The organism is Escherichia sp. HH41S, from assembly GCF_009820115.1.
Lineage (GTDB): Bacteria > Pseudomonadota > Gammaproteobacteria > Enterobacterales > Enterobacteriaceae > Escherichia > Escherichia coli_F.
The window spans coordinates 113,949-168,523 of record NZ_VNXE01000064.1; the positions used below are offsets into that span (position 1 = coordinate 113,949).

Sequence of the window (54,575 nt, forward strand, 5' to 3'; positions counted from 1 at the left end):
CTGGCTGACCTTATCGCTTTTAATAACGTCGTTCCGGCGGTAAACCAGGTTGAAGTTAACCCTTTCAATCAGCAGCTACAGGCCGTTCCCTGGATGCAAAGTCGTGGCATTCAGCCAGAAGCCTGGGCACCGTTTGCGGTTACAGGGCGGTAAGCGATTATGCATCTACCTATTTACGTCGGTCGCTCAGTCAGAGTCTTGCCCATATTCAATGAGGTTCAACACCGCAGCCAATGAAAAATAGGCCATGCGGGGATTAATAGCATTACTCATTAACCAATCGCTCTTTTCATTTACGTGCTCTTTATGTAACATATTGCTTTTATTGATCTTCCTGGAGTTTGCATGAATAAGAATCTCATCCTCGCATTTGCATTATTTTCCTTACCTGTATTTGCAGAAGAAGATCTGGGGCCAGGCAAATATGTTTGTGACATTAGGATTTCCAGCCTGGATACCGCTACTCAAATTCTGTCAAAATCCGCAACAGTTCTCGATAATGGAAACAATTTCATCGTTCAAATGCCAAATGGAGATCAATTGTACTCTCCAGATCTGGAAAATGTTGATGATGGTATAAAACAAAAAGCAACAATAGGTGGAGTGACATTTATTCGTCGTCCAACTTTTAACGATCGCTTCATCGTGGAAGATGGAAATACAGGATTCTTCTATAAGATGCGAAACTGCGAGAAGAAATAAAGGAAGTTTGATAGCGATATCCTCCTGATTTTCAGGCTTTGTACCTGTTCAAGACTTACAACTACAAGCCGCTACGTGTTAACGCCTCCCAAAATAACCACCGTTAACCGTAGCGGCCATAGATACTATTATTTTAGCCACATTACTGGTGATAATGATAATTGATATTATGGCCGTATAGAAAATAAGTATTAATTATCAGAAAGTTTATTATGTAAACGCGTCCTAATGATTACGTTATTCCTCTTACCGATATTCGCCCAGAGCAACCATCAATTACACATATCATCAATTTTCGAGTTTTACTCTTTTCTCCACCATAAAATCAATAAAAGCACGAACTTTAGAGGGCATTCTCACCCGTGATGAAACATAAATATAAAATCCAGGAAATGAAACAGCCCAATCCTCAAGAATCGGCTGTAACTTGCCCGCATTGATATGTTCAGCGATTGCAAAATCCAGATGTTGAATGATACCCGTTCCATTCAGCGCCATTCGTATCATGCTTTCGTCATCATTAGAAATATACTTACCTGAAACCTCTATTTCGAACTCTTCATTACCCCCCACAACATTAGAAAACTCCCATGCAGAGAGTGCACCGCTACTTTTATGCCGCAACCGAAGGCAATTATGGTTACTCAGTTCCTGAGGCGTTTCAGGAATACCGTGTTCTTTTAAATAATCTGGCGATGCCACAGTAACCAGTTTAATAAGCGGAGAAACAGGAACGGCAGTCATATGCTCATCCAGTCCTTGCTCAAGACGTATGCCCACATCACAGCCGTCCGCAATAATGTTAGATAAACCGTCATCCATAATGAGTTCTATCTTTGTTTTGGGGTAACGAGTAAGAAACTCGCCAATATGAGGTTCAACAAGCATCCGTGCTGCAACACGGGAGGAATTTATTCTCAACAGGCCTGTAGGTTCAAGTTGGGTATCACCAACATCTTTCAAAGCATCATCAATTTGCCCCAAAGCCGACACCAGCACTTCATACAGACGCTGTCCTTCCTCAGTAAGCGACATATTGCGGGTCGTACGGTATATCAGCTTGGTGTTAAGACGTTCCTCAAGAGATTTTAAATTCTGGGACAATGCGGCCCGCGTAATACCCATTTCAGAAGCGGCTCTGGAAAAACTGCCGGCACGAACAATCAGCGCAAACCAGGCAAGAGAAGGCAAAATTGAAGGCTCTATTTTCATCATTGTAAACCTTAACTTAACACTGTGATAGATATTAGACCATTGATGATAACCAATACAAGTCATACTATTACGCCGTTCTCGATATGAACACAAATGCCAGTTGCGGATAATAGAAATGATATTTAAATCTGTTTAGGCAAATCCCCGGAGCTTGAAATGAAAACTGTTTCGATAAAACACACTTACTGGGATATAGCTGCTGATATCTATTTCCCTGACGATTTTAATAGTGAAAAAAAGTATCCTGCCATTATCAGCGCCCATCCAATTGGAAGCTGCAAAGAACAGACATCGGGTAGTGTGTATGGTGCCGCCCTGGCAAAAGCTGGCTTTATCGTCATTGCTTTTGATGCCAGTTTTCAGGGAAGCAGCGGTGGAGAACCGCGTTATCTGGAAGATCCAACAATGCGAGTAAAAGACTTCAGCATTGTCGTTGATTACCTTACCACCTTACCTTACGTTGATGCCGGGCGTATTGGTGTACTGGGTATTTGTGGTGGAGGTGGATATGCCATTAATGCCGCAATGACAGAACGTCGAATTAAAGCTATTGGTACTGTCACGGGTGCAAACTACGGGCGTCTTATGCGTGAGGGATTTACAGCGTTTAATCCTATCGGAGCACTCGAAGCAATGGCGCAACAAAGAACAGACGAAGCTAACGGCGCAAAACTTCGCGTAGATGATTTACTCCCCTCTTCTCCGGAAGCAGCTCTTGAAGCGGGATTAACAGAAATAGACCTTTTTGAAGCAACAGAATATTATCGTTCGCCACGAGGCTGTGCGCCTAATGGGGGAAATCGTTCGCTATTTTCACATCAGACTGTTGCCGTGGGCTGGGATGCTTTTCATCTTGCAGAAGTCCTGTTAACTCAACCACTAATGGTTGTAGTGGGCGATAGAGTGGGCGCTTTTGGTGCCTATCGTGACGGCTGCGAAATTATTGGCCGCGCTGCCTCAAAACATAAAGAGTTGGTCGTGGTTGAAGGTTATTCACATTACGACCTGTATGATAAGCCAGAACCTGTGAAACAGGCGCTCGATAAATTAATTCCTTTTTACAAAACACATTTGTAATAACCTTGCAGGGAGATTCATTATCTCCCTGAGATTTATCCTTTATTGACTACACGACAATAATAAAATTACTCAAAAAGAATTCTATTAAAGGAAAAAAGCATCAAAAAGTAGCAACTCAACTTATTAAGATTATACGCATTAAAATCAGATAAACATTTGAGGTATTGTTATGACAAATAAACACCCATCATTGTTTTCTCCTTTTATGCTGACAGAAAAAATAAAGCTACGTAATCGTATCGTTATGGCCCCTATGACGACCTGGTCAGCGAATCCTGATGGAACCATCTCTGAGCAAGAACTCGAATTTTATAAACGCCGCTCACAAAATGTTGGTTTAGTAATAACAGGATGTACCTATGTCACGCCAAGCGGCATTGGGTTTACTCATGAATTTGCCGCATATGACGACCGTTTCATTAACAGCCTTGAAAAGTTAGCAGCGGCAGCCCAAAGTGGGGGTGCTCCGGCTATTTTGCAGATTTTCCACGCCGGTAATAAAGCCATCCCGGAGCTTGTACCAAATAACGATGTTATTAGTGCCAGCGCATCAAGCGTAAAATCTGGTGACTTTATGAAGAGTGTGGTACAAAGCAGGGAAATGACTGAAAACGAAATTCAGGAAACCATTAGAGCATTCGGAGATGTCACAAAAAGGGCGATTAAAGCAGGTTTTGATGGCATTGAACTTCATGGTGCGCACGGATTCCTTCTACAGAATTTCTTCTCCCCTCTATTTAACCAGCGTAATGACCGATGGGGAGGAGATCTCGAAGGACGTATGCGCTTCCCGCTGGCCGTATTACAGGAAGTAAAAAATGTAGTCTATGAATATGCGACAAAGCCCTTTGCCATCGGTTACAGAATATCTCCTGAAGAATCTGCAACAGGGGGGCTGCGGATAGAGGATACTTATAAACTCCTTGATCGGCTCATTTCATCCGGTATTTCGTATATACATACCTCGCTGGTCAGTATTAACGATAGCTACCCTGTTGAGTCGCCAAATGGCCCCCGAACTATTGAATTGATTTTAAATCATATTGCAGGCAGAGTGCCGGTAATCGCTGCAGGTAAAATACGCACACCGTCTCAGGCTCAAGAAGCAATTTCCGCTGGCCTGCCACTTGTTGCGATCGGTAAAGGGCTGGTGATAAATCCAGAATGGGTGACTTTAGCTGAATCAGGTAGAAGTCATGAAATTCAAACAGCCCTTAATCCACAACGCGTTCCTGAATTAACCATTCCGGATAAACTATGGGATCAAATTCAGGCATCGAAAGGAACTGGCTGGTTTCCGTTAATGGATTAAATATCTATTACTCTCCCGAGAGTAAAACTATCAAACCAATGAGTATCCGATACAGCCTCGCAAATTCTTTCAGATAATTAACCCGTCACTGCGGCACGTTCTCTCATAAAGCGTGCCTGCTGTGTAATCCAGTATGTATCCGGCATACTTGACGGTTTAATAGAACTCAATTCCTTTCCCAGGTTACCAACAACGATATCTTGTATAACACCCCAGGAGATACGACATTATGATGAGATGAGGTATGCTCCTCAGCGCCAATCAACGCCAGGGCTGGGCCAGTTTTGAGATCAGACTCATTCCCGGACTGACTTCAGGCGACATATATCAATGACGTTGGGGCAATAAAAGATAGCCGATGTAATACATCTATTCAAATTTGTGATACATGTCAAAAAATTGGTTGACCAAACTCGTTATTTATATAAGGGCACTTACGAAGTGCACTCTTTTTTAAAGCGAGGAAGTACCAATGAAAGAGAATAAAGTACAGCAAATCAGTCATAAACTGATTAATATCGTTGTTTTTGTCGCAATTGTAGAATACGCCTATTTATTTCTCCATTTCTATTAATAACGGCAATAAACTGTTCACTTCAGTGATATTTAAAATATGCATCCTCTCCCTTTTTTTTAAGTAATTATTATATCCGTGGGGGAGGAATACACGCTGTCAGGTAATCAATCAAACTGCGATAAATCATCGGCCAGTAAAGTGGAGATAGCCTCCATTCTCGAAAAATTCATACTCTCAGCGAAACCATCATCAATCACTCATCCAGGCGTTTATGGGAGCGTCGCCAATGGCTGCTAACAATGCCAGACTTCCCCGTTGCCGAAATTCCACATACCACAAATGGTCACAGGAATTGGGTGTTGAAATGATCCGGATGAGCATGTATCTTTACCTGTTATGTTATAACATAACAGGTAAAAATGATGAAACCCAATATCCATCCTGAGTATCGTACTGTGGTGTTCCATGACACCAGTGTTGATGAGTACTTTAAAATCGGCTCGACTATCAAAACAGACCGTGAGATTGAGCTGGATGGCGTAACGTATCCGTACGTAACAATTGATGTCTCTTCGAAATCGCACCCGTTCTATACAGGGAAGCTGAGAACAGTGGCATCAGAAGGAAATGTTGCACGGTTCACCCAACGTTTTGGTCGTTTTGTTAGCACGAAAAAGGGGGCATGATGAAAGTCCTTAACTCTCTGCGTACCGCAAAAGAACGCCATCCAGACTGTCAGATTGTGAAGCGAAAAGGACGGCTGTATGTGATTTGTAAATCTAATCCACGTTTTAAGGCCGTTCAGGGTCGTAAGAAAAAACGTTGATTCAAAATTCGACGAATTAACGATATTTGTCTGATTAATAATCATACCGGATTAATGTTGGTGTATTTATTACACCAGCATTAATTTTTCTGGGGATGTATCTTCCTGTTCATTTAAGGTCAACTGCCTGACGTTTCTCTCCGAATATTCCATTATATTAATGATGACTTGTTGACCAGCTGCGCCCTGTATGCTGGCATCAACTCTATTTTAGTCTGAACACGCCACTCAGTTTCCTCCCTTTGCGACGCAGCCTGCATTTACACTCAAACTATTAAGATGATAAATGTGGTAAATCTGTTGGTACTGACATAAAAACGTTTACGCCACAGGAACGGCCTGATCCATCGGTAACCCCATCGCCGACGTTCGAGTGCCAGTTAGAGTAACGCGCACAGATGACTGAACGCAGTGCCCTGGCAAAGAGGCCATCGTTCCTGTGACAACTGGCAGTCTTCGTTTAACTTCACTTAATTTGGCTCTTAGGGGGCTTACCGGACAGATGACGTACTTACACCTGTTTAATTTTTCATCACTTATTGGGATGAACACCCATAACCATTTTGTGCGGCATGTTAATCCATTAAAACACCTTACCGATTGGCAAATCATCTTTAATTATGACTCATGATAGTTTTATATTCTATTTCTTATCATTCAAACTTGTTTTTTTACTAGTCCATTACACAACACATTAAGACTATTCCTAACACCTCAGGGCAAAGTTCCTGGCTAATATAAAATGCAAGTAAGAATTGAACGTTATATTGCCAATAACCTTATGAAACTGAATGTCTTTTTCTTCTTATCAAAAAAGCAATATTTTCATTTTTAGTAAATATTGACTTAACCATGGAATTCCTTTTCTGTTCACATATTGACACTCATCAGGAAAAAAACATAAATTTAAGCCCAATCGAAAATAATTAAAACTTAATCTCGTTTAACCTATATTGATATGTGCTACGTATCTTATTTACTTCCGATTTACTAACAACACTGAATGTACCTGTAAAAATTACAGGTTTGGAAAGTAGTGACATGGCAAAATGATTACAGCAGGGACTATGAGGTTAAAAACCATATGGAATATCAAAACCGTTCTGATAAATACATCTGGTCTCCCCATGACGCCTACTTCTATAAAGGACTCTCTGAACTGATTGTGGATATCGACAGATTAATTTATCTATCGCTGGAGAAAATTAGAAAAGATTTCGTGTTTATCAATCTCAATACGGATTCTTTAACTGAGTTTATAAACCGTGATAACGAATGGTTATCCGCGGTAAAGGGGAAACAGGTCGTATTGATTGCGGCCAGAAAGTCAGAAGCCTTAGCAAATTATTGGTATTACAACAGCAATATTAGGGGCGTGGTATACGCTGGGCTGAGTCGTGATATTAGAAACGAATTGGCCTATGTGATTAATGGCAGGTTTCTCAAAAAAGATATTAAGAAAGATAAAATCACTGACCGGGAAATGGAAATTATCCGCATGACGGCCCAGGGAATGCTGCCTAAATCGATTGCCAGAATTGAAAATTGTAGTGTGAAGACAGTGTATACCCATCGGCGTAATGCTGAGGCCAAGCTGTACTCAAAAATATATAAGTTGGTTCCGTAAACTCCAGGCAAGTTAGTTTTAAAAAATGACTCACAGGGACATCATGTCCTCAATTTAACTCGGGAAGAAAAGCAATGAAAAAAAAGGTTCTGGCAATAGCTCTGGTAACGGTGTTTACCGGCATGGGTGTGGCGCAGGCTGCTGACGTAACAGCTCAGGCTGTAGCGACCTGGTCGGCAACAGCCAAAAAAGACACCACCAGTAAGCTGGTTGTGACGCCGCTCGGTAGTCTGGCGTTCCAGTATGCCGAAGGCATTAAAGGCTTTAACTCACAGAAAGGTCTATTTGACGTGGCTATTGAGGGTGACTCAACGGCTACCGCCTTTAAACTGACCTCACGTCTTATCACCAACACCTTAACCCAGTTGGATACCTCAGGTTCCACACTGAATGTGGGCGTGGATTATAACGGCGCGGCAGTCGAAAAAACTGGCGATACCGTGATGATCGATACCGCCAACGGCGTACTGGGCGGCAACCTTAGCCCGCTGGCTAACGGTTACAATGCCAGCAATCGTACCACCGCACAGGATGGTTTCACCTTCTCCATCATCAGCGGTACCACCAATGGTACCACCGCAGTAACCGATTACAGCACTCTACCGGAAGGCATCTGGAGCGGCGACGTTAGCGTACAGTTCGACGCTACCTGGACCAGTTGATCTCTTTGATGTACCAGCAGGGGTAGCCCCCTGCTTTATTCCTGGACGGAATTGTTATGAAAAAGCACCTTCTGCCTCTCGCTCTGCTGTTTGCCGGAATATCTCCGGCCCAGGCGCTGGATGTCGGCGATATATCATCGTTTATGAACAGTGACAGCAGCACGCTGAGCAAAACAATCAAAAACAGTACCGACAGTGGTCGCCTCATCAATATCCGTCTCGAACGGCTCTCTTCACCGCTTGACGACGGGCAGGTTATCGCAATGGACAAGCCGGATGAGTTGCTACTCACTCCCGCCAGCTTGCTGCTACCCGCCCAAGCCAGCGAAGTGATCCGCTTCTTCTATAAGGGACCAGTAGATGAAAAAGAGCGCTACTACCGCATTGTCTGGTTTGATCAGGCCCTCAGTGATGCGCAGCGCGATAATGCCAACCGCAGCGCTGTGGCCACTGCTTCCGCCCGCATCGGCACCATTCTGGTCGTCGCCCCCCGCCAGGCGAACTACCGCTTTCAGTACGCCAACGGCTCCCTGACAAATACAGGAAATGCGACGCTGCGGATCCTCGCCTACGGCCCCTGCCTGAAAGCCGCCAATGGTAAGGAGTGTAAAGAGAACTACTACCTGATGCCGGGCAAGTCGCGTCGTTTTACCCGCGTGGACACTGCGGATAACAAAGGACGGGTTGCACTTTGGCAGGGTGATAAGTTCATTCCCGTGAAATAGATAGCTGTGCAGATGGATAACGACAATGCCTTTACGACGGTTCTCCCCAGGACTGAAAGCCCAGTTTGCCTTCGGCATGGTCTTTTTGTTCGTTCAACCCGATGCCAGCGCTGCTGACATAAGCGCGCAGCAAATAGGTGGGGTGATTATTCCGCAGGCCTTCAGTCAGGCGCTTCAGGACGGCATGAGCGTCCCGCTCTATATTCATCTTGCCGGTAGCCAGGGTCGCCAGGACGATCAGCGAATCGGCAGCGCTTTTATCTGGTTGGATGATGGACAGTTACGCATCCGGAAAATACAGCTGGAAGAGAGTGAAGATAACGCCAGTGTCAGCGAACAAACTCGACAGCAACTGATGACTCTGGCCAACGCCCCGTTCAATGAGGCCCTTACCATCCCCCTGACTGACAACGCGCAGTTGGATCTCAGCTTGCGCCAACTGCTGCTGCAGCTGGTGGTCAAGCGCGAAGCACTGGGCACCGTACTACGCTCACGTAGCGAAGACATCGGGCAGTCCAGTGTTAACACCCTCAGCAGTAACCTGAGCTATAACTTCGGCATCTATAACAACCAGTTGCGTAACGGCGGGAACAATACATCCAGCTATCTGTCGCTAAATAACGTGACAGCACTGCGCGAACATCATGTGGTGCTCGACGGCTCGCTGTATGGGATCGGTAGCGGTCAACAGGACAGTGAATTATATAAAGCGATGTATGAACGCGATTTTGCTGGTCACCGATTTGCCGGTGGAATGCTCGACACCTGGAACTTGCAGTCCTTAGGGCCGATGACCGCCATTTCAGCAGGGAAGATTTACGGCCTTTCCTGGGGAAACCAGGCCAGCTCCACCATCTTCGACAGCAGCCAGTCGGCCACGCCAGTGATCGCCTTTTTACCTGCAGCGGGCGAAGTACATCTCACCCGTGATGGGCGGTTACTGAGCGTTCAGAACTTCACCATGGGCAATCATGAAGTGGATACCCGGGGTCTACCGTACGGTATTTACGATGTGGAAGTTGAGGTGATCGTTAACGGTCGCGTGATCAGCAAACGCACCCAGCGGGTCAATAAGCTGTTTAGCCGGGGGCGCGGCGTCGGTGCGCCGCTGGCGTGGCAGATATGGGGCGGCAGCTTTCATATGGATCGCTGGTCGGAAAACGGGAAAAAGACGCGACCAGCTAAAGAGAGTTGGCTAGCAGGAGCCTCGACCTCCGGCTCACTGAGTACGCTTAGTTGGGCGGCAACGGGATATGGGTACGATAATCAGGCAGTGGGTGAAACCCGTCTGACGCTGCCGCTTGGGGGAGCAATCAACGTTAACCTGCAAAACATGCTGGCCAGTGACAGCTCATGGAGCAATATCGGCAGCATCAGCGCCACACTACCGGGAGGCTTTAGTTCGCTATGGGTTAATCAGGAAAAAACCCGCATTGGCAATCAATTGCGACGTAGCGATGCCGACAACCGTGCAATCGGCGGCACACTCAACCTGAACTCACTGTGGTCGAAGCTGGGCACATTCAGCATCAGCTACAATGATGACCGCCGTTACAACAGCCATTATTACACGGCAGATTACTATCAAAATGTCTACAGCGGTACCTTTGGTTCGCTTGGCCTGCGAGCCGGTATTCAGCGCTATAACAACGGCGACAGCAACGCCAATACAGGGAAATATATCGCTCTCGATCTCTCGCTACCACTGGGCAACTGGTTTAGCGCAGGGATGACTCATCAAAACGGCTACACCATGGCAAACCTGTCAGCACGCAAGCAGTTTGATGAAGGGACCATTCGCACTGTTGGTGCCAATCTGTCACGAGCCATCTCCGGCGATACCGGTGATGACAAAACCCTCAGCGGTGGGGCGTATGCACAGTTCGACGCTCGTTACGCCAGCGGAACGCTGAACGTCAATAGCGCGGCGGACGGCTACGTCAATACCAACTTAACTGCCAATGGCAGCGTTGGCTGGCAGGGTAAAAACATTGCTGCCAGCGGGCGGACTGATGGCAACGCCGGGGTGATATTCAATACCGGGCTGGAGGACGACGGTCAGATCAGCGCCAAAATCAACGGACGGATTTTCCCGCTTAACGGCAAGCGCAACTACCTCCCGCTCTCTCCGTATGGGAGATATGAGGTGGAGTTGCAGAACAGCAAAAACTCACTCGACAGCTACGATATCGTCAGCGGCCGCAAAAGCCATCTGACCCTCTATCCAGGCAATGTCGCCGTCATTGAGCCAGAGGTGAAGCAGATGGTTACCGTCTCCGGTCGTATCCGTGCAGAAGACGGCACACTGCTGGCTAACGCACGGATTAACAACCATATCGGCCGAACCCGAACCGATGAAAACGGCGAGTTTGTCATGGACGTGGATAAGAAATACCCCACTATCGATTTTCGCTACAGTGGCAATAAAACCTGCGAAGTGGCACTGGAACTCGACCAGGCGCGCGGTGCCGTCTGGGTCGGTGATGTGGTCTGCAGCGGCCTGTCATCGTGGGCGGCGGTGACGCAGACAGGAGAAGAGAATGAGAGTTAACCTACTGATAGCGATGATAATCTTTGCGCTATTCTGGCCAGCAACCGCGCTCAGAGCTGCAGTGAGCAAAACAATCTGGGCGGATGCACCGGCACGCGAGTTTGTGTTTGTCGAAAACAACTCAGACGACAACTTTTTCGTCACGCCTGGCGGGGCGCTGGATCCGCGCCTGACCGGTGCTAACCGCTGGACCGGTTTAAAATACACTGGCTCAGGAACCATCTATCAACAAAGCCTCGGCTACATTGATAACGGTTACAACACCGGCCTTTATACCAACTGGAAGTTTGATATGTGGCTGGAAAATTCGCCGGTTTCATCTCCTTTAACTGGCTTGCGCTGCATCAACTGGTACGCAGGGTGTAATATGACCACCAGTCTTATCCTGCCGCAAACCACCGACGCCAGTGGATTTTATGGCGCGACGGTGACCAGCGGCGGCTCGAAGTGGATGCACGGCATGTTGTCAGACGCGTTTTACCAGTATCTGCAACAAATGCCCGTTGGCAGCAGCTTTACGATGACCATCAATGCCTGCCAAACCTCAGTGAACTATGACGCCAGCAGCGGCGCGCGCTGTAAGGATCAGGCCTCCGGCAACTGGTATATTCGCAACGTCACCCATACGAAAGCAGCAAATTTGCGGTTGATAAATACCCACTCGCTGGCGGAGGTATTTATCAACAGCGACGGAGTACCGACTCTGGGCGAAGGGAACGCCGACTGCCGGACGCAAACCATCGGCAGCCGTTCAGGATTAAGTTGTAAGATGGTTAACTATACCCTGCAAACAAACGGGCTCAGCAACACCTCAATCCATATATTCCCGGCGATCGCCAACTCGTCGTTAGCCTCGGCCGTCGGGGCGTACGATATGCAGTTCAGTCTGAATGGCAGTTCATGGAAACCGGTGAGCAATACCGCCTATTACTACACCTTCAACGAGATGAAGAGCGCAGACTCGATCTATGTTTTCTTCTCGAGCAACTTCTTTAAGCAGATGGTGAACCTGGGGATCAGCGATATCAACACCAAAGATCTATTCAACTTTCGCTTTCAGAACACCACATCACCGGAGTCTGGCTGGTATGAATTTTCTACCTCCAACACGCTGATTATCAAACCCCGTGATTTCAGCATCAGTATTATCTCCGATGAATATACTCAGACACCGTCGCGAGAGGGATATGTCGGCAGCGGCGAACCGGCACTCGATTTCGGCTATATCGTAACCACCAGCGGTAAAACAGCTGCCGACGAAGTGCTGATCAAGGTGACCGGACCCGCGCAGGTGATTGGCGGGCGCTCCTATTGTGTCTTCAGCTCCGATGACGGTAAGGCGAAAGTACCGTTCCCGGCGACGCTTTCCTTTATTACCCGCAACGGAGCTACAAAAACCTACGATGCCGGGTGCGATGATAGCTGGCGGGATATGACCGATGCGCTGTGGCTAACCACACCGTGGACTGATATCTCTGGCGAAGTGGGGCAGATGGATAAGACCACTGTCAAATTTTCGATTCCAATGGATAACGCCATTTCGCTGCGTACGGTAGATGATAACGGCTGGTTTGGCGAAGTCAGCGCTTCAGGAGAGATTCATGTTCAGGCGACGTGGCGTAACATTAACTAAGGCCCTGCTGACAGTGGTCTGTATGCTGGCGGCACCTTTGACACAGGCGATTTCGGTCGGCAATCTGACTTTTTCACTGCCGTCCGAGACTGACTTTGTCAGCAAACGTGTAGTGAATAACAACAAAAGCGCGCGGATATACCGTATTGCCATCAGTGCCATCGATAGTCCAGGCAGCAGTGAATTGCGCACTCGACCGGTGGATGGTGAACTGCTTTTCGCTCCCCGCCAGCTGGCGTTGCAGGCTGGTGAGAGCGAGTATTTTAAATTTTACTATCATGGTCCACAGGATAACCGCGAGCGCTACTACCGGGTCTCATTCCGCGAGGTCCCCACTCGCAACCAGACAAGACGTAGCCCAACCGGCGGTGAGGTCAGCACAGAGCCGGTGGTGGTGATGGATACCATTCTGGTAGTACGACCACGTCAGGTTCAGTTTAAATGGTCCTTCGACCAGGTGACAGGAACGGTAAGTAACACCGGCAACACGTGGTTTAAGCTACTGATTAAACCAGGATGTGATTCGACCGAAGAGGAAGGCGATGCCTGGTATCTACGTCCGGGAGACGTGGTTCATCAGCCTGCGTTACGTCAACCGGGGAATCATTATCTGGTCTATAACGACAAATTCATTAAGATTAGCGATTCCTGTCCGGCTAAGCCCCCTTCGGCGGACTAAGACTTATCCATCGGTCGAGGGAAGAATTCCACCTCAGAGACTCAAATAATCGTTTAAATGATGTGGAAGCGATCGTCAATATCACCTGTAACGATGGGCTTTCTCATATGTACACCATAGTGTTCAGGAGACACGGAAAGGTGCCAGGCAGCCTGCTAACGAGTGGTTTCTTCACGAATTAGTACGTAAAATCGGTAACGGCTGGAAATCATTCAATACTCACACTATCGAAAGTTCCCCAGCCAACCGCGGTACGTTCTTACATACGATGTACCGCTGTTCTCTTTACGATTTATAGCTGTACTGGTGAATTATGAGCAATCTGAATCCATGCATGACGTGTGGTGCCTGTTGTGCATTTTTCCGCGTCTCTTTTTACTGGGCCGAAGCCGACGATGCTGGCGGTACCATTCCCGCCAGGCTCACTGAACAAATATCCCCTTTTCACCGATGCATGAGCGGTACCAATCAGAAAAACCCCCGATGTATTGCCCTTGCAGGAACACCGGGCAAAAATGCCTGCTGCACGATATATAAAAATCGATCGTCCACGTGCAGAGAATTCGCCATGTCTGGTGAGAACGGAGTCGTCAATGAGGCTTGCAATCGTGCAAGAGCTAAATACGGGCTGACACCGTTATAAATATGCAATAATTAATTGCACTGCCCCGCCAGCTATAATCGCGGGGCTTCGTTTTTCAGGGATAACAAAACCCGTAACTTCTTCCATCTGCCAGCAACAATGCCTCTTCCTCTATAGTGTTCTCCGGATCTACAGCATCCTGAAGTAGCGCGATGTACTCACTGGCTATCTGCATCAGAAAGTTAAAAACAATGTTTTTAACCTATAAAAATGGCGCTGTATTTGCGCCATTTTTATCATTCAATGCATTATCTGTTTGAGCCTAAAGGGATCTCAGGGTCTGGCTCATGAGTAATTCTGTTTCGTAAATCTCTGCGAATAATTTCAATAGACCAGAACCAGACTAAATGTCCAAAAATTTCAGAAACATTCTCATACCACGGGAGATCAAACAGAGGTGGCGTCAGTCCCATGAGAGGGAATGAAATCATATGAACAAAAAGTTGGGCTAAAGCACCTGCCAGTAAGCCCTGCCAGAGTTTAATTTTTGGAAATACTTCAGCGACCACACAATAACCGACAGCAAACACTATCGAAAAGATAATGTGCGTAACACCAACCCAGTTAAAGACATGCCCGGCAAAGGTATAAACAGCCGCATTGGGATCTGTCAGCCCCAGCCAGTCTCGAAGAAAAATATACGGAGGATTGAGAAAATTACGGGAGCAATCAATTTGCCCAGCAGCCCTGATTAATGATTCCGGGCCACACGCTGCATTAAACATATCCACCGGGCTACGTGGCGGCAATGGAACTTCAGCCCCCCACTTCACAAATGCGGAAACAACGCCAGCAATTAGCCCAATGAATGCAGCAAGACCATAACGTCTGCGGTTCGGTGGAGTTTGTTCAAATATATTCATATTTACCCTGTTTGTTTCATTATGTTGTACACCTCTTCAGGAGTATTCATAAAACAAGATAAATGTAAAGAACTGTATTGTTTTGTATAATGCAATGATGACTAATCGCCAATTAATATAAGCACCATCATTTCTCCCTATTTTTATGTTAGAAGTGACAACGATTTGCAGGGTGATGCAGAGCTGACAATCACAGGTTTCCTTATCGGTTTTTGCATCGCACAACTAAAGCAATAAACTAGCTCCCGTCATCGGCGAATATGAATTAATTAGCCGGGCTCATAGCTGCATTCGCGTTTTAAGAATAATCCTCCTGCTCTCACCGACTATGCTTAACGTTTAAAAAAGCATCAACACTCTCGCAACGCACTCTTATTTTCCCCTTTAGAATACCGGAGGCCTGGTATGAGCAACCAAGGCGAATACCCCGAAGATAATCGGGTTGGGAAGCACGAGCCGCACGATTTTAGTTTGACCCGCCGCGATCTGATTAAAGTGAGCGCCGCAACGGCGGCGACCGCCGTGGTTTATCCTCATTCTACGCTTGCGGCAAGCGTTCCGGCAGCTACACCCGCGCCAGAGATAATGCCCCTGACACTTAAGGTGAACGGCAAAACCGAGCAGCTTGAGGTGGATACCCGAACCACGCTACTGGACGCTTTGCGTGAAAATCTGCATCTGATCGGTACCAAGAAAGGTTGCGATCACGGACAGTGCGGAGCCTGTACCGTGCTGGTCAATGGTCGCAGGCTTAATGCCTGCCTGACGCTGGCAGTCATGCATCAGGGGGCCGAGATCACCACCATTGAAGGCCTGGGTTCACCAGAGAATCTTCACCCCATGCAGGCGGCCTTTATCAAGCATGATGGCTTCCAGTGCGGCTACTGCACCTCCGGGCAAATTTGCTCATCAGTAGCGGTGCTAAAAGAGATTCAGGACGGCATTCCCAGTCACGTCACGGTCGATTTGGTTTCCCCTCCAGAAAGAACTGCCGATGAGATCCGTGAACGTATGAGCGGCAACATCTGTCGCTGTGGTGCATACGCTAACATCCTTGCCGCCATTGAAGACGCTGCGGGGGAGATAAAATCATGAAGGCGTTTACCTATGAACGTGTGAACACCCCTGCCGAGGCGGCACTTAGCGCTCAGCGCGTACCCGGCGCAAAATTTATCGCTGGCGGGACCAATCTGCTGGACCTGATGAAGCTGGAAATTGAAACGCCAACCCACCTTATCGATGTGAACGGGCTCGGGCTCGATAAGATTGAAGTGACCGACGCGGGTGGGCTGCGCATCGGCGCACTGGTACGGAACACCGACCTGGCGGCTCACGAGCGCGTGCGTCGTGATTACGCGGTACTCTCCCGCGCTCTGCTCGCTGGCGCGTCTGGTCAGTTACGTAATCAGGCAACCACCGCAGGTAATCTGCTCCAGCGCACGCGCTGCCCCTATTTTTACGACACCAATCAGCCCTGCAATAAGCGCCTGCCCGGGAGCGGCTGCGCGGCACTTGAAGGCTTTAGCCGTCAGCACGCGGTGGTAGGCGTAAGCGAAGCCTGCATTGCCACCCATCCGAGCGATATGGCGGTCGCAATGCGGTTGCTGGATGCGGTGGTGGAAACCATCACGCCGGAGGGAAAAACTCGCAGTATCACACTGGCTGATTTTTATCACCCACCGGGGAAAACGCCGCACATTGAAACCGCCCTGCTTCCCGGTGAGCTTATCGTTGCGGTGACGTTACCTCCGCCGCTCGGCGGAAAACATATCTACCGCAAGGTGCGCGATCGCGCCTCCTACGCCTTTGCCCTGGTATCGGTCGCGGCGATTATTCAGCCTGACGGCAGCGGGCGCGTCGCGCTGGGCGGAGTAGCACATAAGCCCTGGCGCATTGAGGCTGCGGATGCTCAGCTATCCCAGGGGGCGCAGGCCGTGTATGACGCGCTGTTCGCCAGCGCCCATCCCACCGCTGAAAATACCTTTAAACTCCTGTTGGCGAAGCGAACGCTTGCCTCCGTACTGGCTGAAGCGAGGGCACAGGCATGAAATTTGATAAACCCGCAGGGGAAAACCCGATCGATCAGCTGAAGGTTGTCGGTCGTCCCCATGACCGCATCGACGGACCGCTGAAAACTACCGGCACGGCACGCTACGCCTACGAATGGCATGAAGAAGCCCCCAACGCCGCCTATGGCTATATCGTCGGTTCCGCCATTGCCAAAGGACGCCTCACCGCCCTAGATACGGACGCCGCGCAAAAAGCGCCGGGCGTACTGGCTGTCATTACCGCCAGTAACGCTGGGGCACTCGGCAAAGGCGACAAAAACACCGCCAGGCTGTTAGGCGGCCCCACTATTGAGCACTATCATCAGGCCATTGCGCTGGTAGTGGCCGAGACCTTCGAACAGGCGCGAGCGGCGGCCTCGCTGGTGCAGGCGCACTATCGCCGTAATAAAGGAGCTTACTCCCTGGCGGACGAGAAACAGGCCGTCAGTCAGCCGCCGGAAGACACGCCCGATAAAAACGTTGGTGACTTTGACGGGGCTTTCACCTCCGCTGCAGTGAAAATTGATGCTACATACACGACCCCGGACCAGAGCCATATGGCGATGGAGCCGCATGCCTCGATGGCCGTCTGGGATGGAAATAAGCTTACCCTCTGGACCTCAAATCAGATGATTGACTGGTGCCGCACCGATCTGGCAAAAACGCTGAAAGTGCCCGTGGAGAATGTGCGTATTATCTCCCCGTATATCGGCGGAGGGTTTGGCGGCAAGCTATTCCTGAGAAGCGATGCGCTGCTGGCGGCCCTCGCCGCCCGTGCGGTGAAACGTCCGGTTAAAGTGATGCTCCCCCGCCCCACTATTCCCAATAACACCACGCACCGCCCCGCCACCCTTCAGCACCTGCGTATCGGTGCCGACCAGAGCGGGAAAATCACCGCTATCTCACATGAAAGCTGGTCCGGAAACCTGCCCGGCGGCACGCCGGAAACGGCGGTACAGCAAAGCGAATTACTCTACGCAGGGGCAAACCGTCATACCGGCCTGCGGCTCGCCGCGCTTGATTTGCCGGAAGGGAACGCCATGCGTGCGCCCGGCGAAGCCCCCGGTCTGATGGCGCTCGAAATCGCGATCGACGAACTGGCGGAAAAAGCGGGCATCGATCCCGTCGAGTTTCGCATCCTGAATGACACTCAGGTTGACCCCGCCGACCCGACGCGCCGCTTCTCTCGCCGTCAGCTTATCGAGTGCTTGCGCACCGGAGCGGATAAATTTGGCTGGAAGCAGCGCAACGCCACACCCGGACAGGTGCGCGACGGGGAGTGGCTAGTCGGCCACGGTGTTGCGGCGGGCTTTCGCAATAATCTGCTGGAAAAATCGGGTGCTCGGGTTCACCTCGAACAAAATGGCACCGTTACCGTAGAAACGGACATGACCGACATTGGCACCGGCAGCTACACCATTCTGGCCCAGACGGCAGCGGAAATGCTTGGCGTACCGCTGGAGCAGGTTGCGGTTCACCTCGGCGATTCCAGTTTCCCGGTTTCTGCGGGTTCTGGTGGACAATGGGGCGCGAATACCTCCACCTCCGGCGTTTACGCCGCCTGTGTGAAACTTCGCGAAATGATTGCCTCGGCGGTCGGGTTTGATCCTGAGCAGTCGCAGTTTGCCGACGGCAAGATTACCAACGGTACCCGAAGCGCCACGCTACATGAGGCCACCGCAGGCGGCAGACTGACAGCGGAAGAGAGCATTGAGTTCGGCACTCTCAGCAAGGAGTACCAGCAATCGACCTTTGCCGGGCATTTTGTGGAGGTCGGCGTGCATAGCGCGACGGGAGAAGTTCGGGTCCGGCGTATGCTCGCCGTGTGCGCAGCGGGGCGCATTCTGAATCCGAAAACTGCACGCAGCCAGGTCATTGGCGCGATGACTATGGGCATGGGCGCGGCACTGATGGAGGAGCTGGCGGTAGATGACCGTTTGGGCTACTTCGTTAATCACGATATGGCGGGGTATGAGGTGCCGGTTCATGCGGATATCCCAAAACAGGAGGTGATTTTCCTGGATGATACCGACCCCATCTCCTCCCCGATGAAGGCCAAAGGTGTCGGTGAGCTGGGCCTGTGCGGCGTGAGCGCGGCTATCGCCAACGCGGTGTATAACGCCACCGGTATTCGGGTACGGGATTATCCCATCACTCTGGATAAGCTGCTCGATAAACTGCCGGATGTGGTTTAAGGAGGAACTATGTCATACTCGCTTTTTGACAAAGACGAGCACTGGCATAAGCCAGAGCAGGCGTTTCTCACCGATGACCACCGGACCATTCTGCGCTTCGCCGTAGAGGCGCTAATGTCCGGTAAAGGAGCGGTGCTGGTGACGCTGGTGGAGATACGCGGCGGCGCGGCGCGCCCGCTCGGAGCACAGATGGTGGTGCGCGAAGATGGTCGTTACTGCGGTTTTGTCTCTGGCGGCTGCGTGGAGGCCGCTGCCGCTTTTGAAGCGCTGGAGGTGATGGGCTCAGGCTGCGATCGCGAAATTCGCTATGGCGAAGGTTCGCCGTGGTTTGACATCGTTCTGCCCTGCGGCGGTGGGATCACGCTGACGCTCCATAAACTACGCTCGGCACAGCCTCTGCTCGCCGTGCTGAACCGCCTGGAACAGAGAAAACCGGCGGGTCTGCACTACGATCCGCAAGCTCAATCGCTGGTGTGCCTGCCCACGCAAACCCGAACGGGCTGGAATCTCAATGACTTTGAGGTGGGGTTCAGGCCATGCGTCAGGCTGATGATTTACGGACGTTCTCTTGAGGCGCAGGCAACCGCGAGTCTTGCAGCAGCCACAGGCTATGACAGCCATATCTTCGATCTTTTTCCGGCCTCAGCCAGCGCTCAGATCGATACCGATACGGCGGTCATTTTGCTGTGCCATGATCTCAACCGGGAGCTGCCAGTGTTGCAGGCCGCGCGAGAGGCAAAACCCTTTTATCTCGGCGCATTGGGCAGCTATCGAACCCACACGTTACGTCTGCAAAAGCTCCACGAGCTAGGATGGTCCAGGGAGGAGACAGCGCAAATCCGGGCACCCATCGGGATATTCCCCAAAGCCCGGGATGCGCATACTCTGGCACTCTCCGTGCTGGCAGAAGTCGCTTCTGTACGTCTCCATCAGGAGGAGGATTCATGCCTGCCCCCGTCGTCGTGATCCTTGCGGCCGGGCGTGGAGAGCGCTTTCTCGCCTCCGGGGGAAATACCATAAATTAAGAGAAAAATCTGCAGTAGCCGTTTTAGAAAATCACCTAAATCGTTTAAAAGAGCGCCCAACCCATAGTGGGCGCTCATCGCCTTGTGTAACTTATTCAGCAACGCGCGCCCTCGCCGGACTAAAGCGCACCGGCCTTCTGGCGTGCGGTAACAAAGGTCAGTACGCCAGCGCAAAGGAGCAGCACGCTACTCATAGCAAACGTGCTCTGCCAGCCAAGGCGGTCAAACACAATGCCTCCTGCCGTTGATCCAAGGGCGATGGCGAGCTGAATCACCGCGACCATGAGCCCGCCTCCGGCTTCGGCGTTGTCAGGCAACGTACGCGCAATCCATGTCCACCATCCGGTTGGCGCGGCGGTGGCCAGCATGCCCCAGAGTCCTAACAGCAACGAAACCGTCCAGACCAGATGCCCGGTCAGCATCAGGCCGATGGCAATGACGGCCATAAGTCCGGGTATGACCATCAGCGTGGGGTAGAATTTTCTGTTGAGAAATGCCGAAACAACCAGCGTGCCAATAAAACCGGCCACGCCGATAATCAGCAAAATCAACGACAAGCCTGAGGAATTAACCCGTGTCACCGACTCCAGAAACGGGCGCACATAGGTGAATAGCGCAAACTGCCCCATGAAAAACAGGCCACAAGCTATCATGCCGACCACAACCATGCGGCGGCTAAATAAGCGGAATACCGTGCCAAATGACGTGTGGCTTTTATTCGCATCCATACTGGGCAGGCTGATGCACTGCCAGATAAAGGCGACCACCGCGATGGGCACCAGGCACAAGAAAGCGCCTCGCCATCCGACCGTGGCACCCAGATAGCTTCCCAGCGGCGCGGCCACGACCGTCGCCAGCGCATTACCGGCATTGAAAATCGCCAGCGCACGCGTGACCTGTTGCTGCGGCACCAGACGAATCGCCGTTGCCGCAGACATCGACCAGAATCCGCCAATCGCCACACCAATCATCGCGCGACCGATCATATACATCAGATAACTGGAAGCCAGCGCAATAATAAGCCCCGATACGGCCATCAGAACCGTCATCCCCAGCAGCAGGAATTTACGATTCATCTTTCCTGCTAGCGTTGAAAGCGTCAGGCTGGTCAGAACCGCCAGCGCGCCGGAGATAGCAATCCCCTGCCCTGCAAGCCCCTCCGTCACGCCTAAATCGCGGGTAATCGGCGTGAGCAGGCTGACGGGCATAAATTCAGAAGCAATCAGCACAAACACGCACAGGGTCATGGCAAAAATACCGCCCCAGTATGCGTGCTGATGATGAGGTGATGGTGTTTGGCTTAGTGTCGACATAGTGAAATTTCACAAAGATCAGGATAAAAGCCACCGGCCATAGACCGGTGGCTTTGCATCAATTCAGGAGAGGTTTTATTTCAGTTTGGTCTGGAAAAATTGTTCGAACTTCGCGAAAGGTATTTTTCCGGCCACGTTATCGTACAGGTCCACGTGATTTGCCCCTGGTACCACCACCAGCTCTTTGTCTTTACTGCCAACCGCCTTGTAAGCATCTTCAGCAAAATAGCGTGAATGCGCTTTCTCACCGGTCACAATCAGCGTCGGAATGGTGATTTCACTGGCGTAGCTCAACAGCGGCATATTCATAAATGACAGCGGCATCGTTGCCGTCCACGCCCCGGTAGAGTTAACGGAACGTTCGTGGAAGCCGCGCGGCATGCGATAGTAGTCAAAGAACTCTTTCAGTACCGGATGAGGATTTGCCGGCAGCGTTTCTGGCAGAATACGCTCGCCCGCACTGACCTTGCCGTTGCTGTCGACATTAATATCATGACCACCGTGAGCGAACGTTCCGCTCTGCGCATCCTTCCAGCGCTGTTCATTCAGATATTGCAGAACAGCACGACGGTCGGCGGTAGAATAACGGTCTTTGCCATCCCCCACACCATGGCCCATCGCCCGGCTCATGTCATACATCACGCTGGTAGCTACCGCTTTAACGCGGGTATCCATCGCCGCGTCGTTCAGCGCCATGCCGCCCCAGCCACAAATACCGAGCAGCCCGATACGGTTGCGATCTACCTCTTTTTGCAGCCCTAAGAAATCCACCGCCGCGCTGAAATCTTCAGTGTTGATATCCGGTGAGGCGACGTTTCGCGGATAGCCGCCGCTTTCCCCGGTGTAAGAAGGATCGAACGCCAGGGTAACAAACCCTCGTTCCGCCAGCGTCTGCGCATACAGGCCGCTGGATTGCTCTTTCACCGCGCCAAATGGCCCACTGACCGCAATCGCCGCCAGCTTGCGATCGCCACGGTCTTTAGGCAGGTAAAGATCGCCCACTAAGGTGATGCCATATCGGTTCGGGAACGAGACTTTACGGTGATCGACTTTCTGGCTCTCGGCGAACGTTTTATCCCATTTATCTGTCATGGACACAGGGGCATTAGGATTGGTTGAATCAGCATAACTCATTGTCGTGACTCCACTTAATGATGCGAAAAGCAGCATGGTCGGCATCGCGATTTTTAGCGTTCGGGTGAAGGCTTTCATAAAAATCCCCATAAAAAACAACAGAGAGATACAGGTTTCCGACGGACAACGCTGCGGTGCTTTACTTTGATGGGGTCATTATAGTGAGCAGAATTAGTGCTGATTAGGGGGCGATTAATGCTAAGATTAATACCATATTGTTATAAATTAATGCGGAGATTGCCGGCATGAAGGGGGGATGTTTCAATGGCGAAAAGGGAGAACTACAACGAGCTGTACCTGTTTATGCAGGTGGTGCGGGAAGGCAGCTTTACCGCAGCGGCTCAGCGGCTGGGTCTTGCTCAGTCAGGAGTCAGCCGTTCTGTTCGCGAGCTTGAAGAAAGGCTCGGCGTCCAGCTGCTGGTGCGCACCACGCGTAAACTGTCGCTGACGCAAGCAGGCGAGCAGCTCTACCAGAAGACGGCATCTGGATTTGAAATGTTAGATCTTGGGCTTGCCACACTGGCGCACTATCGAGAGACGCCCTCCGGCACGGTGCGTATCAATGCCAGCCAGCACGCGATTGATAAATGCCTGCTGCCAAAGCTGGCGGTATTTAAACAGCGATATCCTGATATCCGGCTTGAACTGATAAATGAGAGCCGGTTCGTCGATATCATCGAGGAAAGATTCGATGCTGGTGTCCGCCTGGGGCCTGAAGTCGGCCAGGGTATGGTCGCGGTACGCATCACGCCCGATATGGAGATGGCAATTGTGGGGACTCCGGAACATTTTCGTCGCTATGGTTTTCCGCAAACCCCGGCGGATTTAAAGGCGCATCCCTGTATCGCCTATCAGTTTGCCGACGGCAGCGTATACCAGTGGGAACTCAATCAGGATGATAAAAAAATCACTCATCGCCCTGAAGGGCAATGGGCCCTATCCGACAGCTATATGGAAGCAGAAGCCGCACGGCTGGGCCTCGGATTGGCCTATGTTCCTGTTGAACTGGTTGCGGATGATTTAGAACACGGTAAACTTATCAGAGTGTTGCAGCGTTACAGCCTGCGAATGGAGGGATTGTTTCTCTATTACCCTCATCGCAACGTCTCCCCCGCTCTGCGGATGGTCATTGATACATTGAAAATCTGAACGTTAACAACGACCGACTCTTCACTGTGCAATATTGTGTCAGGTAGTCATTCTGCGTTCAATTCCAGGGGCCGCTTTGAGCGAGAAAGAGCGGTCTTATCTGTACAAGGGGACTATCCAGTAATGGAGATCACCCATAAGAAAAAAGTACCTGGCTCCCTCGACAACCTTCATCCGGGAATTTAGCCTCAATCAACATTTTTATATCTGTCAGGTTACTTCATTATGAAAACCGATCAATATCGTTGTTTTTGTTGCAATAGTAGAATACGCCTATTTATTCCTCCATCTCTATTAATAACGGCAATAAACCGTTCACTTCACTGATATTTAAAATATGCATCCTTTTCCTGTTTTTCAAGTTGTTCAGCGGCGTAAGAAAACGTATTAAATATGAATTCGACGATTTAACCATTTCTGTCTGATTGGTAATCATCTGTGATTAATGCTGGTCTATTGATTACGCCAGCATTAACCGCTTAGGGATGTATTCTTCCTGATCATATACAGCCCTCGAAAAAGAGAGAAAATAAAACTGTGTCCAATATTACTCTACCACTCCAGACCGAAGCATCGGTAGAATTAGCAGAACGACTGGTACAATAGATTGGGATAGCGTCATTTGTCAGGTATTCCATTGCCTGACAAATGACAATTTTGAGTCAATAGACGTGCTTCTTGATCATGTCTTAAAAATTATACCATGAGCCTTATGAAGCATCATTTTTACTGACTGGTGTTAACTTTGCTATCATATAAACTCTGTTCTTAAAAAACGCGCCCAGAATTTTATATGATTTCCCTTGTTTTTCTGCCTGTAAAGAAATTTCTTTTTCAGTGCTGTTAATGGTTGAACCGACGGCAGTAATCGTTTTGGCGACGCTACTGAATGATAATAAAGACAGTGTAACCACAACAATTAAAGAACAGATAGTATTCACGTTAATTCTACTGACAATTGAGAGGGTGAGTTTTATATACATAGGTATTAAACATGAGTCATATTTACCCCAAGAGAAAACACTCCTTCTGTAATTAAACCATCATCTCCTTCGGGGTGAGCAATACATAATGCATCTTGCTATGCAAAACAGGTGGATATAAATTTTCCTCCTGACCTATTTAATAAAACGTGAATATAAAAGTTATTCTTCAGTTTGCAGATGCAGTAGGTCTGATGGTAATTTCGGTTGTATCAACGCTTTCGGGAGATTCAATAATATGCCTTACAGCACGGGCAATATCCGCGGGTTGAAGTGCAACAGAACGGTAGGCGTTCATTGACTTCATGGTTTCCACATGGGTAATGGTTGAAGCCAGTTCACTTTCTACAACCCCAGGATTTACGCAGGTCACACGGATTTTCGAGCTTTCCTGCCGTAAGCCATCAGAAATAGCCCGTACTGCAAATTTTGATGCGCAATAGACTGCGCCTGTGGGCACAACAGAAAGGGCACCAATAGAACCAAGATTGATTATCTGACCGGAACCCTGTGCTTCCATCACCGGAAGTACAGCGCCAATTCCCCAAAGTACGCCTTTGATATTCACGTCAATAGTGAGCTCCCATTCATTTTGTTTTCCTGCTGCAAGCGGTGAAAGCGGCATAACGCCCGCATTATTGATAAGAACATCAACTCGCCCCCAGCTATCCAGCGCTGCTTGCACGAAATCTGCCATGGACTTTCGGTCTGTGACATCCAACTCCCGCGCTTTAGCAATTCCTCCTGCGCGGCAGATTTCTTTTGCAATGGCTTCGATACGCTCAAGTCTGCGTGCTCCCAGTAAAACCTTTGCACCTGCCGTTCCCAGCTCTCTGGCAATACCTTCCCCAATACCACTTGATGCGCCGGTGATTAATATGACCTTATCCATTACGTTCTCCTTCAAATGTGTTCGGAGAGAGAATAGAACTTTATGATTGGTTCCAGTATCCTGCTTTCAATGTACTCAATGGTTAGCGGCATTAAACAATGAAAATCGATCTTAATCTTTTACCCATTTTTATCGCGGTAGCAGAAGAGAGTAATTTCAGTAAAGCCGCCGCACGACTGGGCGTTACCCGTTCAGCGGTCAGTCAGGGAATAAGACGTCTTGAAGATGCATTCGGGACAATGCTTGTAATGCGGACCACGCGCTCAGTTAATTTGACGGAAGCGGGAGAACGGCTGCATAAATCGTTGTCATTACCTTTATCCGGTATTGAGGCAGCGTTCGAAGAGATAGTCTCTGACCATGTACCACGTGGACATCTCAGAATCGCGGTGACGTCGATAGCAGAAGAATTTCTTTCAGGTCCGCTAATCGCTTCGTTTGCAGCTGCCAATCCAGCCGTTACGCTTGATATTGTTGTCACGGATGAGGAATTCGATATCGTTGCCGCAGGTTACGATGCTGGCGTAAGGCTCGGAGAGGTCATTGAAAAAGACATGATTGCTGTTCCCCTTACCGGTAAGCAGCGTGAAATGGTCGTTGCCTCCCCCTCCTATCTCGCAGCCAACAGCACACCTGTTCATCCGCGCGAACTTGTGAATCATAAGTGTATCGGCTGGCGTCAGTCCCCGGAGGTTGCGCCTTATCGCTGGCCATTTGAAGAAAACGGTAGAGCTTTCGACCTTGCGATTGAACCGCAGATTACGACGAATGATCTGCGTCTGATGTTGAGGCTGGCTCTTGCCGGCGGAGGAATAACAATTGCCACTCAGGAAACGTTCAGGCCATATATTGAAAGCGGTAAGCTTGTATCGCTGCTTGATGACTTTCTTCCACAATTTCCGGGCTTCTATCTGTATTTCCCACAGCGTCGCAATATTGCACCAAAGCTCCGCGCCCTGATTGACCACGTCAAGGAATGGCGGCAGCAATTGGCTTAAATGTCTGCACCTGCACTGCCTGATGTCAGAACAGTATTTTGAGAAATTGCCAGGGTTACAATGGCAGAAATATGGCACAGGAGAAAGGCGTGGTGTAATTGAATGTGAGGTAACTTATTGATTTTAATGGTGCGATAATAGGAGTCGAACCTACGACCTTCGCATTACGAATTATAAGAATCCGCTTCTAATTCAAAGCATTACCCTATCAACACTGCGCTCACAAGTCCCACCACATCAAAACATGTAAAGCCTTGCAAGCCATTGCTAGGCCTTATGTGTCTCAGTTTTGTCCCACTACGACCCGCATAACCAATAAGAAGATTGCAGTGATGTCAAACGACACAGCAGCCTTCTTTTCCTTCATACTTTCCCCACCCAGCATGCATATCTTCTACCATAACTGTAGTGAATGTCTGTTATGAGCGAAGAGCGGACTTGAGACTATTGTAAATGAAAACCATATAATTTTAACCGGCAGAAACACATGAGTAATTTTAAGGCTAATTAGTTATCTGGGAGATGAGGGGCAAAGCACGATATCGTACACCAATGGAATAACCTTATGATTAATATAAATATAAAAGGCAGAAAGTCTTCCTCAAAATGGCTTGAATCGGGTGCATCTGTCTGCGAAACGATTTTTTAGACGTTTTTATCGCTTTCAGTTCAGTTTTCCCCTCGAATCCAAGTGACAAAGCCGATTTAGTTTTCACACATCCGTACAATGTGCATCCCTCGATGAGCCTTTTCAGGCAAAGTTACGGGGATGCTTGATTCATTTAAACTGAGTTAGTACAACTTAATTAATAATATCATTTATGCTAGAGTTGAATATTCTCCATTTCCTCGGTCGGTGAGTGTTAATTCGCGGCCATTTTCTGTAAATGTAATGGCATCCAGCAGGCTTTTTCCTGTTACAGCTATACCATATCCAAGGTTATCAATCTTTGAACTGTCCTCAGATGATATTGGTATTTGTACAAGCATACCAACAACAAGGCCGTATTTGTTAATTATAGGGCCACCGCTATTCCCCCCCTTAACCCTAGCATTGAATAATAAAAAGTCTTGTGAATCTAAGTAAGAGTGACCAGAACCAACAATTCGCCCCTTTGACAGTCGGACAAACGAATTTATATGCGAAACGTCATATAACTTTAATGCATCAAATCCTGGAATGGGTGGAAATCCTATTGATAAAATTTCATCCAGTACCGAGGCTTTGGTTGAGACCTTAAGTGGTTGAATATTATCTTCATTCGGAATGGTTGTGAAAACTAAAGCGATATCAATACGTTCATCGTTAGATACAAAGATTTTATGTATTGGTAAAGCCTCACCACCAGCTCTAAGTATCCTGATACTCTTCATGTCTTCAATAACATGTCTGGCTGTAAATATCGTGTGGTTATTCCCAACAATAAAACTAGTACCAAGATCATGTGAACCATCACTTTTTTCAACAACAACAGGTAAAACGGAAGGACTAAGGCGGTCTATGATTGACTCAAATCCATCAGCTATAAAATCATACTTTCCATATTTCGCATCTGATTCATTGAAATTCGGTGCGAAATAGCAACGGTCAAAAAGAGTATGTCCTGAAGACAATTCCATTAAAATACCTTCAGTTGCTAGCTTTTCACAATTGCGTATTAACTTCATCATATCGAGAGTATTTTCCCACTCAGGTTTGAGACGGGTCAGGCTCTCAATTGTTTTTCTCTCTTTTACGTTATCGTTTTCCGGTTTGTCATAAAAATATTTCACTATTTCTGTTGGTGTTACATATGTTTTTTTTATAGTCATTTTTGTACCCGCGATGACGTTATTCCATATATTTTTCTTTGTAGAAAATATCACTATTGCTGGTAAATGTTAAGTTCAGTGCTCGCACTAAAGCTGGATGATCAACGTCGCCCTCGTATGGAAATCAGGTAAGATTCATGTCTACTTGGGGTCTAGGGTAGACAGCATAAAAACGTACGATAGCGTTCGATTGGCTCTCACCCCCGCCTATAAACCATGAGGTTGATAGGGTAGTATCGTTAGGCAATAGTATACATGTAAGTATCCAACCTAATTGGTCTTGAGATTTCTAACTAACGTGTCGTTATGTCCGCTTTTGGCACATAGCAGCCCCAGAGACAGTGGTGTAAAGTCATGGAGGGTCGGTGGGAGGATATTCAGTTTCATTCATGCCGAAATACGGTAAAATCTATAATAGATGGAAATCATTCAATACTCGCACTATCGAAAGTCCACCATCCAGCCGCAGCAAGTTCTTGCATACGACGTGTCAGCGGGTTCAACTCCCGCCAGCTCCACCAATCATGATTGGACGGTGTAAGGACAACACCAACAAAAACAGGATGTTAGCAGTCTCAGCAGGACACCGACCAGACGGTGAGGAGACAAAAAAGGATACGCAAAGGAGCCGCAGCTCCCGAGTGATAAAAAAGCCCGCTTATGCGGGCTTTTTTTTCCCTCAAGCTCACTGACGTGTTCTTGCCTCAACTACTTTCTGGTATATAGCGATAGCTTCATCAACCAAAGCTAATGGATAGCAAGAATTTATATTCAATCCGGAGGGGCACTTAATTCTTTCTGCTCCACGTTCACTACGCAATTTTTCACACCATTGCCAAAGCTCCTCAACCGAATAGGTATCCAAACCTAACTCCATCAATCGTTGAGGAACACTTCTGAACTGAGACAAATCTCTTAAACTTTCTAACGAGTTAACTTTTAGTTCAACTTGGTTTACTCTACTTTCTAACTCTTCACGTTTTTCTATTTCCATTACCAATGCTTGAACCGTCTGCTGCAGACTGTTAGCAAAAGCACTCAGTTCTGAACGTTCTTGCTTAGGTGGCGGAGGATATACACCAAATTCACGAATAGACGGAAGGACCTGATGAAAAAGCCAGCGTTGGAATTTTTTCCCCGCAGCAGTAGTATCCTGAGCAAGTACTCTATATAGACCTGGTTCAGTAAGAAATACCTCAGAGATAGTTTCACCATCCACGACAAGAGAAACATTCCTAAACTCATCTGGATCTAAAGTTTTTATTACCGCTCTTATTACAGTGAGCAAGCTTTGAGAAGTCTTTCCATCCAGTTTTCTGTTCTCAGCAGAAAGCGTTCTTAGCACATCTGAAAGTGAAACAAAAATCTGCCCTTTTTCATTCATGCTACGGATATAATTTTCTCCACACTCTCCTTCGTAGCATAATTGTAACAAATTCTTTTGCACGCCATCCCCTCCTTTTTTTATGGATTATACATCCTATAAACATGTTGTCACCGAAAGGGAAAAGCATAAACCCAATTTATGTTCCACAAGATGTTCAAAAATCAAACAACCATATAGCTGAGGAGCACAAAAGAGCAAAAGTTTACCAACCCCATATATCCATACGGCACATAAAATTGACACTACATATGGTATTTTTTAAGTTACGCCTTGCACCATTTCATGATTTTATGTAGATTGTCATCACACGCTGAGATTAAAAAATTCTACAATTTTTGTTGATCTTGAGTTTGGTTTTTAGTATAAGTGAGCATGGATTGTAGGAGGCGCAACATGGTAACTAGCTTTGGTAAGACTCTCAGAAAAATGAGAATAGACCGGGGTATGGTGCTCAAAAATATGGCTGATCTGTTAGGCGTTAGTTCGGCTTACTTATCCGCCATTGAATTAGGCAAAAGAGCTATACCGGACTCATTAGTAAATACGATTGCAACAACTTTTGAGCTTAGCGGACAAGACATCATCAATCTCAAGAAACAGGCAGAGATTTCTCAACCGTCCATTAAGGTTGATATGTCGGATGCAAATGAGCAGAACAAAGAACTAATGCTTGTTTTTGCTCGTAAATTTAAGGACCTGAGTCCAGAGCAACTCGATAAGCTTAATAAAATGTTAAAGGACTGAATAATGATTGCGAAACGAGAACTTGGCCATCGCGTTTCACCTCTCAGCACCAGCATGATTAAATCATACGCTCATCGTCTGAGAGACGTTCTTCAGATATCAAATCACACATATCTGAGACTGGATGTATTACTAGAAGGTCTTATGGCCTCAGAAAGCATTGAGCTAGAAATTGTTGAAGATCATGAACTGCCCAAACGCTATGCAGTGACTTATCCAGATAAGAACAAAATTGTTTTACAGCGATCTGTTTACGATGCAGTGTGCAATGGTGAGAACCATGCGAGATTCACTGTTGCGCATGAACTTGGTCATTTAGTCATGCATCGCAATCAAAGTATCTATGCACGTAATAAGACTAGTGGAGGGCATAAAATCTATGAAGACAGCGAATGGCAAGCAGATGTTTTTGCAAGCCACTTCTTAATTGACTCAAGACTAGTTTTGCCCACAATGACTGTTGAAGATATAAGCAAAACATTTGGTGTCAGTCAACAAGCGGCTGAAACTTGGATGAGAAAAAATGCAAAAAGATAACGAAAAAGCCAGCGAACCGCTGTCGCTGGCTTCTCCTATCGTAAGCAAATACGAAAAACTTGGCGGTTGTGAGTATACGCTTACCTTAGGTTTTGTCAACAGCGAAACTTTACAGGTAACACGATATGACCATTGAAAAAGCTGTATCTGAGGAATACATCACAATTTACCGTCCTTTTATTACGGTCAAAGGTAAACGGATCTTTGCTCGTCAAAAAGGCTTGGCAGCCTTTCCTATCAAAATTCCTGCCTCTAAGTATCGAGGATAATCTTTGCTAATCTTAGGCCCTTTTCTAGGGCCTTTTATTACACTTCTGTTACGCGCACCACAGATAGAGTTTCAGCTAAAACTTTTGTTCATACCTAGGAGTCTGCTGACGAGTGGTTTGTTCACTAATAAACACGTAAAAACGGTAACGGCTGGACATCATTCAATATTCGCACTATTGGAAGTTCACCAGCCAGCCACAGCACGTTCTTGCATACAACGTGCCTGCGGTTTTTGAGACCGGTCCGATCATCAAACGAAACATAAAATTAGCTCACACTATGAGGAAAAGTATCTTTTTTTACTATGTAAATTCAAAGGATTAGCCTCATTTACCCGATAGTTTTCTCAACACTACTGGTTGTGAGCCCTTGCAATGTTCATTAATATACGTCTCACAAATAATTCATAGATATTGCAAAATGGATATTACTGAGTTTCCTTCTGGAGTAATTGAACACCTTGGCTGGTATGTATACCGATTGATTGATCCGAGGGACGGAAGCACCTTCTATGTAGGGAAAGGCAAAGGTAACCGCGTATTTGCCCATATGCGCGGTGAAGTGGCAGCGACTGATGATGACGAGTTACTGAGCAACAAGCTAAAGCAAATTAGAGAAATAAGGTTAGCAGGACTTGAGGTTATCCATGTCATCCATCGACACGGAATGACTGATGAAAAGACGGCGTACGAAGTCGAAGCAGCACTTATTGATGCCTACCCTGGGTTAACGAATATCATGAATGGTGCTGGCAGCAATGAATTCGGCGCCGCGCATGTCAAAGAGTTGATAGCAACATATCAACCCGAAACCATAACATTTCATCATAAAGCATTAATGATTTCCGTTAACAGAAGTGCAAAGGATTCAGAGCTTTATGATGCGGTTCGATTTAGCTGGCGCATTAATGTCTCTCGCGCCAGCCAAGCAGAAGTCATTCTTGCTACTGTAAGGGGGATCGTTCGAGGGGTTTTCATTGCTGATAAATGGCTCAAATCAACACGTGAAAATTTCCCTACGATGAAATACTGGGACGAGGATCCGGACTTTGAGGCAACACAAAGTTCTCGCTATGGTTTTGAAGGTCGAGAAGCCCCACCTGAAATAGCAAATCTTTATCTTGGAAAAAAAATACCAGATGAATTAAGAAAAAAAGGAGCTATGTCCCCGGTCCGTTACTCACCTAATTTTTGAGTCTTTAAGTGATAAGCATAAACCGCAGCACGATCTTCTTGCATACGACGTGCTACGGTTTCATTTATCTCCGACCGGAAACTTCTTATACAGTGTCGATATACCAACATCATAGATGATCGCCACCTTTTGGCGAGGAACGCCTGATGCAATTAATCGCCCGGCCTGCGCCCATTGTTCTGGTGTAAGTTTGGGACGACGTCCACCAATTCGTCCCTGTGCGCGAGCTGCTTCCAGTCCAGCTTTTGTTCGTTCAACAATCAGTTCACGCTCCATTTCAGCCAGGGCACCCATCACATGAAAGAAAAAGCGCCCCATTGGGGTACTGGTATCAATTGAATCCGTCAGACTACGAAAGTTGATGCCTCGTTCGCGCAACTCCTCCACCAGCACGACAAGATGCCGCATACTGCGCCCCAGTCGGTCCAGTTTCCAGACCACCAGCGTGTCACCTGCCGATAATGTCCTGAGCAGCTTTTTCAGTCCTGGTCTGTCGGACTTTGTACCGCTTATCTTGTCTTCAAAAATCAGCTCACATCCTGCACACTCCAGCGCATTACGCTGTAATTCCGTATTCTGGTTATTTGTTGATACGCGGACATAGCCAATAAGCATGTTAAATCCCCCTGGTAAAAGCAGGAATGATGCCATTTGCTTGTTATTTCTTCATTTTCATAAACGTTGGTTTGGGAGAATTATCTCTGGCTGGCACTGCATCGGGTGTCATTGGTCTGAATGGGTATGTAACGATTCCGTTAATTATTTCAGGTTCCCGGAGAACACTGATTATTCAGTGGGGGCAGGCGAGATTTGGTGGGTCTGGTGGTGAAGATGCCGGATATCTTAATGATTTTCCTTTTGCCTTTCCGTCAGCATGTTATGGAATGATAGTTAGTCATGTGGGGCATACACCTTCAGGCGCAGGAATCCTGTCGGCTTCTGCAATTACATCAAATCAGTTCCGCGGTTTTTCAAGCATAGCGACTGCTGCAAACGCTGTATTAGGTCGTTATATCGCTATAGGGGTGTAATATGTTTTATAGTCCATCTTTAAACATTTTTGTGAATCCTGCACTTAAGGATGATTACATTAATGCAAATTCATGGCCAGATGATGCTCTGGCTGTCAGTGATGATGTTTATAATGAATTTGCAATAAATACGCCCCCAGATGGCAAAATTCGTGTTGCAGGAGAGAATGGATTACCCACATGGGCACTGATACCTCCACCATCACATGAAGAACTTATTCAACAGGCAGAATCAGAAAGGCAATTATTGCTTAATCAGGCCAACGAATACATGAACAGTAAACAATGGCCCGGTAAAGCCGCTATTGGTCGTCTGAAAGACGAGGAACTGGCGCAATATAATTTGTGGCTGGATTACCTGGACGCACTGGAGCTGGTTGATACCTCCAGTGTGCCAGATATTGAATGGCCTACGCCTCCGGCAGTTCAGGCCAGATGACATCCGGCGCTGTGCTGGTATCTGTTGCCGTCACCGCGTCAATGTAATCCAGCACAGTGTTAAGTCGGGTGGTCTCTGCCTGCATCAGCTTCCGCCCGGCCTGCAATTTAAGTTGAATCAGACTAATGGAAGCCATTGCAGTATTAATCAGTGACTGACGCTGTACTTCTGCCGCGTCTACTGCGGCGCTATGCTGTGCCTCAGTATCGGTCACCCATTTCTTACCATCCCATTTATCGAATGGCGTTAACGGGGCGATAGTGGTTGTATTTTCAGGATAATCACCCGGAGCTGTGATTTCTTTGGCGTCTCCCGTTTCGGTGTTATAGACGATTTCACCGCGATGGTCTGGCACATATTCCCATGAGTTTAAATCCATCGAACGGCAGATAGCATAACCCGCCTTATGTATACCAGGTTCATCCAGACAGGAATATGCAGGGATACCGACACCAATGGCAAGATATTCATTTGAAGTAGAAATATATTCCCGAGTTTTACCATCATAGTTATAGACGGTAATATTCCCCGCCTTCGTGGCAATAAGCTCGCTATTTAATACGGCGTTATCCATTATGCAGCCCTCACGATATAGTTAAATGCAATATTTCGTGGACGGGTTTCACTCCCGCCAGTATTACCGATACTCCCTCGTGAATGAAGTGTCGGTGATGGGATCAGACTCCCTCCTGTATTTGTGGCATCAAGTCCCCGTCCTTGTGTGTATGTCTTTTTGAAAATCGTAGCCAGTTCCCATTCATCTTTTGTGTCGTAACCATCATTGGCAACAACAATATGGCGGTGTTTTTCCAGCATCCCTGTCTGAATGCTCAATAAAACACGTCCTGCATCAATACCGCGCCCGTCATCCCAGCCACGAATAAACTCACCACGTAAATCAGGCAATTTATTTGTCGGATAAGCCTTTGCCAGTTCCGGGTATTCTTCAGCAGAAAAAGCCGCACCGTTGCATTTCAGCCAGCCTGTTGGCGGTGTGGCTGAAGGCCATGGAACAGGCACACCAACAGGTAATGCAGAGCCTTCTCCCAAACCAAGGTTTTCGAGAGCCGTTTGCACAGTGCCATCCGATTTGATATCGCCAAACGGATTCTTGCGGCTTAACAGCAGCGCGCGAAGTGCGGTAAGTAACTGGTCGTGCCGCCCCTTCTCCAGGCTGGCACCGGATGCCTCCACCACGCTGCAAAGTTCCTCCTGCAACATGTCAAAGTAGTCATCATCCAGATCGGTGGCAGGCGTGCCGGTCTGGGGGTTACCACGGGTAAAACCGTTTTTACCCGCGCCGAACTTATCCTTCTGCGCGGTTTTCGTGTCTATACGATGCATGGATTACTCCGGATATTTAAAAATTACGTAGGTTTGCGACGGGCAGAGTTTGTTAAGCACACACTCGACAACGGTGTCACCCCAGATACGCAGTGCGGAATCACAGGGATCGCCACATGTCATCCAGGTGGAGTTGGTGGTGGCTGGCATGTTGACCTGCCAGTAATACCGCCATTCCGGCGCATTCACCGCGTCAGTACAGGCCGATGAGCAGGTGAAAGTGCTTTTGTCGTATCGCGTGATGGTGGCATCTGGTCTGCCCAGGGCAGCAAGCTGTGCAAGATAAAAATCCTCGTTGATGCCGCCCGCCAGGTTAACCTTCGCATCCAGCCGTTGCTGACGCTGGCGAAGGGTCTGCGTTCCCGCCGGAATACATTCATCCGGCAGACCGCACAGACGCTCCCAGCGGTTTATCAGTTCAGTGGTGGTGCGAGGATCCAGCTCCCGCATCAGGGCATCCGCACGCTGATGAACACGGGTTAATGACGGTGCCGCACCGGCAATCGCCGGATCGCTGGCTGACCACGCCGGACCGGGCGGCAACAGTGCCGATAACAGGCGGATGTAATCATCGTTTGTCACGTCCATGAAATCGTCCCCAGTACCGCCAGTTCGTTTTTCGCAATGGAGATATTGTCCACCGGTGCAAGCAACTGATGGCTGTATTCCCCGTTCGCACCGGAAATCGCCTCACTGATACGCGATACCTTGAGTTCTCCCTGCGGATAACCATCACGCAGCAGGAACGAACGCAACTCCGCGGTAATGGCAGCCCGTATTTCTGGTGTGTCCGGCGTCACGCGGATATGAAAATCCACCGTATGTGCCACCGGCCTGAATACATACAAATCAGAGCCTGCCACCGGGGCCAGTGGCCAGATATGTTGTCTTGCTGCCGTTTCCGTTGATTCTTCCGGAATGGGATTAATCAGGTCACTGCTGGCAATCATCACACCGACAGTTCCCGTTCCCATCCAGTGACGGTATGTCCATGCGCGGGTAATGCCGGGCACTTCTTTAGCCCAGACGACATAGTCCCCGTCAGCCCCGCCCTGAGGCGTCCAGTAATACCGCTCAATGACGCGGGCGCGCCACGTTTCCAGCTCTTCAGTATCAAATCCACCTGTCAGGGTATCTGCCACGCCGGAAGACGGCAGACCATTAACCGGCGTGACCAGGATTAATGACGTACCGTCGTCAGCGTTACCGACCGCGCCTGCACTTGAGCAGGCGATCGGCACGCGCAGGACACCACCGGAGCTGGTTGCATCGGCAGTTGCCGTGTACTGAACCAGGTCATCGCGCTGAATAACACTCCCGGCGGTCACCTTCAGGCCATCGCTGACACCTTCCCAGCGCATATACCCGCTGGCAGCCGTGGCCCCCTTGCGCGGACACCGTTTCATCGCAGCATGTCGCGCCAGCCAGGACTCATCGCACTGGTCAGGCAGAATGTTCATTGCCAGATAATCGATGTACCCGTAAACCGTATGCAGCGCCGCCGCATACACCTTTGCCCGCACGTCTTCATCCATGCGCCGGAGCGTGTCGCTGACGTCCAGCCTGGCGAATAAATCGTTACGGAGCATACTGATATTTTCTGCCAGCGTCGGGCGCTGAAATTCACTGTCCGCCATGCGTTATCGCACTCCACAGATCATCAAAAGAAATCATTACCGGTCCGTCACGACGCCAGAGAGTGATACTATTACCCAGTTCATTAATCCCGGTGCGGCGGATATCCAGATCAATACGGGACACCACGCCGTCATCAATCATCCATTGCAGGCATTCGCGGATATACCCCCTTACCGTCTGCACCAGCTGATTGGTCAGTTTGCTGCGCTGAAGCAGCCACAGTCGGGAGCCGTAACGGTCATTCTGTACCGCAGGCCAGGTATCCCCCCACCATCCCATCGGGACGTCGGCGTTGTCATCAGGCTCCGCCCGCCGCCAGGTAAACAGGGAAATCACCACGGCGCGGGTCAGCGGATCCAGCGGTGCGCTGGCGCAGGTGCGTTTACCGTTCACCGTCAGCCACAGTTCCATCATGCCTCCATCGCTTTATCAGGTTTGTCGGTGTTACTGCCCTGACCGTTCTCTCTGTGACGATGCCCGTTATAGGCAAGCCGCATCGCTGACATGGTGGTGCCGCTGGAGTCGCACAGGTCTTTCACCTGTCCTGTCACTTCCAGGTCCATTTCAAAACGTGCTTTAGGTGAATTGCGAAACGTGATCGTTTTACCTGCACCGTCCACCACGATCCCCTCCCGGGTCAGCGTCACGGACTGCCCCTGATCGTCATAGACCGCCACCTCACCCGTCTGCAGCCCTTTCAGGCGGTAGCGCCGGTCCGACACCGTAACAACCACCGCATGAGAACGGTCGCCATCCGGAAACAACACCACCGCTTCCGCACCGCTGTTTGCCCTTGCGGTAAAACCGTAGGGTTCAAGATGTTCAACCCCGGCTTTGGGTTCACCGGCAATCAGGGACACATCCACGGTCTGACATTTCGTGGCGGCACTGATGCTTTTCACCACTGCCCGCCCAATCAGGCCGAGAAGTTGTCGCTGCATGGCTTCAATCGTCCTCATCAGAACGGGTCCTCCTGTACTCTGGCTTTTTTCTTTTTCCGCGCGCCGGGGGCTTCGGGTTCAGGCAGATAAGCATCAGGCGGGCCGACACGGATTTCCGTCAGGGTGCCGTTCTGGTCCTGAGTAAACGTGACTTCCGAAACAAGCAGTTCGGTATTGTCGAAACCACAGACCGGATCAAAGACAATCACCCGCTGGTTGGGCTGCCACAGCGTACCGTTACCCTGTCGCCAGCCCTGCACCACATAGGTGGTTTCATCCGTTCGCGCCGCCCGTTGCCGGGCTTCAAAGTCAGCACGCGCAATACAGCCAGCCCCCGTGGCCTGCCCTGTCTGCCTGATATACATCGGACGGTAACGGGCAATAAATGCGTCCTCTGTGCGGGCCCGCAGCGCGGTGGTGGTGGCCTCACCGAAATCATCGTCGTTTCCGGCACGCTGCCCCGCCACCTGGTAAACAGAAAACCGCTCCCGGATACTCTTCTCCGTATCGCAGGAAAGGATGTTTTCCCCGAGTACCAGCGCAGTATGTGCCCGCGTTGAGCCAATACCACCAATCACCAGCCTGCCGTGCGGGTCGTCGTAAGCCAGTGCCTGCTGCTGACCGAGTATTTTGTTGATTACCTCAATCACCGTTTCACCGTGATCGGGCTGGACGTCAGGAATAACACCCGACGGCGCACCGTTGTTCACCACCTCAATGCCGAAAGGCGCAGCAAGCGCCTGCGCAATCTGTACCAGCGATCGTCCGTTAAACTGTGTCGGTTCGGCTGCACAGTCAATCAGGTCAGCAGTCAGACTACGTCCGGCAATACCGGTGCTGACCGAACGGGCATCGTAACGAACGGGGGTCGCCTCCACCCAGCCGGTGATCACCAGCTCATCACCAATCAGCACTTCCACTTTTGAACCATTTTTAATGCGCGGCTGAAGCGTGGTGATACCCTCATCTCCCGGCCACTGGCGGGTGATCTCCACGCTGAAATCCCGCGCCAGCCGTTCAATACCGGCACCGATGCGCACCGATGTCCAGCCATTCCACTCCCGGCCATTTACCCGTAGCGTGACATTGTCGTTCATTGCACTGGCACCTTCAGAGGGATCACCGGCACAAAGCCGGGATGCGTAATGGCATTACGCCGGATAATGTCCGCGTCACGCGCCGCGTTATCAAACCAGGTCGCCGCCAGCACCAGCGCGGGTAAAACCTCATCCGGCGTGCGCTGAATGATCCGAGCAGACTGTTCAAGGCGCGTGTTGATATCCGCATTCAGATCTGCTTTCACCCGGCGCAGCGCCAGAAACAGCGCATCACTGGTTGTACGGGACAACTCCTTATCAATTGCCATATTCAGTGTGTCGCGAATGTCGGTCAGTTCTTCCCACGTTGGCAGGTCAACCGTGTTTTTCACCGCCGGTGCATTGTTCAGCACCGGATGCGTGACGGCAGGCCAGCCGGAGCTCTGCGCGGGTGTTGTTGACTGCCCCACTGCGGCATTCTGCATCACCGCAGAAGTTGTTGGCGCAGGCAATCGGGTAACGGCATACGCCGCTTCGCTGATTGCGGTCGTACGAAGGGTGCTGGCAACCACGTTACGCTGCTGCGTCGCCGTGGCGGTGGTTTTACTGTCCGTTTTCCAGACGCCGCGCGGTTGCAGATCGCTGCCGAGGCTGACACCGGAAAGCGTTTTGATCATGGTGACCAGGTCGCTGGCGTTACCATAAAGGCGTTTCCCGGTACGCCACATTTTCTGCACCTGCTCAACGAAATTTTTGCCTGACGATGGCGGCGGCAGAAGTACCGAGATATCCCCCTGCAACAGCCTGGCGGCATCCGATACGGCAGAATCCACCACTTTCATCGCATCAGAAACATACCCAAGCATTGTGCTGGCATTACCGACGACATCGTTCTGCACAAAATCTGCCACGCCATCGATACTGAAACTACTGAAACTGTCACTGATGCAGTCATCCAGTGCAGAACAGGATGACATCAGCGTCTGCGCCGTCGCCGCACCTGATGTGGGGTAAGAGAGTTCTCCTGCTTCGACAAACTTCAGGTCAAAGCGGACAATACGCCCTTCACTTTTCGATGTGCTGACCCGAACTTCCCCGTCAACACAGACTTTCAGCTCACCATATGTCGGGTGGACAAGCGTGCCGGGACCGGGTTTATTCAGCGCTTCAATCAGGCGATCGCGCTGGTCAAAGCAGTCATCTCCCACCACATAAGCTGTGATGGACGGGCGGAAAGTGACTTTTCCCAGATCTTCGGTATAGGGCTTGTCGCGGTTCGGGTATTCATGTGTTTCCACACGGCGACCAGTTCCCGCACTTTCTTCTTCAACCTTAAACGGCACACCTCGAAATGACGCATCCTGAAGCCTGTCTTTCCACGTCATATACACTCCGAAAATAAAAAAGCCACCTATTAGAAGGTGGCCTTGTAATGAATTTTATTAATTAGCGAGTCAGAAACAACGAATCTTTATACTTTTGCTGTTGTTCATTTAAATACTTAGCTGTTTCATCGCTGGCAAATGGAAATATTACCGTATTTTTAGGCATGGTAATTTCTTTTTTGTCCAGCGTCAGAGTAAACATAGGAACATACTGAGCAGAGTAACGCACCGCAGAAACGAGCTCTAGTTTAGACTCTTCAATAACACTTAAATTATCCAGGCTAACTTTCTCTTCATCTTTTTTCTTTGACGCATTTAAAGTTTTTATTACTTTATTTAATTTCTCCTGAAAATCCTCCTTAAAGTTTTCAGGATTGCCGTCGACAACAAGAATCTGTTCACCCTGATTATCTGGAAAAATAATCTTTGCACTTATCAATTTATTTTCTTTATAAACATCACCAAGTTTTATGGCTCCTCCAGATAACTGAATAATATGTTCATCTTTAAAGGAGATGTTGCCAGAGATTATGAGAGATGAAAAAATAGCCGCTGCTCCAAGAATTACACTTGCTGTGATATAGCCTTTCATTTTTCGCCTATTAACATTTTTCTAAATGTGCATTAATTCTATCACTCTATTTATGACTTACAACCAGCAATACATGTGAGGGGAATCCTGGCTACCAAAATCGGGTATAGCCAACATCGTGATTTATATCAATGCCACTGGAGCGTGTTTCCGTAACCCGCATACCTGGTGGCATATTTATAAATGATACCTTGATCTCACCATCAACTTTTGGCGCGGTAGCTTTATTAATCATGAAGGGATTCGAGCCTGTGGCATCGGAGGCGTTGTTTGCCTGAGCCGGATCCACCGCCGGATAAGGAGTGTATCCCCGTGCCGGTATTCCCGTCCCATAAGCATCATAAGCACCCGCGCCCCACTGCGCAGAGTTAATGGCATCGACCGTGTCACCGGAACTGTCGGTAAACCACTCAATAATTGGCTTCAGCTTGTCCCACATATCCTGAAACCACTTAACAACCGGCCCCCAGTTATTGATCACCATCCCCATCGGCGACCAGGCAAAAACTTTCTTAAGGAGTTCCCAGCCAGCCTCAAAATAAGGACCAATGGTTTCCCAGAGCTTCTTGAAATAAGGTCCGACAACATCCCAGTTAGTGATAATTAATCCCGCAGCCAGGGCTATCGCCGTCGCAATCATGCCAATCGGCGTCATCGACATGATCCTGCTGACAATGCTGATGGCACTGCCCACGCCCATCAATCCCAGTTTCAGAATCGCAAGACCGGCAGCAAGCCCGACGACGCCGCGAATAACCCGGGGATTTTCATCCGCAAACTTCGTGAATTTTTCCCCCAACTCCCCCAGCCATTGCGTGATATTTTTGGCGTCACCAGAAAATGCGCCGCCAATAGCCGCAAGGCCGTTAGTTGCGGTCCCCGTCATTGCCTCCCACAGGTTGGACAGCGTACCAAGCTGTGCCTGAACACGTTTATTCAGGCTGGCCTGTTTATTCATCTTTTGCTGGATCTGATCGTAACCATCCTTTCCTTTATCGATCAGCGCATTGACCACCTGAAGGGTTTCGGCATCATCACCAAATATTGCCTTAAGTACACCTGTTCGCTTAACGTCGGTAAGTTTTCGCAGCTTTGCCAGTTGCTTAAACATGTTATCAAGACCGCCAAAACTTCCTTTGCCGTCAGTAAAATCGAGCTGTACCCCGAGTTTCTGACGGGCCATAACTTTATTGACGTCCCTGATTTTCTTAACGCTTAATCCGGACTGGATAACTTTTCGCAGGGCATTACCTGCCGACTCCCCGTTCATCCCCATCTGATCCATCATGACGCTGATGGGGGCAAGGCTCTGTGCAGCCTGAAGACCGTCCTTGTTCACCATCTTCAGAACAGAACTGGTTTTAGTGAAGAAGGACAACATGTTGGTATCGTCAACGCCCAGATAAAACGCCTTCTGGATAGTGTCGAACAGCCCCATCATGTCTTCTGACGCCGTTCCGGTAGCATCCTGCATCTTTGCAGCAAACTCAGCAGCCGCTTCCGGTGTTTTTTTCAGTTGTACCGCAAGATAAGCTGTCGCTTTACCCACACCGCCAAGAATATTTTCTGCCGGGATCCCCTGACGCACCAGCATCTGCATCATGTTCTGGAAATCAGCCGTTGTACCGGGTAGCTGGTTACCCAGGCCAATAGCCAGTTTATTGATGTCCTGAAAGCTCTTTCCGACCTCGCCGTTCGCATCCATCATGGCGACTTTCAGCCCGGTGGCGGCGTTTTCCTGATCGGCATAAGATTTCAGGGAAAGCGTCAGACCCGCTGCCAGTCCGCCACCAAGCGCCAGCCCACCCTGTGATGCTTCTTCCGCCTGGCGTTTAAATCCCCGGATTTTCTTTTGCATTTTCGACAGCGCGGGAGAAAGTCTGTCGACACCGGTGATCAACGCCTTAAGCTCAAATTCAGCCATGTGTGCGTTTCTCCTGCTCTATCCTGTTTGCCTGACTGACCAGCAAGGGAATTTCACTGATCGGCATATTCAGCAATTCGAAGGGATTAATGCGCCAGTAACTGGCGCAGTCAAAGAAGCGATCAGTGAGGTATTCAGCCGTCAGGCCTGGAGGAAAAAACCGGCCACAAGCCACGCCGCTGCATTCAGGTCTGCCGGAGACATCTGGTCGACAGAGCTTTGCGGCACTTTCGCCAGCCGCACAATGTATTTCGACACCACATGCGCCAGAAGTCTGACGGACTCATCCTGATTCATCTGGTAGGGATACCCCAGCTCGCGGACATCCTTCCCGGTGGGTTCATCAAACTCCAGTACGGAAAGTGTCTCACCATGAGCGATAATCGGTTTCTTTAACTCAAGCTCTTTCATTACTGGTAATCCCCTTCTTCACCGTGGAACTCAAGATCAACCGTGCCTTCTTCGGCATTATGGTTCGCTTCGCCGTGCAGCCAGGCGGACGACAATACATAGACCTGACCGTTCGCCAGCTCGGCAGTGATGGTCATCTCATCAGACGAGGTGATTTTGCTCACCGGAAAATTCTTCGGCACCTTGAAGGTCCCTTTGACATAAGGCGCACGGTGAGTTTCCTTGCGGTCCACTGAACCGTCCAGGCCGATGATGTCATCATTGACCGTCCTGTTCATGGGCACCTCAATGCCGCCGGTCAGCGATAGCTGCTGACCGTCAATTTTGAAATAACAGGTTCCCCCGATACGGGCCATTATGCAGACTCCTCTGAATACTGAAGACGGAACTGGTTAACCACGGCAAAGACACGCAACTGGTTAACATAGTCAGGCGGGAACAGCGTGTTCAGGCGGTTCGGATCGCTGGCATCACGCTCCACAACCAGGTACTGCTTAAACAGTTCGTAGTTTTCCACGATCCCCGCACGCTCAAGCTGACGGTAGGTTGCCAGCAGTTCCCCTTTGATCACCGCCGGTGTGACAATCGCCTGACCGGGACCAAAGCGGGTACCGTCGCTGGCAAGCTTGTGACGCCCGTACTTACTGGTAATGACGGATTTCAGTTTGCGCAGCACATACGCGCTGGTATGCAGCGTCTCGCTGTCGAGGTAGCTGTTATCCGCAACACCGTAAGCGTTTTTCCTGTACGTGGTGACATCACGCTGAATGCGCAGCACCCCGCTTTCGACATACGCCGTTGCCACGCCATGAGACAGCAGGGTCTGTTGTTCGGTCATCGTGAACCGTTTCCCCTTCGGCGCAGGCAGCATCCCCACCAGCTCACCGGTCTGCGTGGGACGTGCCGGATCGTTGCGAATAAACACCGCTGCGCGGGCGGTACGGCTTGCCGCCAGCTCGTCGGCAGGCGTCTGGGTCTCTTTTTCGTATCCCGCCAGGGTAATGTGCTGCTGGTTAAACTGGTCACCTGCGGTCACCAGTTCTGACAGCGTGCCGATCTTTGCCGTATACACATGACCATACAGCTGACGCGCATAGCTCCAGCGACCGCTGGTATCGTTCATCTCGGTCACCAGCGTGTTAACGGAGGCTGTGTCGTTGAACGGCAGGCCGATATAATCAAACGGCTCATCCGCCATTGCAGCCACCGCGCCGGTGAGAACAGGAGCGCCCGTTCCGGCGGTACCCGTCGCCACGGCAATCTGTACGCCCGCTGGCAGCACTTCGCCCCCACCAAAGCCGTAGTAATTGAGGCTGACAGGAATTTCATTCCCGCAAAGCCCCTTATGACGCGCGGTCAGTGTGACCACGCCTGCCGAAGATGAGGCAGTAAACGGCAGGGTCGGAACGGCATTGATGGCATCCTGGATACTGCTGGCAATCGTCGCAACGTTATCGCCGTTGGTCACCGGTGCCTGCACGCGGGTACGTCCCACATAAACATTCACCGTGCCGGTTTCGGTTGCCGCGCCGGTCACCGTCAGCGTAACCGTTGCCGCCGCGCCCGTGGATTCAGGAACGGCAATCACATACAGCTCGCCAAACGGGTCGGTCTGGCGATAAGCCTCGACCATACGCGCCAGCTGACTTCCCGCACCACAAATCTGGCGTGCATAGTCTGCCGACGGCATCAGTACCAGACTGTTGGCAACAATCTCTGCACCGTTATTGGCATGACCAATCAGCAGCGATGCTCCGCTGTCCTGTGCAGTATTCGCCGCCTGATTATCCATTTCCGCATAAAACAGCGGAACCAGCGTATTCGACGGAATGGTGTTAAAGCTTATCGTCATCGGTGTTCACCTTTTTATTCACGCGCCGGATATCACCCGCTACTTCACGGCGCAGCCAGTAGTTGTTCTCGTCAACATTTCGCCCTTCGGCGGGCAAAAGGTCGCCGCGGGCAGGGTCAGGAACTGACCGCCCTTTAACAGGTTTGACAAACATGAGGATCCTCAGGAAGGAAGAGTTATTTCGGTGTGATGTTCGATATCGCCGTCAGGCCCGTTACCGGGCTCGAGATAATCAACATCAATCGCCAGCGTTTGCAGTTCATCCAGACTGTTCAGATCATCCTGCTGGCGGGTATCGTCTTCAGTCAGCTCGCTGATGACCGAAAAATCGAACTGATAAATCAGCTCATGACGATTCAGATCCAGCAGCGTGCCGCCGTCATAGGTAATCGGGTTACCGCACGCTTCCGGGTTCCAGCCCAGCAGGGCCTTAAAGAGCATCTGCCGGACATCGTCCACCACATCATACGAGGCAAACTGACCGCGCTCATCACGCCCGTTACTTAGTATGACAACCACGGAGAAGCCCTCTTTCAGCTCCTGCCAGTAGTCGGTCTGGCTTTTGTTTTCTCCCGGAGAGTCATCACCCGGTACCACATACGCCGCCGGGAGTCTCAGCTTTCCGACCTCCGGCAGATTTTTGAACTGTGCCGCGCCTGCTACCCGGTTTTCAAAATACGGGCAGCGGGCACGCAGCGCAGCAATAACAGGCGTCAGTTTCATCTGTGTCGTCGCTCCGGCTTCAGTGATTTACGCAATTCCCGCGCCAGAAAATAGCGTGTCCAGCTGCGGTTCTTTTCAAGCGTTTCCACCATGAAGTTATTACGTGGAGCCAGTCGCCAGCCGCTGCCACCGGATGCACCACGATGATGACTACGACGACGTTTTGCTCCTCCCCGGACACCAAAAAACAGAAATGCCGGATAGAAGTCACCAGAGATCATCCGGTTCCCCTTCCCGTTGCGCTGGTTAGGGGCAATGCGTGTCATAAAACCGGCTCGCTTTTTACTGGCTCTCGGCACCATATAACCAATCGAACGAGCCAAGCGTCCGGTCTGATAACCGGGGTTTTCACCTGGTGCCGACCGCGCACGGCGCATCACCAGCCGACGGGCATCACGCATATGACGCTGCCCAATCGTGACAAACGCCCGCCGGACACGGGCGCGGTTAAAGCGCATCTCGGCGGGCTGCTGAACATCAACGTGAAAAAAGGGAGTCGCCATTGCTGCCTCCGTGACTCTGCCTACATTCGCCCAGCTCCGTACACTCCAGCAGCAGAAAGCGCCGCGCCCCGTTCAGATCACGCTGACGTTTCACCCGGTACACACTGTCATCACAGACCACCTCATAATCAGCAGTGATCCCCCGGCGGTAACGAATGGTGATGTAATGGGTGATGGCGTCCCCGGTCTGCGCGGTTTCCTGCCAGGTGGTGGCACTGGTCTGGATAACCTTCGCCCATGTCCGGAACGTAACCGGGTATTGAGGCTCCACGCCAAAGTTATCCGCGGGCATATCCACCCGCTGGCGGATCAGGACGCGTTTATTCAGTTCACCGGGGTCCGGCAGAATGTAGGTTGCGCTGGTCTGCGCCTGACGAATTTTCATTGCGGAAAGTACCTGTACGGGCCGACAAGCCAGCCAAAACTCTGCGGCATGTCGAGTTTCTCCACTTCCGTAACCGACGAGCGGTTTTCGTAAAAATGGCTGATAAGCATCAGCATCCCCAGACGAATATCATCCGGCAGGTGCAGCCCGTCAGGATCGCTGTCCGGAATGGTTTCATCCGGTGCATAGAGCTTCCGGTTCAGATACGTTTCCGTCCGCTTTTGTGCCGCACAGGCCAGCAGTTGCAGATGGCGGTCATCAGCATCGAAATCCTCATCCAGCCGGAGTTGGGCTTTAATCTCTTCCATTGTCAGAAGCATACTCAGCCCTCTTTACTGGTCGTGGCTTTTTTCTCTTTTGCCGCTTTACTGCTTTTTGCACTGATTCCGCGCTCTGCTAACCCGGCCTGAAGTGCAATCTCCTGCACCCGGGCAGGAAGTGCCCCGTCGTCATACTCACCGGCCCGAATGACCTCAACACGCATACCGTCCGGTGACCATTTCAGATCTTGTTTCAGGATCATGATTCTTCACCCGTCAGAACAGGGGGCGCGGTTCCGCGCCCTTGAGTGATTACGCCGCTGCAATCTTCAGCAGTTTGATGGCCTGCGAATCGACCAGCATCCCGCCGGTGCGCTTGGTGGTATAAAAACCGACAAACGGTTTATTGGTGTACGGGTCACGCAGAATGCGGGTGCCGATACGGTCAACGATGGTGTAACCCCGTTTGAAGTTACCAAATGCAATGGCTTTCGCATCAGCGGCGATATCCGGCATCTGTTCGTTTTCAGCGATACCGTAACCCGCCAGAGAGGACGGCTGCCCCAGTTCCAGCCCCGGACGCCACAGATAGTTACCCTCGCTGTCTTTAAGCAGACGGATGGCAAACAGGCTGTTGTTGTTCATCATGAACTTCGCGCCAGTGCGGTGTGCCTTACGCAGCGTGTAAATCAGTTTGATAATGGCGTCTGCGGTCACCGCGGTCGCTTCGCCGGATACAATATGCTGAAGTTTGCCGAACGCCCGGACCTTGTCGGTTTCATCAGTGGATTCATACGCCAGGAACCCTTTCGGCTTCTTGGTGCCATCGCCTGAGGTAAAGGCAATTTCTTCCTGTTCGGCAAATTCGGTTGCCAGCTCGCTGTTGATCCAGGCCTCCACGTTGAAGAAGGCATCGTCCAGCATTTTCTGGGTAGCCTGCGGGTTGCCGTAAATTTCCCCCATGAGAGGTTCAATCAGCTCCAGTCTGGAGGTGGCAGTCTGGGATCGCGTATCCGTTTCCCCCACCCATCCGGAAGCCGTACCGCCCAGATTCACCAGTTTTTTGTAGTCGGAACCGCCAACGGTGATCACCGTGGCTTCCTGACGCATCACCACTTCATCTTTCAGCAGGTTAAGAATGTTGCGATCCAGTTCTTCCGGCACGGCGTAGCCACCGTCTTCATCGGTACCCACCTGCAATGCCTTACGCTCCAGATCGCGCAGACCGTCTTCACGGCCTTTACGCAGGAAGCCCACAAACGCCTCTTTATGCTCGGTGGCCAGTTTATTTTGCGCTCCACCAGCCGGACGTTTCAGCTCAAGCAGCTCTTTTTCAAGGTCGCTTTTGAGATTTTCCAGCTCGCTGAGTTTCCCGTTCAGGGTTTCCACCTGCCCGGCAAGCTTGCCTTTTTCCTGCTCAATCGCATCCACGCGCTTGTCGTTCTTTGCTTTGAAGTCGTCAAACTTCTGCTGCAGCTCCTGCGCGACCTGTTCGACATCTTTAATATCAACCGCCATCGTATTTCTCCTGATTAGAAGTTCAGATTTTTCAGTGCATTCAGTGCAGAGCCCACATCCTCAGCGTCGCGCAGGGACAGTGCGCTATAGCCCCCGGCCATGAATGCTTTGGCCTGGGTGCGGGAGAGTCCGACATCACGCAGGACTCTTTCGATTTTTTTCTGTTCGGGGATTTCCCCGCGGGCCAGTGCGTTCTTGACGTCGCTGATCCGCGCCTCGTCGTTAGACGGGAACGTCACCAGGCTGACTTCCCAGAGGTCGATTTCTTTCAGCAGAAAGGCTTCTTTGCTCCGGTCGTATTCCCAGTCTTTCAGGACGTACCCAATAGAAAGGCCGGTTAACGAACCGGCCTTCATGTGTGCATGTGCGCGTTTTGCGAGGGGATCATCATCAATAAGCAACCGTCCCCTGACGTAAAGCCCGACATCGTCTTCCTTCATTTCGGTGTAAACACCGATGGGTTCATCCATGCGGTGCTGCCAGAGCAGCGCAGGTAACGCTTTTCTGTCACTCCACGCCCGCAGGGAAGCAGCAAATGCCCCTGACATCACCACATCATCGTGGCTGTCCTTTACACCAAAGACGGAGCCATACCCTTCAAACTCACCGGAGTCACTGACAGATTTCAGACTCAGCGGTACATCAAGACGTTGTTTCGTCTGCATTGGCGTTATCCTTCTGCTTACCGGCTTTACTGCCATCGGAGGGTTTCGTGGTCATGTTCATCGGTGTGAGATAGACATCACCACCGGGACGCGGATTCATATCTTCCAGGTCGCGGCAGTCATTGGGAGAGTAAATTCCCCAATTGATCCCGGTAGCGTAGGCTTCAAAACGGGACTTCATATCCCCACGCAGTAAGGCCCCGGCGTTAAATTTGGCGTAATAAACGCCCTGCTTACTTTTTCGTACCAGTCCGGTGTTGATCCGCTGCTCAATGCGGGTCAGATACGGCACCAGTGAATAGTTGATAAATCCCAGCCCCAGCTCTTCGATATTGTTGAAGGTGGCGCGATCGGTGTTCTGCACCATGTGCAATGGCACCCGGAACAGACGACAGATTTCTTCAAGCTGAAACTTGCGGGTTTCCAGGAACTGGCTGTCCTCGGCGTTCAGCGCCATCGACTTCCAGTCCAGCCCCATCTCAAGGATCATCGGGCGGTGAGCATTGCCAAGCCCGGTGTGACGCTCCTCAAAATCTTTCTTCAGGCGCTCATAAGCCTGATCTGACAGCGTCTGCTCTGTACGCAACACACCCGACGTCACCGCGCCATTGCTGAACAGTCTGGCCCCGTGCTCTTCGGTCGCTGCCGCCAGCGATATTGCCTCGCGGGCATAGGCGATGGGATTCAGCCCCACCAGTCCGTCCAGCGTCAGCGTGCGCACATGCCAGATATCTTCCTGGCTCAGTACATCCGTGGAGCCATCCGGGAATGTGACCTGATAGACCGGCTCCCAGCTACTGTTAAGCTTCGGTACCACACAGCCGGGATCGACGGGCAGCAGTTCAGCCACTTCGCCAAATGCTTTCACTTTGTAGGCGTAAAAGTTTCCCCGCAGGCACAGACAGGTGACCACCAGCTCCCAGAACTCCTGCGGCGTCATATAGCCATTGGGATGCGTGGAGATCAGTTTATGCAGACGTTCGCCGGTGGCTCTCTGTTTCAGGCTGCCGTTCAGGTGATACAGGTTGCAGGGCAACATCCCGACCGACTCCGCCAGCACCCTGACGCAGGAAAAAACCGCCGTCAGTCGCATGGCCCGCTGGCTGCTGATCTGCTTTCCGGTATAGGTGTCATATGACAGCCCGATAGCATCCGCCAGCTCTGCTGGCGTGGTCACCGGTGCGTCACTTTTTCGTTGAAATAATCCCGAAAAGAACACTATTTACCTCCGCCGACAGACGGCTGTGTACGGTCGAGATATCGCGCCACCAGCCACGACCAGAACAGGCACAGCGCCCCGGCAACAACAAACCCCGCCGGGGGATAAATCAGCCAGGCACCATACGCCAGCAAAAGCGCACCCAGCACGCCCACCAGAGGCGCGAGAATCAGCATGATCATAATTACCTCAGTTAAAGCGAGCGGATCCCATAGGACTCAATGTGGTCAGACAGCGTGTCTTCTTTCTCGTACAGCATGGCTCTGCCAACCGCCATAATCAGCGCAACTGCACCATCGATTTTGTTTTCCGCCTGCTCTTTGACGGGCTTCACCACATCATCGTTACCCGGAATGGTTTTGCCGACCACGTTGCCGATACACCAGGTCATGATGGGATTGCCATCATGATGAAAGCGCCCCGATTCAATTGCCGCTTCCAGCTCTTTCATCGGGTCGGACATGTTGGTGTAGTTCTGAATGATAGTGATGGGGTTCAGGTCTTCATCAGCAAGGTCATGTGACAACCCGGTCGCCCCGAAGGGGTCGATGGGTGACTCACTGACCGGGCTGATTTTGTTCGCCGCTTTGGCCTCCTCGAGGATGTAGCGATAATCCACCTCCGCACCATCGGTAACGGTCAGAACGCCCATTTCCACCCATTTCTGAAAGCGTTCGGCTGTCCGTCGATCTTCATTTTTCTCGACGCTGTACACCGTGTCATACGGTACCCAGAAACGCGGGGCCACACTGTAGTAATGCGTTTTACCGTCAATCTCGCGGGTATAAAGTCGCGCCATGCTGTTCATATCCAGCTTACGCGCCAGGTCAAAGGCCAGAATGCACGGCTGCCCCTCGAACTGCTCAAGGGTCAGTGATTTATCCTCGCAGCTCTGCCAGCTCACCAGGTTGAAATACGCCGAACGCGCCGACACCCAGATATTGAGGTGTTTTGTTTTAAAGACGTTTGCCAGACGGGCGTTATTTTTCGCACGCTGCTGCTGACTTAACAAAAATTCGCGATAAACCGACACGCCAATATTCGGGTTAGCTTTTTCCAGCACCTGCGGGTCGGTCCAGTTATCGCCTTCGTCAACGGTATAGATGATCCCGAACAGTTCATCGTTGGGTACCGACCCGTTGAGCATCTCGATAACTTCCCGTCGCTTGTCGTAGCACGGCCCCTCAATGTTGTACCCGGCAGTAGTAATGGCCCACATCAGTGGCTGACGTCGCGCCCCCATCCCGGTAAGCATCGTGGTGTAAAGCGCATCGGTGGCGTGCTCGTGATATTCATCCACCACCGCACAGTGGGGTGATGAACCATCACCGGGGTTACCGATCAGCGGTTCAAACCGCGCGCCATCCTCCGGACGATTCATGTTTGAGGCGTTAACCTCAATCCCGAACGCTTCCGTCAGCATGGGTGTGCGTTTACACATCAGTCTTGCCGGACGAAAGACTTCCCATGCCTGTTTCTCCGTCGTGGCACCGGAATACACTTCCGCGCCGAACTCGTTATCACAGGCAAAACAATACAGGGCGACACCGGCAGAGATTGCTGATTTGCCGTTCTTACGGGGGATTTCGGTATACACCTCCCGGAAGCGGCGCAGCCGGGAGCCTTTATTGACCCAGCCAAACGCGCAGCAGATCACAAAGAGCTGCCACGGCTCCAGCGTGATGGGCATCCTCTTGAATGCCCACTCACCCTTGGTGTGCGGCAACAGCTGAATAAATTTGGCGGCCCGTTCAGCCAGGTCCTTGTCGAAGCGGTAACGAAACGACTTACTTTTTTCCGCCATCAGGTCATCAAGATGGCGCTGGCAGGCCTGAATCACAAACTGGCAGGCCACAATCTTTCCGCGCACGACATCCCGGGCATACTGATTGGCAGCATTTACGTTGGGGTAAGATTTCCGGCTCATGATTCGATAATTTTCAGAAACGGGTTAGTGGCTTTCTTCTGCCCCGCCAGGCCAATCAGACGCTGGCGGCTGCTGGGGTCGAGTCCGAGCATTGCCCCCGTACTGCTCATCTCGGACTCCTGTTCTTTTTTGGCGGTCAGCTCCGGATTTTTGACCATGCCGCCCATTGCACCGGTGATGGTGTTGCCCTGTCTGGCAATATTTTTCACGGCACGTCGCCAGAACTCATAGGCCACGCACCACCGCTCAAGTACCGCCAGGTCAGTCACGCACAGCAGGCCCTGACCGCAGAGTTCTTTGGTTGTCAGTTGCCACATGATCGTGGCGAGAGGGAGATCTTCTTCTGCGAACCACTCCGGTGGCTCAACACCTTTGATGGGCGTAAAAACAGGTTCATCTTTGTTCAGGGCTCGCTTGCCGGGGTTTCCGGCCAGCGCCTTGCGCGCCGTTGGCTTGGGGCGACGCCCGGAACGCCCCGCCGTTCCAGCCATATGCGGCACTCCTGGTTAAATTTCATTTTTCGCGGGTATAAAAAAACGATGGGGCGGGCAGTCCGGAAGACGTCAGGCCGCAGGGATTTGACCCGCCCCTCCCCTCAGGAAGTTGAGAATTATTATCACTTCAACCGTTCACGGGCCGTCTTCGCCTTATGACATGGCCAGCACAGGCTCTGCAGATTACTGTCAGCGTCAGTGCCGCCATGCGCCTTAGGGATAATGTGGTCAACGGTTTTCGCCTCACGCACCACACCGGCACGCAGACATAACTGACACAGGCCTTTGTCACGCTTCAGCACACGTTCACGGATGGTATCCCACTTCGAACCGTAACCGCGCTGATGACGTGACAGGCCTGGTTTGTATTGCTTCCAGCCTTCGCTTTTGTGGCTTTCGCAATAGCCTGACGGGTCAGTAGTGGTATTGCGGCAACCGCGAACGCGGCAGGCTTTTGGTGTACGTGGTGGCATTAATTGTTTCCTTAAGCCATTACGATGCGTCTGAAAATGAGTTAATCTGAAAATTCCTTCACTATGCGAGAGCATGACAATGGTCATAGGACAAGAAGATCAGAAATGCTGCCCGGCTTGCAATTCAGATGCGACCTGGCAGAACCGTGATACCGCTTGGTTAATTAGATGCCCGATGTGTGAAACATTTCTCATCAGGAATTCCACCATTGAAATTTTGCGAAGTGACGTTGTGTATCGGACATTAGCTGGTGACCTTCTCAAACAAGAAGGTGGGTGTGACTACATGCTTACAAGAGGAAGGCTTGCGAACTTCGCGAAAACCCAGCTCCCAAAATCAAAGTTTCAGGAATACTTCCCTGGTGACAACTACGAATAAGCCATTACAAAGCCCACCCGCAGATGAGCTTTGTAATGGCTACTGTGAGTTGCGTGACGTTTCTATCTTCCTGATACTGGCCTTGTCGATGTTGCACTGGCCCAGCGCCGAAAGCAGGCTCACATTCAGATCCAGACTGGCCCCATAGGTCAGCGGGTCGGGAATGACTGGCTGGGGCGTTTCAGTGGTCAGGCTTGTTGGCAGCGGTACCGCCGGAACCGGCACGTAAACTGTTCGCGTACTTCCGCAACCTGTCAGCAGCGGCAGCAGGCACAGGACGTACAGCACAATCATCATCCGCAACAGCCCCTTTGATATCTTCCTGGGTTCTCTGTGACTCCAGTGCGATCTGCTGTTTTGCATACTGGTTAGCCTCCAGAACTGTATTGACGATTTGCAGTGATTGCAGGACGTTATTGGTAATGGCAGTTGCTGATTCAGCATTTCGTACAGCCTCATTAGCACGTTTCTTTTCGTGCTGATATTTGCTGTAGTAGTGGCTGGCAGACCATGTGAAAGAACCGATGACAGTCACGAAGAAAGCAGCGATAACCAGCTTATAGCTCAACTTCATTTACCACCCCGCCAGCCTCTTTAAACCGGGCAATCAGGTCACCGATTTTATGTTCATACTGACCGTAACCTGCACCGGGTAATGAAGCCCAGATATTGCTGCAACGATCGATAGCCTGACGGATATCGCCACGATCAATCATCGG

The 54,575-nt window shown here is 50.3% G+C and carries 63 protein-coding genes and 4 pseudogenes (2 of these 67 cut by a window edge); 28 read left to right on the forward strand and 39 right to left on the reverse strand.

Features of this window, described 5'->3' with window-relative positions:
• Together FQZ95_RS12575 and FQZ95_RS12580 are read left to right on the forward strand one after the other, a co-directional pair.
• A pseudogene (locus tag FQZ95_RS12575) lies at window positions 1–138 on the forward strand (aldo/keto reductase); its annotated part reaches 423 nt to the left of the window's first position; the annotation flags it as partial.
• A 207-nt stretch (window positions 139–345) separates the two neighbouring features.
• On the forward strand, window positions 346–702 hold the full coding sequence (locus FQZ95_RS12580) for a hypothetical protein (RefSeq protein WP_001038968.1): 357 nt from the start codon (window positions 346–348) through the stop codon (window positions 700–702).
• Between the two features lie 288 nt (window positions 703–990).
• Here the strand turns inward: FQZ95_RS12580 and FQZ95_RS12585 are convergent, their stop codons facing one another.
• A complete protein-coding gene (locus FQZ95_RS12585) occupies window positions 991–1,917 on the reverse strand; it encodes a LysR family transcriptional regulator (RefSeq protein ID WP_001307603.1) in 927 nt (308 codons plus the stop codon).
• A gap of 156 nt (window positions 1,918–2,073) precedes the next feature.
• Here FQZ95_RS12585 and FQZ95_RS12590 point away from each other — a divergent pair, with 156 nt between their 5' ends.
• The 5 genes from FQZ95_RS12590 (at window position 2,074) to ykgO (ending at window position 5,652) form a co-directional block, all read left to right on the forward strand.
• Window positions 2,074–2,994: an alpha/beta hydrolase gene (locus FQZ95_RS12590; RefSeq protein ID WP_160530264.1), complete on the forward strand. Its 921-nt coding sequence runs from the start codon at window positions 2,074–2,076 to the stop codon at window positions 2,992–2,994.
• A gap of 172 nt (window positions 2,995–3,166) precedes the next feature.
• Window positions 3,167–4,309 (forward strand): NADH-dependent flavin oxidoreductase, encoded by a 1,143-nt coding sequence (locus FQZ95_RS12595; protein ID WP_160530265.1) that lies wholly within the window; start codon window positions 3,167–3,169, stop codon window positions 4,307–4,309.
• Window positions 4,310–4,781: 472 nt separating this feature from the next.
• On the forward strand, window positions 4,782–4,883 hold the full coding sequence (gene ykgR / locus FQZ95_RS12600) for a small membrane protein YkgR (protein ID WP_000662258.1): 102 nt from the start codon (window positions 4,782–4,784) through the stop codon (window positions 4,881–4,883).
• Window positions 4,884–5,248: 365 nt separating this feature from the next.
• Complete coding sequence (locus tag FQZ95_RS12605; RefSeq protein WP_000803998.1) at window positions 5,249–5,512, forward strand: type B 50S ribosomal protein L31; 264 nt, start codon at window positions 5,249–5,251, stop codon at window positions 5,510–5,512.
• Complete coding sequence (gene ykgO / locus FQZ95_RS12610; protein WP_000866436.1) at window positions 5,512–5,652, forward strand: type B 50S ribosomal protein L36; 141 nt, start codon at window positions 5,512–5,514, stop codon at window positions 5,650–5,652. Before FQZ95_RS12605 ends, ykgO begins: the two co-directional genes overlap by 1 nt.
• A gap of 69 nt (window positions 5,653–5,721) precedes the next feature.
• On the opposite strand, the pseudogene FQZ95_RS12615 reads toward ykgO, so the two are convergent.
• A pseudogene (locus tag FQZ95_RS12615) lies at window positions 5,722–5,912 on the reverse strand (hypothetical protein).
• An 824-nt stretch (window positions 5,913–6,736) separates the two neighbouring features.
• Between FQZ95_RS12615 and ecpR the strand changes: the two are divergent.
• From ecpR to FQZ95_RS12650, 7 genes are all read left to right on the forward strand, one after another.
• Window positions 6,737–7,279 carry an ECP biosynthesis operon DNA-binding transcriptional regulator EcpR gene (gene ecpR / locus FQZ95_RS12620; protein ID WP_024166199.1) on the forward strand — a complete coding sequence of 181 codons (543 nt, stop codon included), beginning with the start codon at window positions 6,737–6,739 and terminating at the stop codon, window positions 7,277–7,279.
• Between the two features lie 74 nt (window positions 7,280–7,353).
• Window positions 7,354–7,941 carry a common pilus major fimbrillin subunit EcpA gene (gene ecpA, locus FQZ95_RS12625; RefSeq protein ID WP_000730972.1) on the forward strand — a complete coding sequence of 196 codons (588 nt, stop codon included), beginning with the start codon at window positions 7,354–7,356 and terminating at the stop codon, window positions 7,939–7,941.
• A gap of 56 nt (window positions 7,942–7,997) precedes the next feature.
• Window positions 7,998–8,666: a fimbrial chaperone EcpB gene (gene ecpB, locus FQZ95_RS12630; RefSeq protein ID WP_000716391.1), complete on the forward strand. Its 669-nt coding sequence runs from the start codon at window positions 7,998–8,000 to the stop codon at window positions 8,664–8,666.
• Window positions 8,667–8,691: 25 nt separating this feature from the next.
• Complete coding sequence (gene ecpC / locus FQZ95_RS12635; RefSeq protein WP_032183328.1) at window positions 8,692–11,217, forward strand: fimbrial usher EcpC; 2,526 nt, start codon at window positions 8,692–8,694, stop codon at window positions 11,215–11,217.
• Window positions 11,207–12,850 (forward strand): fimbrial adhesin EcpD, encoded by a 1,644-nt coding sequence (gene ecpD, locus FQZ95_RS12640; RefSeq protein ID WP_032183327.1) that lies wholly within the window; start codon window positions 11,207–11,209, stop codon window positions 12,848–12,850. The genes ecpC and ecpD overlap by 11 nt, the downstream gene beginning before the upstream one ends.
• Window positions 12,819–13,529, forward strand: a complete 711-nt coding sequence (gene ecpE, locus FQZ95_RS12645; RefSeq protein WP_032183326.1) for a fimbrial chaperone EcpE — start codon at window positions 12,819–12,821, stop codon at window positions 13,527–13,529. The genes ecpD and ecpE overlap by 32 nt, the downstream gene beginning before the upstream one ends.
• A 313-nt stretch (window positions 13,530–13,842) precedes the next feature.
• Window positions 13,843–14,172: a YkgJ family cysteine cluster protein gene (locus FQZ95_RS12650; RefSeq protein WP_001303809.1), complete on the forward strand. Its 330-nt coding sequence runs from the start codon at window positions 13,843–13,845 to the stop codon at window positions 14,170–14,172.
• 248 nt (window positions 14,173–14,420) lie between these two features.
• On the opposite strand, the gene FQZ95_RS12655 is transcribed toward FQZ95_RS12650, so the two are convergent.
• Window positions 14,421–15,035: a YagU family protein gene (locus tag FQZ95_RS12655; RefSeq protein ID WP_001019920.1), complete on the reverse strand. Its 615-nt coding sequence runs from the start codon at window positions 15,033–15,035 to the stop codon at window positions 14,421–14,423.
• A gap of 405 nt (window positions 15,036–15,440) precedes the next feature.
• Here FQZ95_RS12655 and paoA point away from each other — a divergent pair, with 405 nt between their 5' ends.
• From paoA to paoD, 4 genes are read left to right on the forward strand one after another with little or no spacing between them, the layout of a single operon-like run.
• Window positions 15,441–16,130, forward strand: coding sequence for an aldehyde dehydrogenase iron-sulfur subunit PaoA (gene paoA / locus FQZ95_RS12660; protein WP_000070682.1), 690 nt, complete (start codon window positions 15,441–15,443; stop codon window positions 16,128–16,130).
• On the forward strand, window positions 16,127–17,083 hold the full coding sequence (paoB, locus tag FQZ95_RS12665; RefSeq protein ID WP_000643332.1) for an aldehyde oxidoreductase FAD-binding subunit PaoB: 957 nt from the start codon (window positions 16,127–16,129) through the stop codon (window positions 17,081–17,083). The genes paoA and paoB overlap by 4 nt, the downstream gene beginning before the upstream one ends.
• Complete coding sequence (paoC, locus tag FQZ95_RS12670; protein WP_000667032.1) at window positions 17,080–19,278, forward strand: aldehyde oxidoreductase molybdenum-binding subunit PaoC; 2,199 nt, start codon at window positions 17,080–17,082, stop codon at window positions 19,276–19,278. Before paoB ends, paoC begins: the two co-directional genes overlap by 4 nt.
• A gap of 9 nt (window positions 19,279–19,287) precedes the next feature.
• A complete protein-coding gene (gene paoD, locus FQZ95_RS12675; protein WP_032183324.1) occupies window positions 19,288–20,244 on the forward strand; it encodes a molybdenum cofactor insertion chaperone PaoD in 957 nt (318 codons plus the stop codon).
• Between the two features lie 178 nt (window positions 20,245–20,422).
• On the opposite strand, the gene FQZ95_RS12680 is transcribed toward paoD, so the two are convergent.
• Together FQZ95_RS12680 and FQZ95_RS12685 are read right to left on the reverse strand one after the other, a co-directional pair.
• Window positions 20,423–21,550 carry an MFS transporter gene (locus FQZ95_RS12680; protein WP_160530285.1) on the reverse strand — a complete coding sequence of 376 codons (1,128 nt, stop codon included), beginning with the start codon at window positions 21,548–21,550 and terminating at the stop codon, window positions 20,423–20,425.
• A 141-nt stretch (window positions 21,551–21,691) separates the two neighbouring features.
• Window positions 21,692–22,750, reverse strand: coding sequence for an alpha/beta hydrolase (locus tag FQZ95_RS12685; protein WP_122987197.1), 1,059 nt, complete (start codon window positions 22,748–22,750; stop codon window positions 21,692–21,694).
• 264 nt (window positions 22,751–23,014) lie between these two features.
• Between FQZ95_RS12685 and FQZ95_RS12690 the strand changes: the two genes are divergently transcribed.
• Both FQZ95_RS12690 and ykgR (FQZ95_RS26830) read left to right on the forward strand, forming a co-directional pair.
• Window positions 23,015–23,899 carry a LysR family transcriptional regulator gene (locus FQZ95_RS12690; protein ID WP_001119037.1) on the forward strand — a complete coding sequence of 295 codons (885 nt, stop codon included), beginning with the start codon at window positions 23,015–23,017 and terminating at the stop codon, window positions 23,897–23,899.
• Between the two features lie 229 nt (window positions 23,900–24,128).
• A pseudogene (gene ykgR, locus FQZ95_RS26830) lies at window positions 24,129–24,197 on the forward strand (small membrane protein YkgR); the annotation flags it as partial.
• Window positions 24,198–24,609: 412 nt separating this feature from the next.
• On the opposite strand, the gene FQZ95_RS12695 reads toward ykgR (FQZ95_RS26830), so the two are convergent.
• Window positions 24,610–24,888, reverse strand: coding sequence for a hypothetical protein (locus FQZ95_RS12695; RefSeq protein WP_160530286.1), 279 nt, complete (start codon window positions 24,886–24,888; stop codon window positions 24,610–24,612).
• 163 nt (window positions 24,889–25,051) lie between these two features.
• Window positions 25,052–25,774, reverse strand: a complete 723-nt coding sequence (locus FQZ95_RS12700) for an SDR family oxidoreductase (protein WP_160530266.1) — start codon at window positions 25,772–25,774, stop codon at window positions 25,052–25,054.
• 98 nt (window positions 25,775–25,872) lie between these two features.
• On the opposite strand from FQZ95_RS12700, the gene FQZ95_RS12705 reads away from it, so the two are divergent.
• Entirely contained in the window at window positions 25,873–26,772 is a 900-nt protein-coding gene (locus tag FQZ95_RS12705; protein ID WP_105277137.1) for a LysR family transcriptional regulator, read from the forward strand.
• Between the two features lie 819 nt (window positions 26,773–27,591).
• Here the strand turns inward: FQZ95_RS12705 and FQZ95_RS12710 are convergent.
• Together FQZ95_RS12710 and FQZ95_RS12715 are read right to left on the reverse strand one after the other, a co-directional pair.
• Window positions 27,592–28,584 carry a S1 family peptidase gene (locus FQZ95_RS12710; RefSeq protein WP_000152898.1) on the reverse strand — a complete coding sequence of 331 codons (993 nt, stop codon included), beginning with the start codon at window positions 28,582–28,584 and terminating at the stop codon, window positions 27,592–27,594.
• Between the two features lie 685 nt (window positions 28,585–29,269).
• Complete coding sequence (locus FQZ95_RS12715; RefSeq protein WP_001519527.1) at window positions 29,270–30,031, reverse strand: BRO-N domain-containing protein; 762 nt, start codon at window positions 30,029–30,031, stop codon at window positions 29,270–29,272.
• A 333-nt stretch (window positions 30,032–30,364) separates the two neighbouring features.
• On the opposite strand from FQZ95_RS12715, the gene FQZ95_RS12720 reads away from it, so the two are divergent.
• The 5 genes from FQZ95_RS12720 (at window position 30,365) to FQZ95_RS12730 (ending at window position 32,716) form a co-directional block, all read left to right on the forward strand.
• Window positions 30,365–30,715, forward strand: a complete 351-nt coding sequence (locus FQZ95_RS12720; protein ID WP_000258782.1) for a helix-turn-helix domain-containing protein — start codon at window positions 30,365–30,367, stop codon at window positions 30,713–30,715.
• A gap of 3 nt (window positions 30,716–30,718) precedes the next feature.
• Window positions 30,719–31,252 carry an ImmA/IrrE family metallo-endopeptidase gene (locus tag FQZ95_RS12725; protein WP_000560788.1) on the forward strand — a complete coding sequence of 178 codons (534 nt, stop codon included), beginning with the start codon at window positions 30,719–30,721 and terminating at the stop codon, window positions 31,250–31,252.
• On the forward strand, window positions 31,239–31,388 hold the full coding sequence (locus FQZ95_RS26150) for a hypothetical protein (protein WP_001519526.1): 150 nt from the start codon (window positions 31,239–31,241) through the stop codon (window positions 31,386–31,388). The genes FQZ95_RS12725 and FQZ95_RS26150 overlap by 14 nt, the downstream gene beginning before the upstream one ends.
• Window positions 31,378–31,521 carry a hypothetical protein gene (locus FQZ95_RS26155; protein ID WP_001519525.1) on the forward strand — a complete coding sequence of 48 codons (144 nt, stop codon included), beginning with the start codon at window positions 31,378–31,380 and terminating at the stop codon, window positions 31,519–31,521. The genes FQZ95_RS26150 and FQZ95_RS26155 overlap by 11 nt, the downstream gene beginning before the upstream one ends.
• A gap of 421 nt (window positions 31,522–31,942) precedes the next feature.
• Entirely contained in the window at window positions 31,943–32,716 is a 774-nt protein-coding gene (locus FQZ95_RS12730; protein ID WP_000355484.1) for an LEM-3-like GIY-YIG domain-containing protein, read from the forward strand.
• A gap of 60 nt (window positions 32,717–32,776) precedes the next feature.
• Here the strand turns inward: FQZ95_RS12730 and pinE are convergent, their stop codons facing one another.
• Window positions 32,777–33,331 carry a site-specific DNA recombinase gene (pinE, locus tag FQZ95_RS12735; RefSeq protein ID WP_000905124.1) on the reverse strand — a complete coding sequence of 185 codons (555 nt, stop codon included), beginning with the start codon at window positions 33,329–33,331 and terminating at the stop codon, window positions 32,777–32,779.
• Between the two features lie 29 nt (window positions 33,332–33,360).
• On the opposite strand from pinE, the gene FQZ95_RS12740 reads away from it, so the two are divergent.
• Together FQZ95_RS12740 and FQZ95_RS12745 are read left to right on the forward strand one after the other, a co-directional pair.
• Window positions 33,361–33,747 carry a gp53-like domain-containing protein gene (locus tag FQZ95_RS12740; protein WP_001537786.1) on the forward strand — a complete coding sequence of 129 codons (387 nt, stop codon included), beginning with the start codon at window positions 33,361–33,363 and terminating at the stop codon, window positions 33,745–33,747.
• A 1-nt stretch (window position 33,748) separates the two neighbouring features.
• On the forward strand, window positions 33,749–34,186 hold the full coding sequence (locus FQZ95_RS12745; protein WP_021576032.1) for a tail fiber assembly protein: 438 nt from the start codon (window positions 33,749–33,751) through the stop codon (window positions 34,184–34,186).
• On the opposite strand, the gene FQZ95_RS12750 is transcribed toward FQZ95_RS12745, so the two are convergent.
• The 29 genes and pseudogenes from FQZ95_RS12750 to FQZ95_RS12885 all read right to left on the reverse strand — a co-directional run.
• Window positions 34,158–34,760, reverse strand: a complete 603-nt coding sequence (locus tag FQZ95_RS12750) for a tail fiber assembly protein (protein ID WP_001676479.1) — start codon at window positions 34,758–34,760, stop codon at window positions 34,158–34,160. The genes FQZ95_RS12745 and FQZ95_RS12750 overlap by 29 nt on opposite strands.
• Window positions 34,760–35,530: a tail fiber protein gene (locus FQZ95_RS12755; RefSeq protein WP_000554706.1), complete on the reverse strand. Its 771-nt coding sequence runs from the start codon at window positions 35,528–35,530 to the stop codon at window positions 34,760–34,762. Before FQZ95_RS12755 ends, FQZ95_RS12750 begins: the two co-directional genes overlap by 1 nt.
• 3 nt (window positions 35,531–35,533) lie before the next feature.
• A complete protein-coding gene (locus tag FQZ95_RS12760; protein WP_000383550.1) occupies window positions 35,534–36,118 on the reverse strand; it encodes a YmfQ family protein in 585 nt (194 codons plus the stop codon).
• A complete protein-coding gene (locus FQZ95_RS12765) occupies window positions 36,109–37,167 on the reverse strand; it encodes a baseplate J/gp47 family protein (protein ID WP_096934567.1) in 1,059 nt (352 codons plus the stop codon). The genes FQZ95_RS12760 and FQZ95_RS12765 overlap by 10 nt, the downstream gene beginning before the upstream one ends.
• A complete protein-coding gene (locus FQZ95_RS12770) occupies window positions 37,154–37,579 on the reverse strand; it encodes a phage GP46 family protein (protein ID WP_000424732.1) in 426 nt (141 codons plus the stop codon). Before FQZ95_RS12770 ends, FQZ95_RS12765 begins: the two co-directional genes overlap by 14 nt.
• Window positions 37,579–38,127, reverse strand: coding sequence for a phage baseplate assembly protein V (locus tag FQZ95_RS12775; protein WP_001259088.1), 549 nt, complete (start codon window positions 38,125–38,127; stop codon window positions 37,579–37,581). The genes FQZ95_RS12770 and FQZ95_RS12775 overlap by 1 nt, the downstream gene beginning before the upstream one ends.
• Entirely contained in the window at window positions 38,127–39,206 is a 1,080-nt protein-coding gene (locus tag FQZ95_RS12780) for a phage baseplate assembly protein (RefSeq protein WP_000999499.1), read from the reverse strand. The genes FQZ95_RS12775 and FQZ95_RS12780 overlap by 1 nt, the downstream gene beginning before the upstream one ends.
• A complete protein-coding gene (locus FQZ95_RS12785; protein ID WP_053901023.1) occupies window positions 39,203–40,531 on the reverse strand; it encodes a DNA circularization protein in 1,329 nt (442 codons plus the stop codon). Before FQZ95_RS12785 ends, FQZ95_RS12780 begins: the two co-directional genes overlap by 4 nt.
• A 61-nt stretch (window positions 40,532–40,592) precedes the next feature.
• Window positions 40,593–41,123 (reverse strand): hypothetical protein, encoded by a 531-nt coding sequence (locus FQZ95_RS12790; protein ID WP_000679479.1) that lies wholly within the window; start codon window positions 41,121–41,123, stop codon window positions 40,593–40,595.
• 91 nt (window positions 41,124–41,214) lie between these two features.
• Window positions 41,215–43,047 carry a phage tail tape measure protein gene (locus FQZ95_RS12795; RefSeq protein WP_001557407.1) on the reverse strand — a complete coding sequence of 611 codons (1,833 nt, stop codon included), beginning with the start codon at window positions 43,045–43,047 and terminating at the stop codon, window positions 41,215–41,217.
• 141 nt (window positions 43,048–43,188) lie between these two features.
• Entirely contained in the window at window positions 43,189–43,458 is a 270-nt protein-coding gene (locus FQZ95_RS12800; RefSeq protein WP_000661047.1) for a phage tail assembly protein, read from the reverse strand.
• A complete protein-coding gene (locus FQZ95_RS12805; RefSeq protein ID WP_000090998.1) occupies window positions 43,458–43,814 on the reverse strand; it encodes a phage tail tube protein in 357 nt (118 codons plus the stop codon). Before FQZ95_RS12805 ends, FQZ95_RS12800 begins: the two co-directional genes overlap by 1 nt.
• On the reverse strand, window positions 43,814–45,310 hold the full coding sequence (locus FQZ95_RS12810; protein ID WP_001764254.1) for a phage tail sheath subtilisin-like domain-containing protein: 1,497 nt from the start codon (window positions 45,308–45,310) through the stop codon (window positions 43,814–43,816). Before FQZ95_RS12810 ends, FQZ95_RS12805 begins: the two co-directional genes overlap by 1 nt.
• Entirely contained in the window at window positions 45,294–45,464 is a 171-nt protein-coding gene (locus tag FQZ95_RS12815; RefSeq protein WP_000497753.1) for a DUF2635 domain-containing protein, read from the reverse strand. The genes FQZ95_RS12810 and FQZ95_RS12815 overlap by 17 nt, the downstream gene beginning before the upstream one ends.
• An 8-nt stretch (window positions 45,465–45,472) precedes the next feature.
• Window positions 45,473–46,033, reverse strand: a complete 561-nt coding sequence (locus FQZ95_RS12820) for a phage tail terminator protein (protein WP_000779292.1) — start codon at window positions 46,031–46,033, stop codon at window positions 45,473–45,475.
• A complete protein-coding gene (locus FQZ95_RS12825; protein ID WP_000224835.1) occupies window positions 46,030–46,536 on the reverse strand; it encodes a hypothetical protein in 507 nt (168 codons plus the stop codon). The genes FQZ95_RS12820 and FQZ95_RS12825 overlap by 4 nt, the downstream gene beginning before the upstream one ends.
• Window positions 46,511–46,921, reverse strand: coding sequence for a phage head closure protein (locus FQZ95_RS12830; RefSeq protein ID WP_000702401.1), 411 nt, complete (start codon window positions 46,919–46,921; stop codon window positions 46,511–46,513). Before FQZ95_RS12830 ends, FQZ95_RS12825 begins: the two co-directional genes overlap by 26 nt.
• Window positions 46,918–47,241: a head-tail connector protein gene (locus tag FQZ95_RS12835; protein ID WP_000927711.1), complete on the reverse strand. Its 324-nt coding sequence runs from the start codon at window positions 47,239–47,241 to the stop codon at window positions 46,918–46,920. Before FQZ95_RS12835 ends, FQZ95_RS12830 begins: the two co-directional genes overlap by 4 nt.
• A gap of 2 nt (window positions 47,242–47,243) precedes the next feature.
• Window positions 47,244–47,444 (reverse strand): hypothetical protein, encoded by a 201-nt coding sequence (locus FQZ95_RS12840; protein ID WP_000601360.1) that lies wholly within the window; start codon window positions 47,442–47,444, stop codon window positions 47,244–47,246.
• A 49-nt stretch (window positions 47,445–47,493) separates the two neighbouring features.
• Complete coding sequence (locus FQZ95_RS12845) at window positions 47,494–48,699, reverse strand: phage major capsid protein (protein ID WP_000257506.1); 1,206 nt, start codon at window positions 48,697–48,699, stop codon at window positions 47,494–47,496.
• A 14-nt stretch (window positions 48,700–48,713) separates the two neighbouring features.
• The gene (locus FQZ95_RS12850) at window positions 48,714–49,364 is read right to left on the reverse strand and encodes an HK97 family phage prohead protease (protein ID WP_001442257.1); all 651 of its coding nucleotides are present in this window, start codon (window positions 49,362–49,364) and stop codon (window positions 48,714–48,716) included.
• Window positions 49,342–50,583, reverse strand: a complete 1,242-nt coding sequence (locus tag FQZ95_RS12855; protein WP_000466255.1) for a phage portal protein — start codon at window positions 50,581–50,583, stop codon at window positions 49,342–49,344. The genes FQZ95_RS12850 and FQZ95_RS12855 overlap by 23 nt, the downstream gene beginning before the upstream one ends.
• Window positions 50,583–50,765: a protein YmfR gene (gene ymfR / locus FQZ95_RS12860; protein WP_000605605.1), complete on the reverse strand. Its 183-nt coding sequence runs from the start codon at window positions 50,763–50,765 to the stop codon at window positions 50,583–50,585. Before ymfR ends, FQZ95_RS12855 begins: the two co-directional genes overlap by 1 nt.
• 11 nt (window positions 50,766–50,776) lie before the next feature.
• Window positions 50,777–52,510, reverse strand: coding sequence for a terminase large subunit (locus FQZ95_RS12865; protein WP_089643941.1), 1,734 nt, complete (start codon window positions 52,508–52,510; stop codon window positions 50,777–50,779).
• Window positions 52,507–53,001, reverse strand: a complete 495-nt coding sequence (locus tag FQZ95_RS12870; protein WP_000929175.1) for a phage terminase small subunit P27 family — start codon at window positions 52,999–53,001, stop codon at window positions 52,507–52,509. The genes FQZ95_RS12865 and FQZ95_RS12870 overlap by 4 nt, the downstream gene beginning before the upstream one ends.
• 125 nt (window positions 53,002–53,126) lie before the next feature.
• Window positions 53,127–53,477 carry an HNH endonuclease gene (locus FQZ95_RS12875; protein WP_001542661.1) on the reverse strand — a complete coding sequence of 117 codons (351 nt, stop codon included), beginning with the start codon at window positions 53,475–53,477 and terminating at the stop codon, window positions 53,127–53,129.
• 418 nt (window positions 53,478–53,895) lie between these two features.
• On the reverse strand, window positions 53,896–54,219 hold the full coding sequence (lysC, locus tag FQZ95_RS26400; RefSeq protein ID WP_250318891.1) for an Rz1-like lysis system protein LysC: 324 nt from the start codon (window positions 54,217–54,219) through the stop codon (window positions 53,896–53,898).
• A pseudogene (locus tag FQZ95_RS12880) lies at window positions 54,161–54,430 on the reverse strand (DUF2570 domain-containing protein); the annotation flags it as partial. The pseudogene FQZ95_RS12880 and the gene lysC, both read right to left, overlap by 59 nt.
• A protein-coding gene (locus FQZ95_RS12885; RefSeq protein ID WP_160530267.1) for a glycoside hydrolase family 24 protein crosses the window boundary here: on the reverse strand, window positions 54,414–54,575 show its 3' end. It continues 315 nt past the right edge of the window; the window shows 162 of its 477 coding nt (coding positions 316–477); its start codon lies beyond the right edge, outside the window; the stop codon is at window positions 54,414–54,416. The pseudogene FQZ95_RS12880 and the gene FQZ95_RS12885, both read right to left, overlap by 17 nt.

What these genes read in the sequence shown, in the direction of transcription:
- FQZ95_RS12810 (WP_001764254.1), bottom strand. Translation starts at nt 45,310, where the DNA reads ATGACGATAAGCTTTAACACCATTCCGTCGAATACGCTGGTTCCGCTG.
- FQZ95_RS12580 (WP_001038968.1), top strand. Translation starts at nt 346, where the DNA reads ATGAATAAGAATCTCATCCTCGCATTTGCATTATTTTCCTTACCTGTA.
- ecpD (WP_032183327.1), top strand. Translation starts at nt 11,207, where the DNA reads ATGAGAGTTAACCTACTGATAGCGATGATAATCTTTGCGCTATTCTGG.
- paoC (WP_000667032.1), top strand. Translation starts at nt 17,080, where the DNA reads ATGAAATTTGATAAACCCGCAGGGGAAAACCCGATCGATCAGCTGAAG.
- FQZ95_RS12780 (WP_000999499.1), bottom strand. Translation starts at nt 39,206, where the DNA reads ATGAACGACAATGTCACGCTACGGGTAAATGGCCGGGAGTGGAATGGC.
- FQZ95_RS26150 (WP_001519526.1), top strand. Translation starts at nt 31,239, where the DNA reads ATGCAAAAAGATAACGAAAAAGCCAGCGAACCGCTGTCGCTGGCTTCT.
- FQZ95_RS12650 (WP_001303809.1), top strand. Translation starts at nt 13,843, where the DNA reads ATGAGCAATCTGAATCCATGCATGACGTGTGGTGCCTGTTGTGCATTT.
- ykgO (WP_000866436.1), top strand. Translation starts at nt 5,512, where the DNA reads ATGAAAGTCCTTAACTCTCTGCGTACCGCAAAAGAACGCCATCCAGAC.
- FQZ95_RS12590 (WP_160530264.1), top strand. Translation starts at nt 2,074, where the DNA reads ATGAAAACTGTTTCGATAAAACACACTTACTGGGATATAGCTGCTGAT.
- FQZ95_RS12585 (WP_001307603.1), bottom strand. Translation starts at nt 1,917, where the DNA reads ATGATGAAAATAGAGCCTTCAATTTTGCCTTCTCTTGCCTGGTTTGCG.
- FQZ95_RS12835 (WP_000927711.1), bottom strand. Translation starts at nt 47,241, where the DNA reads ATGCTTCTGACAATGGAAGAGATTAAAGCCCAACTCCGGCTGGATGAG.
- FQZ95_RS12705 (WP_105277137.1), top strand. Translation starts at nt 25,873, where the DNA reads ATGAAAATCGATCTTAATCTTTTACCCATTTTTATCGCGGTAGCAGAA.
- FQZ95_RS12685 (WP_122987197.1), bottom strand. Translation starts at nt 22,750, where the DNA reads ATGAGTTATGCTGATTCAACCAATCCTAATGCCCCTGTGTCCATGACA.
- FQZ95_RS12825 (WP_000224835.1), bottom strand. Translation starts at nt 46,536, where the DNA reads ATGGCGACTCCCTTTTTTCACGTTGATGTTCAGCAGCCCGCCGAGATG.
- FQZ95_RS12790 (WP_000679479.1), bottom strand. Translation starts at nt 41,123, where the DNA reads ATGAAAGGCTATATCACAGCAAGTGTAATTCTTGGAGCAGCGGCTATT.
- paoD (WP_032183324.1), top strand. Translation starts at nt 19,288, where the DNA reads ATGTCATACTCGCTTTTTGACAAAGACGAGCACTGGCATAAGCCAGAG.
- FQZ95_RS12815 (WP_000497753.1), bottom strand. Translation starts at nt 45,464, where the DNA reads ATGTTTGTCAAACCTGTTAAAGGGCGGTCAGTTCCTGACCCTGCCCGC.
- FQZ95_RS12805 (WP_000090998.1), bottom strand. Translation starts at nt 43,814, where the DNA reads ATGGCCCGTATCGGGGGAACCTGTTATTTCAAAATTGACGGTCAGCAG.
- FQZ95_RS12720 (WP_000258782.1), top strand. Translation starts at nt 30,365, where the DNA reads ATGGTAACTAGCTTTGGTAAGACTCTCAGAAAAATGAGAATAGACCGG.
- FQZ95_RS12740 (WP_001537786.1), top strand. Translation starts at nt 33,361, where the DNA reads ATGCCATTTGCTTGTTATTTCTTCATTTTCATAAACGTTGGTTTGGGA.
- FQZ95_RS12700 (WP_160530266.1), bottom strand. Translation starts at nt 25,774, where the DNA reads ATGGATAAGGTCATATTAATCACCGGCGCATCAAGTGGTATTGGGGAA.
- ecpA (WP_000730972.1), top strand. Translation starts at nt 7,354, where the DNA reads ATGAAAAAAAAGGTTCTGGCAATAGCTCTGGTAACGGTGTTTACCGGC.
- ecpC (WP_032183328.1), top strand. Translation starts at nt 8,692, where the DNA reads ATGCCTTTACGACGGTTCTCCCCAGGACTGAAAGCCCAGTTTGCCTTC.
- FQZ95_RS12605 (WP_000803998.1), top strand. Translation starts at nt 5,249, where the DNA reads ATGAAACCCAATATCCATCCTGAGTATCGTACTGTGGTGTTCCATGAC.
- FQZ95_RS12725 (WP_000560788.1), top strand. Translation starts at nt 30,719, where the DNA reads ATGATTGCGAAACGAGAACTTGGCCATCGCGTTTCACCTCTCAGCACC.
- FQZ95_RS12730 (WP_000355484.1), top strand. Translation starts at nt 31,943, where the DNA reads ATGGATATTACTGAGTTTCCTTCTGGAGTAATTGAACACCTTGGCTGG.
- pinE (WP_000905124.1), bottom strand. Translation starts at nt 33,331, where the DNA reads ATGCTTATTGGCTATGTCCGCGTATCAACAAATAACCAGAATACGGAA.
- FQZ95_RS12830 (WP_000702401.1), bottom strand. Translation starts at nt 46,921, where the DNA reads ATGAAAATTCGTCAGGCGCAGACCAGCGCAACCTACATTCTGCCGGAC.
- FQZ95_RS12875 (WP_001542661.1), bottom strand. Translation starts at nt 53,477, where the DNA reads ATGCCACCACGTACACCAAAAGCCTGCCGCGTTCGCGGTTGCCGCAAT.
- ecpR (WP_024166199.1), top strand. Translation starts at nt 6,737, where the DNA reads ATGGAATATCAAAACCGTTCTGATAAATACATCTGGTCTCCCCATGAC.
- FQZ95_RS12655 (WP_001019920.1), bottom strand. Translation starts at nt 15,035, where the DNA reads ATGAATATATTTGAACAAACTCCACCGAACCGCAGACGTTATGGTCTT.
- ecpB (WP_000716391.1), top strand. Translation starts at nt 7,998, where the DNA reads ATGAAAAAGCACCTTCTGCCTCTCGCTCTGCTGTTTGCCGGAATATCT.
- FQZ95_RS12595 (WP_160530265.1), top strand. Translation starts at nt 3,167, where the DNA reads ATGACAAATAAACACCCATCATTGTTTTCTCCTTTTATGCTGACAGAA.
- FQZ95_RS12680 (WP_160530285.1), bottom strand. Translation starts at nt 21,550, where the DNA reads ATGACCCTGTGCGTGTTTGTGCTGATTGCTTCTGAATTTATGCCCGTC.
- FQZ95_RS12850 (WP_001442257.1), bottom strand. Translation starts at nt 49,364, where the DNA reads ATGCAGACGAAACAACGTCTTGATGTACCGCTGAGTCTGAAATCTGTC.
- FQZ95_RS12800 (WP_000661047.1), bottom strand. Translation starts at nt 43,458, where the DNA reads ATGAAAGAGCTTGAGTTAAAGAAACCGATTATCGCTCATGGTGAGACA.
- FQZ95_RS12765 (WP_096934567.1), bottom strand. Translation starts at nt 37,167, where the DNA reads ATGGCGGACAGTGAATTTCAGCGCCCGACGCTGGCAGAAAATATCAGT.
- FQZ95_RS26155 (WP_001519525.1), top strand. Translation starts at nt 31,378, where the DNA reads ATGACCATTGAAAAAGCTGTATCTGAGGAATACATCACAATTTACCGT.
- FQZ95_RS12710 (WP_000152898.1), bottom strand. Translation starts at nt 28,584, where the DNA reads ATGACTATAAAAAAAACATATGTAACACCAACAGAAATAGTGAAATAT.
- ykgR (WP_000662258.1), top strand. Translation starts at nt 4,782, where the DNA reads ATGAAAGAGAATAAAGTACAGCAAATCAGTCATAAACTGATTAATATC.
- FQZ95_RS12840 (WP_000601360.1), bottom strand. Translation starts at nt 47,444, where the DNA reads ATGATCCTGAAACAAGATCTGAAATGGTCACCGGACGGTATGCGTGTT.
- FQZ95_RS12755 (WP_000554706.1), bottom strand. Translation starts at nt 35,530, where the DNA reads ATGCATCGTATAGACACGAAAACCGCGCAGAAGGATAAGTTCGGCGCG.
- paoB (WP_000643332.1), top strand. Translation starts at nt 16,127, where the DNA reads ATGAAGGCGTTTACCTATGAACGTGTGAACACCCCTGCCGAGGCGGCA.
- FQZ95_RS12770 (WP_000424732.1), bottom strand. Translation starts at nt 37,579, where the DNA reads ATGGAACTGTGGCTGACGGTGAACGGTAAACGCACCTGCGCCAGCGCA.
- ecpE (WP_032183326.1), top strand. Translation starts at nt 12,819, where the DNA reads ATGTTCAGGCGACGTGGCGTAACATTAACTAAGGCCCTGCTGACAGTG.
- lysC (WP_250318891.1), bottom strand. Translation starts at nt 54,219, where the DNA reads ATGCAAAACAGCAGATCGCACTGGAGTCACAGAGAACCCAGGAAGATA.
- FQZ95_RS12750 (WP_001676479.1), bottom strand. Translation starts at nt 34,760, where the DNA reads ATGGATAACGCCGTATTAAATAGCGAGCTTATTGCCACGAAGGCGGGG.
- FQZ95_RS12690 (WP_001119037.1), top strand. Translation starts at nt 23,015, where the DNA reads ATGGCGAAAAGGGAGAACTACAACGAGCTGTACCTGTTTATGCAGGTG.
- FQZ95_RS12745 (WP_021576032.1), top strand. Translation starts at nt 33,749, where the DNA reads ATGTTTTATAGTCCATCTTTAAACATTTTTGTGAATCCTGCACTTAAG.
- FQZ95_RS12865 (WP_089643941.1), bottom strand. Translation starts at nt 52,510, where the DNA reads ATGAGCCGGAAATCTTACCCCAACGTAAATGCTGCCAATCAGTATGCC.
- FQZ95_RS12785 (WP_053901023.1), bottom strand. Translation starts at nt 40,531, where the DNA reads ATGACGTGGAAAGACAGGCTTCAGGATGCGTCATTTCGAGGTGTGCCG.
- FQZ95_RS12760 (WP_000383550.1), bottom strand. Translation starts at nt 36,118, where the DNA reads ATGGACGTGACAAACGATGATTACATCCGCCTGTTATCGGCACTGTTG.
- FQZ95_RS12870 (WP_000929175.1), bottom strand. Translation starts at nt 53,001, where the DNA reads ATGGCTGGAACGGCGGGGCGTTCCGGGCGTCGCCCCAAGCCAACGGCG.
- ymfR (WP_000605605.1), bottom strand. Translation starts at nt 50,765, where the DNA reads ATGATCATGCTGATTCTCGCGCCTCTGGTGGGCGTGCTGGGTGCGCTT.
- FQZ95_RS12795 (WP_001557407.1), bottom strand. Translation starts at nt 43,047, where the DNA reads ATGGCTGAATTTGAGCTTAAGGCGTTGATCACCGGTGTCGACAGACTT.
- FQZ95_RS12845 (WP_000257506.1), bottom strand. Translation starts at nt 48,699, where the DNA reads ATGGCGGTTGATATTAAAGATGTCGAACAGGTCGCGCAGGAGCTGCAG.
- paoA (WP_000070682.1), top strand. Translation starts at nt 15,441, where the DNA reads ATGAGCAACCAAGGCGAATACCCCGAAGATAATCGGGTTGGGAAGCAC.
- FQZ95_RS12775 (WP_001259088.1), bottom strand. Translation starts at nt 38,127, where the DNA reads ATGAGGACGATTGAAGCCATGCAGCGACAACTTCTCGGCCTGATTGGG.
- FQZ95_RS12820 (WP_000779292.1), bottom strand. Translation starts at nt 46,033, where the DNA reads ATGAAACTGACGCCTGTTATTGCTGCGCTGCGTGCCCGCTGCCCGTAT.